A 56529-nucleotide genomic window follows, 5' to 3' on the forward strand; every position below is an offset into this window, starting at 1 on the left:
ACCCGCGAGCTGTTTGCAAAAAGCCTGGACTATGCGAAACCGGAAACCCAGGGCGACTATGCCATTGCGCAGCACTTTTTGCGCAATACAGATCCCTGTGTTCAGCCTTATCTTGTCTTCCTGCATGCCACAACGCGCGACGATAAACACTGGCCGGAAACGCACTGGCGAAGCCTGATTGAACTAATGCAACCTACCGGCATCCATATTAAACTGCCCTGGGGCGCTGAACATGAGCGGCAGCGTGCAGAGCGTCTGGCAGCAGGCTTTTCGCACGTCGAGGTATTGCCGAAACTCACGCTGGCACAGGTTGCAGCACAGCTGGCGGGAGCGAATGCTGTTGTTTCCGTTGATACCGGCTTAAGCCATTTAACCGCGGCGCTGGATCGTCCGAATATTACGATTTTTGGTCCGACCGATCCTGGATTGATCGGGGGTTACGGTAAAAACCAGCATCAGATGGTCAGCCCGACCCAGCAAACGAAGGATATCAGCGCAGATGCTATTTTTTCTTTTTTACAGGGCAGCCGTTGGCTTTCCAACAGGGATATCTAACGCATGAGTTACGTATTTCTGCTGATTTTACTTTTTCCGGTGAAGCTTATCCGGAAGCTGTTCCGCAAAGAGACGGGTAAAAACCTGGTCATTCAGACAGCAAAAATCGGCGATTTTGTTAATGCAACGCCCCTTCTGGCGTACCTGCAAAAAAGCGACGTGCTCATCAGCCGTAGCGTGGGTGCGCTGGCGAAGCATGATGAGACGATCGATAAGATTTTTTTTATCGAGCAGCATAAGCGTAACCTGTGGCGAAAGCTGGTCTTTGCCTGCCGGATCATGAACCGCTATGACAATGTCTATCTCCTGCAACCCAACAGCGTGAACCTCTTTTTCGCCTCCGTATGTAACGCTAAAAACAAACAGTTTTTAAGCACTTACACGCGCAGATGGTATCATGGTATTTTCTTTGCAACGGCAGACGGCACTGTTGAACACGGTAGAAAGACGCTGTCGGTCACGAACTATCTCAAACTGGCCGATCGCACCTTAACCTGGAAAGACTCGCCAAAGCACGCCACAAAGCCGCTTTTCAAACCGGCGACCTATCCGGCAATCCTCGATAAACCCGGCGTGATCCGCATTGGCATCAGCGTAGCCGCCGGGAATAAAGCGAAAACCGTTCCGCCGGTCATCTGGAAGCAAATTGCCGATCGTCTCGCCGACCTGCCTTGCGAATTTTATGTGTTTGGCGCCCCGAATGAACAATCGTGGATGGATGACATCACCCGCGCTTACGGTGAACTGCCCAACTTTATTAATCTGATTGGCAAAATCTCACTCGAAGAGCTGCCGTGGGCCATTTCTAAAATGGATTGCTATATCGCGTCTGACTCGGGGAATGTCTACATTGCCGATGCGGTAGGCGTGCCGGTAATCTTACTGTTCGGGCCTTGTTGCCACTATGAACAGCGTCCGCTGGGCAACGTATTGCTGACTGGTAATGATGACAACATTTGCTCATATGTTTTTGAAACACGATATTACTTCTCACAGAGCCGGGAAGAACTCTTCGCTGTAACAGACGAAGCGCTACGTGAACTCAAACACTTCATTTGCGGGTTACCCACAATTAATACAGACGCATACTCCTTTGATGCTCAGGGAAACTAATTATTATGGCTTTTCTAAGCATCATTATTGCCGCGCATAACGCCAAAGATACGCTTCACACTACGCTAGAAAGCCTGCAAAACGCGATTGAGGGTGCGGGGGATGATGTAGAGATCATTATCTTTAACGACAGTTCCAGCGACTCTACACAGGATATTATCGAGGCGTGGCTGCCAGCGTTTCCGAATGCGCAATCCCGATACGTTGAGTACCGTAACGTCGGTCATGTTCGAAACAGTGCCCTCTCACTGGCCTCAGGCGAATACATTACCATGCTGGATAGCGATGACCGATTGAAACCAGGCAGCATCAGGGACGCCGTGGCGTTTCTCAAAACAGAGCGCCCTGATATGCTCCTGACGCGCCTGCTGGAAATTCGCGAAACAAAAAAAATTACAGCCGAGTGGCAGGGGTTCTCTCCTGTTGCTTTGTCACAGCATGAGGCAATAAAGCGATTCCTGCAGCACAAAGATTTTCAGGCACATCTCATCGGGCAATTCATTCATCGGAAATTGTATGTAAATAACCAGATTCCTTCGATGGTTTGCTATGAAGATTTCGCCGTATTTCCCGGCATGCTGATGCAATCGAGTAAAATCGTTTATCAGCGTCAGGGACACTATTATTACATCAAACGTAACGACAGTTTGTCGAGCCGTCTCGACGCCACTAAAATCGCTACGCTGGTTGAATGCACATTACAGATGGAAAAAACATTCCCTCGTTCTTTCCAGCATCTTGTTAATTGTCACTGGTTTAATATCTACCGTAACCACCGGCAGCATCTGACTGACCTGCAACTCAAACTGGTCAAACAGCGGGTCAATGCACTTTATTCTCTCTCTTTCTTCTTCTCAAGAGATGTACGTTTCAGCTACAAAAAAAGGGTCATTGAGGCATTATGGAAAAAGTAAAACTGCGGCTTTATCAGCTTACGCTGATTATGAGCCTTATTTCTCTCGCGCTGGCACTGCTGAGCTCTGGTAAGCAGCGAGAGTTTTTCTATATTGCAATTTATGCCAGTATTATCGGTTTAGCTTGCGAATATAAAAAAATCACAGTGCGTCCTTTTTCTATCGCCTTACCGATTCTACTAATTGGGTTGCTCAATTTTGGCTGGTATCTGGTGTATGAATATCACAGCGAAGGTCTGAACGTTTATAGCGATTATCTCGGTGCAAGTAAAAAGTTGATTCTGGCGAGCGTCCTCATTTTCTATCTTGACCGGTTTAAGTCTTATATTGATAAAGCATCCTTCCAGAGATACTTCTTATACGCCTCTGGTGCAGGGTTTATACTTGCCACTGGCTATGGCTTATGGCAGGCTTCACAGGGTATGGGGCGTATTGAAATGGCCATAAACCGTGCGACCGTGTCGGCCTATGTTTACTCTGTACTCTCACTAGCGTTTGTATATAGCCTTTATCTACAGAAAAATATAAAACTGTATGTTGCCGCAGGACTCATCATCTTAATATCTTATTTCGTTATTCTGTTAACGGGCACGCGTGCCGCAATGGGATTATATTTGATCCTGGCGATTGTACTCACGCTTTACCATTTCAGAAGAATCCACCTTAAATCTACGTTGATTTTCTTATGTATTGTGGCGGGTATTGTTATCGTTAGCTACAAGCCATTAATCTTACCCAAGTTACAACAAACACAAGCTGAAGTTGAAAGTTATCAAAAAGGGAATGATGCAACCTCGCTCGGCGCACGTTTTTCTATGTGGAGTGTTGGCGTTCAAAACGGGCTGGCCCATCCTTTAGGGCAGTCAGTTGAAGACCGCGAAATATGGACACAGCAATATGTGAAAGATGGGCACCCACACCTCGCGGCTGCACTCGAGTTTATCAGGGTGCATCTGCACAATGAGTTTATTGAAAAATATTCTCTGCAGGGGATCCCCGGGTTGGTGATATTATTCTTTTTCTATATATCGATGATCGTTTACGCCCTTAAAAACAGGAATGGCCTGCTGCTGACGACCATGCTTCTTTTATTACTCTATGGCCTGACGGACGTCCTACTATTGAGTTCAGAGGCCGTAATCTTCTTTGTCACCGTATTTGCGCTGAGTACACCTTTTTCGCAAACCAGGCAACGCTAATGATAATGCCCGCCAGGCGGGCATTATTTTTTCTTGTACTGATAAAACTCCGCCAGCGTCATCCCGACCGTCTTGTCGGATAACCAGCTAAAGAGCGCTTCTAAATCCTGATACAACCCTTCAATCGCCGCCTCATCTTTAAACGTCGGGCTTCCGCCAGGCATAAATTCCGACGAATGAAGCATAAACTCCACGTACTCATTTCCCTGCGACAGGCATTGCTGTGCGACCTGAATCATTTGCGCCGCATTCCCACCGGACGGTCTTAGCCAGTTGACGGAGGGTGAGCGGTATTTACCGCGAAGCCTGTCGTAACCCTGTTTGATCGTGTTCAACCACGCCGGGTGTTTATACTGAATGCTCATCGGCACTTCGAGTAATGGGCTATTGCCCGCCCGGGAAATATTATCTAAATCCATGAAATAGGCGTGGTCGGGGAAATACTGATAATCCGTTCCGCCATTACCCTGCGGGGCGCCTTTCGCATTGCGCCAGTTCACGCGTGGCGTCACGGAGCAATCAACCTGGTAGCCCAGTTCAACGAGCAATTTTGCGTAGCGACTGTCAAATGCCCAACGTCCGGCACGGTGGCTTAACATTTTGGTCTGGAAGGTCTCTTCCAGCAGGCGGGTCATGAACAGCACTTTTTCTCGCATCACCTCATCCGAAAATTCAACCAGATAAGGCTGCCATCGCCAGTCATCGCCCGTGAGATCGTGTTCCGGCGGGCTATTCCATGCGTGAAGGTGCATTCCCACCTCCCCCTGACCGCGGGCGATCGCGTCCCTGGCGAATTCGATGAAAACGGGCTCGATCGCCATCTCGTAATTGGTCAGCCATACGGGCTTAAAGCCGAAACGCTCGCAAAGCGCCTGGAAACGCGCCAGATAACGCGCATTTTCCGTTTTAATGACGCGGTGATTTTGCCAGAGATTATCGCCCTCAGTATCAATTGTGATGATAAACGCTGGTTTGTTCATAGTGAGTCCGCAAGACAGGAAAGTTAGCGCTATGTTACGCACTCTCCAAAGCATGAGTAAACCCTTCCGGGGAAATTACTGAGATTATGGAGAAAGAGTGCAAGTCGCTATCAGGTCTATTAGAATTGCCATCAGTACAACGCCGATAAGATGATGATGAATAACTTACCTGACACACCTGATTTGCGCATTTTACTGATCAAACTCCGCCATCATGGCGACATGTTGCTGACCACTCCCGTCATTGATTCGTTACGTCAAAAATGGCCGCAGGCGCAGATTGATGTCCTGCTGTATGAAGAAACGCGCGATATGCTCGCCGCGCATCCAGCGATCGGTACAATTTATGGAATCGATCGCAAATGGAAACAGCTGGGCACGCTGAAGCATCTTCAAAAAGAGTGGCAGTTGCTGTGTGCGTTAAGAAATCAGCATTATCATCTGGTGATTAACCTTGCCGATCAATGGCGTAGCGCGATCGTCACCCGTTTCACCGGTGCCCCCGTTCGCCTCGGATTCGCATTTAACAAACGCAAAAGTGCATTCTGGCGTTTTTGCCATACCGATCTGGTCTCTGTCGATGGCCACAAATCCCTGCATACGGTCGAACAAAATCTCTCCATTTTGGCGCCATTACCGGTCGCGCCACAGCCTGCCGTCACCATGGCCTACGCCGCGGAAGACTGGGATCATGCCCGTCAAAGACTGATGCAGTCGGGTGTAGGCGAGCGCTATATCGTGATCCAGCCGACGTCCCGCTGGTTCTTTAAATGCTGGAGCGAAGACAAAATGGCGCAAACCATTACCGCACTGCAGCAGGATGGTCATACAGTTGTGCTCACCGCGGGGCCGGATAAAAAAGAGCTGGCGATGATCGATCGCATTCTCGCCGCCTCGCCAAAGACGGGAGTCGTCTCGCTGGCGGGCCAGCTAACGCTGCGCCAGCTGGCCTCACTTATCGATCATGCGCGTCTTTTTATCGGCGTTGACTCCGTGCCAATGCATATGGCCGCCGCGCTGCAAACGCCCTGCGTGGCGCTGTTTGGCCCTTCTAAACTGACGTTTTGGTCTCCATGGCAAGTTAACGGTGAAGTCATCTGGGCCGGCAATTACGGCCCGCTACCCGATCCGGATGCCATTGATACTAAAACGAAAGAACGCTATCTCGATGCCATTCCTGTTGATGCTGTCGTCTCCGCCGCAAGGAGATATCTGTCATGAAACACCATCGTCTGGCCATTGTTCGCCAAAAATATCGCCCTGATGGCGGAGCGGAACGCTTCGTTTCGCGCGCTCTCACCGCGCTCAGCAATCAGAACCTTGAGCTCAACGTCATCACGCGTGAGTGGCAGGGAGAGAAGCAAGACGACTGGCATATCCACATTTGCAACCCTCAAAAATGGGGTCGCATCAGTCGGGAACGCGGATTTGCACAGGCCGCGCGCGCGCTGTGGCATCAACAGCAGTTTGATATTGTTCAAAGCCATGAGCGCATCCCGGGTTGTGATATCTATCGCGCGGGTGATGGGGTGCATCGTCGCTGGCTGCTGCAGCGCGCGCGCATTTTACCTGCCTGGCGTGCGCAAATGCTGATGTATGACCGCTATCACCGCTACGTGATGCGTGCGGAACGGGAAATGTATCAGGCGCCTGAGTTAAAAGCCGTAATCTGTAATGCGGAAATGATCAAACGCGAAATCGTTGAAGACTTTGATATTGACGCAAATAAAATTCATGTGATTTATAATTCTATTGATTCCAGCCGCTTCGTTCCGGCCCAGGAGGCACAGCGTGCGATGCTGCGCCAGCAATTTGGTTTGCCAGCCGATGCCGTTGTGTTCTGTTTCGTAGGCTCAGGGTTTGAACGAAAAGGATTAGCCAGCGCCATACGCGCTATTGCTGGAACATCAGCCTGGCTGATTGTGGTTGGGCAAGATAAAGCAGAACGTCGTTATCGCGACCTCGCCCGTTCGTTAGGCTGCGAGGGGCAAATCCGTTTCCTGGGGGTGCAAAAAGAAACTCTGCCTTTTTATCAGCTATCCGATGGTTTACTGTTGCCAACGCTGTATGATCCCTTTCCTAACGTCATTCTTGAAGCGATGGCCTGCGGCTTGCCCGTCATTACTTCAGAGAGTTGCGGTGGTGCAGAGTTTATTCAACAAGGCCAGAACGGATTTTATTGTGACGCACTTGATATCAGTACATTGAAGGAAGCGGTAGCCGCCATTCCTTCACTGGAAAAAAATAACAATATGGGACGAGCGGCACGTGAACGTGTAAAAGACGCCACTCCCGAAAAACTATCAAGTCAGCTTATTACGCTTTATCAAAAATTACTGGATTAAAAATGCGCATCCTAATGATTATTGATGGTTTACCCGGTGGAGGAGCCGAAAAAACGGTTCTTACACTCTCCCGTGGATTAATAGAAATGGGGCATCAGGTCTCTCTATTCTCTCTGCGGAAAGTGTGCGACTACGCCATCCCGGAAGGCATCGATTATCAGGTTGTCCAGGACACATGTAAAAAACCGTGGCGAAAGCTGACGGAGATCCCACGCCGCGCCCAACTGCTGGATCAGGCGATTGAGCGAGCTGAACGCAGCGGCAAATTTGATGTGGTGTTCTCTCACCTGCACAAAACAGACCGCATTGTGGCGCACTGCCGCGCGCTGGAACGTGACAAAGTCTGGTTCTGCGTGCACGGCATGTTCTCGTTCTCCTATCTTCGCCATCGCAGCGGACTTTCGCGCTGGTTTAAAAATCTTAAAATCCGTCATACCTACGAAAACCGCAACGTTGTTGCCGTCTCAGGCGCCGTGTTGAAAGATCTTTCCGAGACGCTGGCGCTCAATCTTCGACGCAAAGCGGTTATCCATAATCCTTTCGATATTCCTGAAATTCAGCGTCTGGCGGATGCGCCCTTCGAGATGCAGGGAAAGGATTACATTATTCATGTTGGCCGCTTCCATGAGCACAAACGCCACGACCGACTCTTACGTGCGTTCGCCCTGAGTAAAATTGACACAACGCTGGTCATGATGGGCAATGGATCTGACGCTCAAATTCAAAAACTCAAGCAGCTTGCTGCCGAGCTGGGTATTGAAAACAAAACGGTTTTCCGCCCGTTCGAGTCCAATCCCTATCCCTGGATTAAAGGGGCACGCCTTTTAGTGTTAAGTTCTGACTGCGAAGGTTTTGGTAATGTGCTGGTCGAAGCCATTATCTGCCAGACGCCACCGGTCAGTACAAATTGCCCCGGGGGCCCCGCCGAAATCCTCACCGGCGCTTTAGCGCGCGGGCTGGCAGAGTTAAATGACGAGTCACTGGCAAAAACGCTGGCGGATATTTATACCGCCCCGCCGGTCGTTGGCGATGCAACCATCGCGTCGTTCGGTATCAATGCCATTTGCCAGCAATATATTGCTCTGGTCGACAATCAAAAATAATCAGGTTTCTTATGCAAAATTCAGCCCCATTGTTAAGCGTGGTGGTTGCCGTTTATAACGGTGAAGCTTTCCTGGATCAGTTCTTTACCTGCCTTGTCAATCAACGCATCGACAGCATGGAAGTCATCATTGTCAATGACGGCTCTACTGACCGCTCGATGGAGATCGTCGAAAACTGGCGAGAAAAACTGCCGCAGATGCAGGTCATAGAACAGCAAAACCAGGGCGTATCCATCGCGCGTAACACCGGTCTGGCCGTTGCGACGGGTCAATATCTCTCTTTCCCGGATATTGATGATGTCTTTAAACCCGGCATGTACCAGCGCCTGCTGGATATGGCCGTCACGCAGGATCTGGATGTCGCCACCTGTAACGGGAACTACGTCTGGGAAAACAACAAGAAACCTTCACGTCCGATCTTCCCTGAAGACAAACTGCCTTCGACTGGCGTCATGGCAGGCCCAGCGTGGTTAAAAATGGCGCTGGATTCGCGTAAATTCCTTCACGTCACCTGGTTGAACATCTATCGCCACGACTTTATCCGTAAACACAGTTTCCATTTCGAACCCGGCCTGCGCCATCAGGATATTCCGTGGACCACCGAAGTACTGCTTGCGGCAGAGCGGGTTCAGTACACCAGTGAACGTTATTACGACTACTACATTCACTCCGCATCGGTGTCCCATATGCCGGACAATGACGACACGCTGATTCGCTCCGCGCGTCACTACATGAAAATCCTGCAGATGCTCGACGCCATCAATCAGCGCTACCCGGATAAAGTGAAAGGGATCCCAGCCTGCCACTGGCAAATTGCCAAAGAGGGACTGGGCATTATTCACACCTTCGACAACATGAAGGATGAGAAGAAGAAATCAATGATTATTAAAGAGTTCTTCGAAACAGGCATCTGGAAACTCATCTGGAAAAGTGCAAAAAGCCCGCGTCTGCGCTGGCGGCTGGGTCGACGTTATTTCCGTTTGAAACGGTATCTGGCATAAGAGATAGCTTTACCTGGCCTAAATGCTTAGAATTTGCCCGCCGAAACTAAAAAACGGATAATCGCTTGGAATTGTTGTATACCGCTCTGCTCTACATCATTCAGCCACTGGTGTGGCTGAGACTGTTGCTTCGTAGCCGGAAAGCGCCTGCGTATCGTAAACGCTGGGCTGAACGCTATGGCTTCTGCCGCAATAAAGTCGTACCGGACGGTATTTTGCTGCATTCCGTTTCTGTCGGTGAAACGCTGGCGGCGATCCCGCTGGTTCGCGCCCTGCGTCACCGCTACCCTTCGCTGCCAATCACCGTCACGACGATGACGCCAACCGGCTCGGAGCGCGCGTTATCCGCTTTCGGTAAAGACGTGCAGCACGTCTATCTGCCTTACGATCTGCCCTGCGCCATGAATCGTTTCCTCAACACCGTGCGCCCGAAGCTGGTGATCGTGATGGAAACCGAACTGTGGCCGAACATGATTTCCGCTCTGCATGCCCGTAAAATTCCGCTGGTCATTGCCAACGCGCGCCTCTCTGAGCGCTCGGCGAAAGGTTACGGCAAGCTGGGTAAATTTATGCGTCGCCTGCTGAGCAAAATCACGCTGATTGCCGCGCAGAACGAAGAAGATGCAGCGCGCTTTATCTCTCTGGGCCTGAAACGCAACCAGCTTGCGGTAACGGGCAGCCTGAAGTTCGATATTTCCGTTACCCCTGAGCTCGCCGCCCGAGCCATCACACTGCGTCGCCAGTGGGCCCCGCGTCGTCAGGTCTGGATTGCGACCAGTACCCATGATGGCGAAGAAGAGATCATCCTGCAGGCTCACCGCAAGCTGCTGGAAAAATTCCCTGATTTACTGCTGATCCTCGTGCCTCGCCATCCGGAGCGTTTTAAAGATGCCCGTGAAATGGTTCAGAAAGGCGGCTTCAGCTTCACGCTGCGCAGTAGCGGTGAAATCCCTTCCGGCAGCACCCAGGTGGTGATTGGCGATACGATGGGCGAGCTGATGTTGCTGTACGGCATTGCTGACCTCGCCTTTGTCGGTGGCAGCCTGGTCGAACGCGGAGGCCATAACCCGCTGGAGCCGGCAGCCCACGCCATTCCGGTACTGATGGGGCCGCACACGTTTAACTTCAAAGACATCTGCGCGAAATTACAGCAGGCCGATGGTTTAATTACCGTGACCGATGCGGATTCGGTGGTTAAAGAGGTATCGACCCTTCTGACTGACGAAGATTATCGCCTGTGGTACGGGCGTCATGCCGTCGAAGTGCTGCACCAGAACCAGGGCGCACTGACCCGTCTGCTGCAGCTTCTGCAACCTTATCTGCCCCAGCGGAGCCACTGATGTCAACGCGTCTGTCGGTCGTCATGATCGCCAAAAACGCCGCCGATCTGCTTCCGGACTGCCTGGCGTCGGTTGCCTGGGCTGACGAGATAGTCATTCTTGACTCCGGCAGCACGGACAACACGGTGGACGTCGCCCGCGCTGCAGGCGCGAAAATCTATACCAACACTGACTGGCAAGGTTATGGCATCCAGCGCCAGCGCGCGCAGGAATATGCCACAGGCGATTATGTGCTAATGCTCGACACTGACGAACGCATCACGCCGGAACTTCAGCAGGCCATTCAGGCGGTGCTTTCCTCACCTCAACCTGGCGCCGTATACAGCATTGCCCGCCGCAACTACTTCCTTGGCCGTTTTATGCGCCACAGCGGCTGGTATCCCGATCGCGTCATGCGCCTCTACGAGCGCGAGCGGTATCAGTACAACGACAATCTGGTGCATGAATCCCTGAGCTGCGATAGCGCCCAGGTCATTCCCCTGACCGGCGATTTGCTGCACCTGACCTGCCGTGATTTCTCGAGCTTCCAGCGTAAACAGCTCAACTATGCCACCGCATGGGCGCAGGAGCGTCACCAGCGCGGCAAGAAGGCCTCTCTGACGGGTATCTTCACCCACACGCTGGGCGCGTTCCTGAAAACGCTGCTGCTGCGTGGTGGCGTCCTGGACGGTAAGCAGGGCTGGTTACTCGCGGTAGTGAATGCCCAGTATACTTTCAACAAATACACCGAGCTGTGGGCGCTCTGCCGCGGCTACTCAGAGAAAACGTGAGCCATGAGCACAAAAGCGATTTATCCGGGTACCTTCGATCCGATCACCAACGGTCATCTTGATATCATCACCCGTGCGGCGTGCATGTTCGACAAGGTGATCCTGGCCATTGCCGCCAGCACCAGCAAAAAGCCGATGTTTGACCTCAACGAGCGCGTACAGCTCGCCACCGATGCCATTTCGCATCTGCCGAATGTTGAGGTGGTCGGGTTTAGCGACCTGATGGCTAACTTCGCCCGCGCTCAGCAGGCCAATATTCTGATCCGCGGTTTACGCGCGGTGGCAGACTTCGAGTATGAGATGCAGCTGGCGCACATGAACCGCCACCTGATGCCGGAGCTGGAGAGCGTGTTCCTGATGCCCTCCAAAGAGTGGTCGTTTATCTCTTCCACGCTGGTAAAAGAGGTGGCGCGTCATCACGGCGACGTCACCCATTTCCTGCCAACTAACGTCCACCATGCACTGATGGAAAAGCTAAAGTAACCCTATTTCTGGCACTGACGGCAGTAGAACGTGGCGCGCTGGGCGTGCTTCGTGGCAATAACGGGCGTGCCGCAGACTCTGCACGGTTCGCCTTTACGGCCATATACCTGCAGCTCCTGGGCAAAATAGCCCGGCTTGCCGTCACTTTGCAGGAAGTCCTTCAACGTTGTCCCGCCCTGCTCAATCGAGCGAAGTAATACGGCTTTAATCACTCGAACCAGCAGCTCGCACTCCTGCGCAGACAGCGAAGAGGCCAGCCGATCGGGATGGATCCCGGCCGCAAACAGCGATTCGCTGGCGTAGATGTTCCCCACGCCGACCACCAGCTTGTTATCCATCAGCCAGGGCTTAATCGGGCTTTTCTTCTTCGCACACTTCGCCTTGAGGTATTCCGCGTTAAACGCGTCTGAGAGCGGCTCCGGGCCCAGATGCGCCAGCACGTTGTGCCCTTCCAGCTCCTTCGTCCACAGCCACGCGCCAAAGCGCCGTGGGTCGGTGTAACGGAGCACTTTGCCGTTGCTCATCACCAAATCGACGTGGTCGTGCTTTTCCGCAGGCAACTCTTCGGTAAGAATGCGCAGGCTCCCGGACATCCCCAGGTGGATAATAATCCAGCCGTCGGGCAGCTCCAGCAGCAGGTATTTAGCGCGGCGCTGTACGCTAAGGACGGGTTTATCGCTCAGGGCATGGATCTCATCGGACACCGGCCAGCGCAGACGTCCATTGCGGACCACCGCGTGAAGAATCGTTGCGCCGACCAGATGGGGCTCAATGCCGCGACGGCTGGTTTCTACCTCAGGTAATTCAGGCATGGTTCCTCCGTTGAGATACAGAATGCAAAAAACCCCGCAGTTGCGGGGTTTTTCGATACAAGGAGACTAAAATTATTTGATTTTAGCTTCTTTGTACAGTACGTGCTGGCGTACAACTGGATCGAATTTTTTCAGTTCCAGTTTTTCCGGCTTAGTACGTTTGTTCTTCGTGGTGGTGTAGAAGTGACCTGTACCAGCAGAAGAAACCAGCTTGATTTTCTCGCGAATACCTTTAGCCATGATTTATTTCCTCTTTAAGTACTTAGTACTTTTCGCCACGGGCACGCAGTTCGGACAGAACTGTATCGATGCCTTTCTTATCGATTACACGCATACCTTTAGCAGATACGCGCAGGGTGACAAAACGCTTCTCGCTCTCAACCCAGAAACGGTGAGAGTGCAGGTTCGGCAGGAAACGGCGTTTAGTCGCGTTCAGTGCGTGGGAACGGTTGTTACCGGTCACCGGACGCTTGCCAGTAACTTGGCAGACTCGGGACATGTCTATTCTCCAAAAATCAAATTAGCTCGAGCTTCGTATGGGGTATCGGCGCCTCGTCAGGCTTTACAGCCCGGTCATCGCATAGTTCTAAGTGAACTCTCGATTGCCAGGCCCAAATGCCAAACCCGAGATTCTCAAAGGTGGCGTAGTATACGCTGACTCGGCGGTGTGCTCAAGTCCCGAACAGACAAAGATCCCGATGGATCGCGAGAAATAGCCTAAATCCAGCCATGTTCTGCGAAAGAAATGTACTCACCGCGGCCAATTATCAGATGGTCCAGCACACGAATGTCCATGAATTGACAGCATTTGATAATGCGTTCGGTGATTTCTTTGTCCGCTCTGCTCGGTTCTGCACAGCCAGAGGGGTGATTATGCGCGAGGATCACGCCCGCTGCATTCACTTTTATCGCTTCCCGCACAATTTCACGCGGATGCACCTCAACGTGGCTCAACGTGCCCGCAAAGAGACAGCTATGTTTCAGCACCCGATTTCTGTTATCGACAAAGATCACCATAAAGATCTCGCGTTCAATATCGGTTAACTGGCTTTGCAGGAATTCGCGCGTCATTTCTGGCGTCAGGATCGGATCTTCCTTCTCCATGCGGACATTGTAAAAACGGCGGGCAAGTTCAGCAATGCCCCTCAGCTGGGCATATTTCGCAACGCCAATCCCCTCAACGTGCTTAAACTGCGCCAGATCGGCGGTCAGTAAACCGTACAGCGAACCGAAATGTGCTATCAGCTCTTTTGCCAGCGTAAATACCGTTTTTCCGGGCGTTCCGGTACGTAAAAAGAGCGCTAACAGTTCATCGTCTTTTAACAGGGTGACGCCATAGCGCAGCAGTTTTTCGCGCGGCAGCAGCTCCTCATCCTCTTCTTCCATGCTCTTTCTCCCCTTTTTAACCTCATGCTGCCACAGGCCAATCCGTCGCTCGACGGCCACATTGCGTTCTTGCGTAGCGCCTCGCAAAGTGGACGAAGTACAAAATCACTCCACTTTGGGGATTGTGATAAAATGCCCGCTCTCTGGTGAAACCCAACAGGAAAGAATCATGATGAGCCTGGCCGGTAAAAAAATCGTTCTTGGCGTGAGCGGCGGTATTGCCGCCTATAAAGCGCCGGAGCTGGTGCGTCGTCTGCGCGAGCGCGGAGCTGACGTGCGGGTCGCGATAACCGAAGGCGGTAAAGCCTTTATCACTCCCCTGAGCCTGCAGGCCGTTTCAGGATACCCGGTATCTGACAGCCTGCTCGATCCGGCCGCCGAAGCCGCGATGGGCCATATTGAGCTGGGTAAATGGGCAGACCTGGTTATCCTCGCCCCCGCCACGGCTGATTTAATCGCTAGGGTTGCGGCCGGTATGGCAAACGATCTGGTCTCCACCATTTGTCTGGCCACGCCAGCTCCAGTTGCCGTCGTTCCTGCCATGAACCAGCAGATGTACCGTAACGCGGCCACCCAGCACAATCTTGAGACGCTGGCCTCACGCGGCCTGCTTATCTGGGGTCCGGACAGCGGCAGCCAGGCCTGCGGCGACGTTGGCCCGGGTCGCATGCTTGATCCGCTGACGATTGTTGATATGGCCGCTGCCCATTTTTCGCCTGTCAACGATCTGCAACATCTCAACATCATGATTACCGCGGGCCCCACGCGCGAGCCGCTGGATCCGGTGCGCTACATTACCAACCACAGCTCCGGCAAAATGGGCTTTGCGATTGCCGCCGCCGCCGCAAGGCGTGGCGCGAACGTCACGCTGGTGAGCGGCCCGGTATCGCTGCCTACCCCTGCGTTTGTGAAGCGAATCGACGTCACCACCGCGCTGGAGATGGAAGCCGCCGTGCAGGCACATGCGCAAAGCCAGCAGATTTTTATCGGCTGTGCGGCCGTCGCAGACTATCGTGCCGAAACGATCGCCGAGGCTAAAATTAAAAAGCAAGGCGATGAATTAACACTGAAAATGGTGAAAAACCCGGACATTGTTGCCGGCGTCGCCGCACTAAAAAGCCATCGTCCATACGTTGTTGGGTTTGCCGCAGAAACGAATAATGTGGAAGAATATGCCCGGCAAAAACGTACCCGCAAAAACCTCGATTTGATTTGCGCGAACGACGTATCGCTGGCCACACAAGGATTTAACAGCGACAGCAACGCACTGCACCTTTTCTGGCAGGATGGAGATAAAGTCTTACCGCTTGAGCGCAAGGAACTCCTGGGCCAACAATTACTGGACGAGATCGTTACCCGTTATGATGAAAAAAATCGACGTTAAGATTCTGGACCCGCGTGTTGGCGAGCAATTCCCGCTGCCAACCTATGCCACCTCCGGCTCTGCCGGTCTTGACCTGCGCGCCTGTCTCGATGACGCCGTAGAACTGGCTCCGGGTGCCACTACCCTGGTTCCAACTGGCCTGGCAATTCACATTGCTGACCCGTCTCTGGCAGCGGTGATCCTGCCGCGTTCTGGTCTGGGTCATAAGCACGGCGTTGTGCTGGGTAACCTGGTGGGCCTGATCGACTCCGACTACCAGGGTCAGCTGATGGTTTCCGTCTGGAACCGCGGTCAGGACAGCTTCACCATTGAACCGGGCGAGCGTATCGCACAAATGGTCTTTGTACCGGTGGTGCAGGCAGAATTTAACCTGGTGGCAGACTTTGACGCCACCGACCGTGGCGAAGGCGGCTTCGGCCATTCCGGGCGCAAATAACGGCCCGAAAGACACGTATCTCACAGCGTCATAATGCAATAACAAACCGCAAACGCCCGTTTGCGGTCGCTGTGTGGATGCCAGCCTGGCAAGTGCTTATTTTCAGGGGTATTTTGTAACATGGCAGAAAAACAAACCGCGAAAAGGAATCGTCGCGAAGAAATACTTCAATCTCTGGCTCTGATGCTTGAATCCAGCGATGGCAGTCAACGCATCACCACCGCTAAACTGGCCGCCTCTGTAGGCGTGTCTGAGGCGGCGCTGTACCGTCATTTCCCGAGCAAGACCCGGATGTTCGACAGCCTGATCGAGTTTATTGAAGACAGCCTGATTACGCGCATCAACCTGATTCTGAAAGACGAAAAAGACACCACCGCGCGTCTGCGTCTGATTGTGCTGTTAATTTTGGGCTTCGGTGAACGCAATCCGGGCTTAACCCGCATTCTCACCGGCCACGCGCTGATGTTTGAACAGGACAGACTGCAGGGCCGCATTAACCAGCTTTTCGAACGTATTGAAGCGCAGCTGCGCCAGGTACTGCGCGAAAAGAAAATGCGTGAAGGCGAAGGTTACACCATCGATGAAACGCTGCTGGCGAGCCAGATACTGGCGTTTTGTGAAGGGATGCTCTCCCGCTTTGTGCGTAGCGAATTCAAATATCGTCCAACGGACGATTTTGACGCCCGCTGGCCGTTAGTGGCTGCTCAGTTGCAGTAATCCGTAAGCCCGGTAAGCGTAGCGCCACCGGGCGATTTAATTACACCCCGAACTCTTCCCGGTACGCACGTACCGCTGCCAGATGGTCCGCCATCTCAGGCTTCTCTTCCAGATACGCAATCAGATCTTTCAGGGTGATAATCGACGTCACTTTACAGCTGTAATCGCGTTCGACTTCCTGAATAGCGGAAATTTCGCCGCGACCACGCTCCTGACGATCCAAAGAAATCAGCACGCCAGCAAGCGTCGCACCGTTGGCCTGAATAATCTCCATCGATTCACGGATCGCCGTACCCGCAGTAATCACGTCATCGACCAGCATGACGCGGCCCTGCAGCGCGCTGCCGACCAGATTCCCGCCTTCACCATGGGTTTTAGCTTCTTTGCGGTTAAAGCAGTACGGCACGTCGCGGTCATGGTGTTCCGCCAGCGCCACCGCGGTGGTGGTCGCAATTGGAATGCCTTTATAGGCCGGGCCAAACAGCAGATCAAAATCAATCCCGGAATCCACCAGCGCTTCGGCATAGAAACGGCCTAACAGTGCCAGATCGCGCCCGGTATTAAACAGCCCGGCGTTGAAGAAATAGGGACTCTTACGCCCGGATTTCAGCGTAAATTCGCCAAACTTAAGTACCTGCTTGTTAAGCGCAAACTCAATAAACTGGCGCTGATACGATTTCATGGATTTGCTCCTTTGGTTTTTCTGTCTTACAGGCAAAAAAAAGGCGACTCATTGGTCGCCTTTAAAATCAATTTTCTAACGCCGCTTTCTGCGTCGTTACAATGGATTCGATTCCCCCTCGGGCCAACGCCAGCAGGGAGAGAAGCTCTTCGTGGGTGAACGGCTCGCCTTCCGCCGTGCCCTGCACCTCAATGATGTGACCGTCTTCGGTCATCACCACGTTCATGTCGGTTTCGGCTGCGGAATCTTCAACGTATTCCAGATCGCAAAGCGCTTCGCCGTTAACGATACCAACAGAAACCGCCGCAACCATGCCTTTCATTGGGTTGGTTTTCAGCTTACCGGCCGCAACCAGCTTGTTCAGGGCATCCGCCAGCGCCACGCAGGCACCGGTAATCGACGCCGTACGCGTACCGCCGTCTGCCTGAATCACGTCGCAGTCCAGCGTGATGGTGAATTCACCGAGGATTTTCAGGTCAACGGCGGCGCGCAGCGCACGCGCGATCAGACGCTGAATCTCCATGGTACGACCGCCCTGCTTACCCTTTGCCGCTTCACGAGCATTACGGGTATGGGTCGCACGCGGCAGCATGCCGTATTCTGCGGTGATCCAGCCCTGGCCCTGACCTTTCAGGAAGCGCGGAACGCCTTCTTCGATGGAGGCGGTGCACAGCACTTTAGTGTCACCAAACTCAACCAGCACGGAGCCTTCAGCGTGTTTTGTATAGTTACGGGTCAGGGTGACGGGACGCACCTGGTTGGCGCTACGACCTGATGGACGCATGATGGATTCTCCGGCTTGAAACGAATGTGGCTGCGCATTATACGGATAAAGGACGCTTATTCCTATCCTGAGAAGCCCCCGAAAGCTATAATCCCCCCATCTCTCCTTTAAAAACGGGAATGTCTATGATCCGCAGTATGACCGCCTACGCCCGGCGTGAAATCAAGGGTAGCTGGGGCAGCGCCACATGGGAAATGCGCTCGGTAAACCAGCGTTACCTGGAAACGTATTTCCGTATGCCGGAGCAGTTCCGCAGCCTTGAGCCTGTTGTACGTGAACGTATCCGTACGCGTCTGACGCGCGGGAAAGTGGAATGTAACCTGCGCTTTGAGCCTGATGCCAGCGCACAGGGCGAGCTCATCCTCAACGAAAAACTGGCGAAACAGCTCGTGAATGCGGCGAACTGGGTCAAAATGCAGAGCGATGAAGGCGAAATTAACCCGGTTGATATTCTGCGCTGGCCTGGCGTCATGGCGGCCGGTGAGCAGGATCTGGATGCCATTGCCGCTGAAATCCTGGCAGCCCTCGACGGCACGCTGGACGACTTTATCGTTGCCCGTGAAACCGAAGGCCAGGCGCTGAAAGCGATGATTGAGCAGCGCCTTGAAGGCGTGAGCACCGAAGTAGCGAAAGTCCGCACCCATATGCCAGAAGTGCTGCAATGGCAGCGCGAGCGCCTGGTCGCCAAACTGGAAGAAGCGGAAGTTCAGCTGGAAAACACCCGTCTGGAACAAGAGCTAGTGCTGATGGCGCAGCGTATTGATGTCGCTGAAGAGCTGGACCGTCTGGAAGCGCACGTTAAAGAAACCTACAACATTCTGAAGAAGAAAGAAGCTGTGGGCCGCCGTCTGGACTTTATGATGCAGGAGTTCAACCGCGAGTCGAACACCCTGGCGTCTAAATCGATCAATGCAGAAGTGACGAATTCAGCGATTGAGCTGAAAGTGCTGATTGAACAGATGCGCGAGCAGATCCAGAACATCGAGTAATGCCTTTCGGGTGGTGTCGAATGCATCACCCATTACTATTTCTAATCCATCTCAACGCCCACTTTGTCGCTTTACCGCCTTTCATCAAGCCTGCTCAATATAACTTGATAAAAATTTATAGGGCAAACTGACTCGCCTTAGAAAATCTCAATCGTGATCTTGCGCACAAATCGCTAACCTGCCCCGCGTTCACACCGGAGGGTATATGCTGCTTCACATCCTTTATCTCATTGGCATCACCGCAGAAGCCATGACCGGCGCACTTGCCGCCGGACGTCGCCGTATGGATACCTTCGGCGTGATCATTATTGCTACGGCGACCGCGCTGGGTGGCGGTTCCGTGCGCGATATTCTGCTTGGCCATTACCCGCTCGGCTGGGTTAAACACCCTGAATACGTGATTATCGTGGCAACGGCCGCCGTGTTAACCACCATAGTGGCGCCCGTTATGCCCCATCTTCGCCGCCTGTTCCTGGTGCTTGATGCGCTGGGGCTGATTGTCTTTTCGATCATCGGCGCGCAAATCGCGCTCGATATGGGGGAAGGACCGGTTATCGCCACCATCGCCGCCGTGGTCACGGGCGTATTCGGCGGTGTGCTGCGCGATATGTTCTGCAAACGCATCCCCCTGGTCTTTCAAAAAGAGCTGTATGCCGGCATCTCCTTTGCGGCAGCAGTACTTTATATCGCTCTGCAGCATTACGTTTCAAACCATGATGTGGTGGTCATCTCGACGCTGCTGTTTGGCTTTACGGCCCGCATGCTGGCGCTGCGTCTGAAGCTCGGGCTGCCCGTTTTTCATTACAAACACAGCGCCCACTAGCTTCAGAACCCGTTGATGTGCTGTTCAGCGAGCCATTTCGCCAGCACATCAATCTGAGGCGCGTGAATCCAGTTAACGATTTGTCGTGCTTTCTCCTCTCCTGTTCCCGGCAGGGTCTGCCAGTCCTTTGCGTTGCGCCCGCTCATCTTCTGCCACGATATGTCTCCCATCGCCTTCAGCGAAGCCTGGGTCAATGGCACACCCATTGCCATGAGCCAGCGGATAAACGGCTTCTCGCGCACCAGATTAAATCGGTGCCAGAGCGCCAGCCCGCGTGCTGAGGAAAAACCCGGTGTAGCCTGCAGCTGCGCCTGCGTTAATAACAGCCATGAAAAGAGATGTTCAAAATGATGCGCCTGCCAGAGGGTCCGCCAGCCTGACTCGCCTACTCCTTCAATATCGAATACCTGCTTTGAACTGAGCCAGGTCAGCCGGGCATAGAACTGCTCCATACACTCCGGCGAAGCATAGAAACAGCTAAGAGCATGATAGCGCGAGGCCGGAGGCTCTGGTTTATGTCTGTCCGTTCCGCGCCAGAGCACCTTATCAAACCGGGGGATACCCTGCCCGGCCAGGCTGATCTGTATCTGATCCCCCGGAGCAATATCCAGACTCTGCCAGCGCCCAACCGAGCCCAGACTCACCCGCTGCACCTGTTTATCATCCAGTTGTACGGGTTCCAGCTCTGCTACAACGGAAATTTTGCCCGTGCGCCCCACGGAAAAATGAATATCACTCACCTCAGCGACCTGGGCTGCGGGAGGATATTTCCACGCGACAACCCAGTGGCCTTCTCCCGGTAACCACTCTTCGCCCGCAGGTTCATCCTCCGAACGCACCACAATGCCATCCGTGGCAAAGGGTAATGCGGTCACGTGCCAGGCCGCGCGCTGCTTCTCGACGGCATCGACAGAATCGGCGGGTAGCGTGTACTGTGCCGACAACGGAAAACCGGCCTGAGACAGTTCAGCTAAAGAGGTACGCATATCTTTCGGTCCGTCCGGCCAGGCCCAGATAAATACGCCGATCTTGCTCAATAGCGAGTTATCCTTTTGCCGCATCATCGCCCCCGCTACCTTTGCGCGAGCGTTCATTCCGCCCAACTGGCTCTGAATGTGGTTGTCGCGTAACCAGTAAAGCTCGCCCTGCAAGACGCTATTCGCCAGCGTACCGGTGAGATTTTGCGGAACCGACGGGATTAAACGTACCTTCCCGGTCCAGTCTTCCCCTTTAAGGCCATCACCGCGACTGATAGCCTGAGTTAACTTTCCGTTGCGATAGACCAGCGTCACCGCCACACCGTCAACTTTCGGCTGCAGCCACAGATGCTGTCGGGCACGCATCCACTGCCTCAGTTCCTCTTTGCTGGCCACCTTATGCACGCCCGTGTGGGCAACGGGATGTTTTACGCTTCCCGTCAGCGCCGGGAGTTTCTCTTCTGAAGGCTCACTGCCAAAACAGCGCTGCCACTGTGTTAACCGCCCGTGAAGCTGGTCGTAAGCCTCGTCGCTGATTTCACTCACGCCCTGCTTCCAGTAAGCCTCATCCCAGCCTTTGATTTGCGCGCTTAACGACGCCATCTCTTTTTCTGCTTTTGCCTGCGACCACACCGGGCACACCGCCGCGCCATAGCCACACCACAACAGCATTAACCCGCTTATCCATCGCCACATCGCTACCCCTCCTTTTCATTGCAGGAGATATACCCGGATGCCTGAAACAACGCTAACGGCAACATTTCACAATGCGAGACGCTATCCGGTGTTTCTTTTGGTTGCTGAAAACCACAGATAAAACCTGAAAACGGCACGCAAAATTCAATAATCCAGGGGAAAAAGTGTGACAAAGGCTACGTCACACGGCGGTGACGTGTATAATAAGCCCGTATGTAGGACTTCTTCGTTAACACATACAAAAGACTCTCATGGCTCAAGGCACGCTTTATATTGTTTCTGCCCCTAGTGGCGCGGGTAAATCCAGCCTTATTCAGGCACTGTTAAAAACCCAACCGTTGTACGACACACAGGTTTCTGTTTCTCACACCACGCGAGCGCCGCGTCCGGGTGAAGTGCACGGTGAACACTATTTCTTTGTGGATCACGACGAGTTCAGAGCGATGATCGGCAGAGACGCGTTTCTTGAACACGCTGAAGTATTTGGCAATTACTACGGTACCTCGCGTGAAACCATTGAGCAGGTTCTGGCCACGGGCGTGAATGTGTTCCTGGATATCGACTGGCAGGGCGCACAGCAAATTCGTAAGAAAATGCCTGATTCGCGCAGTATCTTTATTTTACCGCCATCGAAAGATGAGCTGGATCGCCGCCTGCGTGGCCGCGGTCAGGATAGCGAAGAAGTGATCGCAAAGCGTATGGAACAGGCTGTTGCAGAAATGAGCCATTACGCGGAATATGATTACCTTATTGTGAATGATGATTTTGATGCCGCATTGAGCGATCTCAAAACCATTCTTCGTGCAGAACGTCTGCGTATGAGCCGCCAGAAGCAGCGACATGACGCATTAATCACCAAACTGTTGGCAGACTGAACCCACTTTCAGTATCATGCCCAGTCATTTCTTCACCTGTGGAGCATTTTAAGTATGGCACGCGTAACTGTTCAGGACGCTGTAGAGAAAATTGGTAACCGTTTTGACCTGGTGCTGGTCGCCGCGCGTCGCGCTCGTCAGATGCAGGTAGGCGGTAAAGATCCGCTGGTACCGGAAGAAAACGATAAAACCACCGTTATTGCACTTCGCGAAATCGAAGAAGGTCTGATCAACAACCAGATCCTCGACGTGCGTGAGCGCCAGGAGCAGCAAGAGCAGGAAGCCGCAGAACTGCAGGCCGTAACCGCTATTGCTGAAGGTCGTCGTTAATTAAACCTGCGGGTCGCCCTTGTATCTGTTTGAAAGCCTGAATCAACTGATTCAAACCTACCTGCCTGAAGACCAGATTAAGCGTCTTCAGCAGGCGTATCTCGTTGCACGTGACGCTCACGAGGGCCAGACACGTTCAAGCGGTGAACCCTATATCACGCACCCGGTAGCGGTGGCCTGTATTCTGGCCGAGATGAAACTCGACTACGAAACGCTGATGGCCGCTCTGCTGCACGACGTGATCGAAGATACCCCAGCCACTTACCAGGACATGGAACAGCTGTTTGGCAAAAGCGTTGCCGAACTGGTGGAAGGGGTTTCTAAGCTTGATAAGCTGAATTTCCGCGACAAGAAAGAGGCGCAAGCCGAAAACTTCCGCAAGATGATTATGGCGATGGTGCAGGATATCCGCGTTATTCTCATCAAACTCGCTGACCGTACCCACAACATGCGCACGCTGGGCTCACTTCGCCCGGATAAACGTCGCCGCATTGCCCGTGAAACCCTCGAAATCTACAGTCCGCTGGCGCACCGTTTAGGTATTCACCACATTAAAACCGAGCTGGAAGAGCTGGGTTTTGAAGCGTTGTACCCGAACCGCTATCGCGTGATTAAAGAGGTGGTGAAAGCCGCACGCGGTAACCGTAAAGAGATGATTCAAAAAATCCTCTCGGAAATTGAAGGGCGCTTACAGGAAGCGGGAATCCCGTGCCGCGTCAGCGGTCGCGAGAAACATTTGTACTCCATCTACTGCAAAATGGTGCTCAAGGAGCAGCGTTTTCACTCGATCATGGACATCTACGCCTTCCGCGTGATCGTCCACGACTCGGACACCTGCTATCGCGTGCTGGGGCAGATGCACAGCCTCTACAAACCGCGTCCGGGGCGCATGAAAGATTACATCGCCATTCCAAAAGCGAACGGCTATCAATCTTTGCACACCTCGATGATCGGGCCACACGGCGTGCCTGTTGAGGTGCAGATCCGCACCGAAGACATGGACCAGATGGCAGAGATGGGGGTTGCCGCACACTGGGCGTATAAAGAGCACGGTGGAGAAAGCAGTACAACCGCACAAATCCGCGCCCAGCGCTGGATGCAGAGCCTGCTGGAGCTTCAGCAGAGTGCGGGCAGCTCGTTTGAATTTATCGAGAGCGTTAAATCCGATCTCTTCCCGGATGAGATTTACGTTTTCACCCCAGAAGGTCGCATTGTCGAACTGCCTGCGGGCGCAACGCCGGTCGACTTCGCTTACGCCGTGCACACCGATATCGGGCATGCCTGCGTCGGCGCGCGTGTCGACAGACAGCCTTATCCGCTGTCTCAGCCGCTCTCCAGCGGCCAGACGGTAGAAATTATTACCGCGCCGGGCGCACGTCCGAACGCGGCCTGGCTGAACTTTGTCGTTAGCTCCAAAGCGCGCGCCAAAATTCGCCAGCTGCTGAAAAACCTCAAGCGCGATGATTCCGTCAGCCTGGGGCGTCGTCTGCTCAACCACGCGTTGGGCGGCAGCCGTAAGCTGGCTGAAATTCCGCAGGAGAACGTCCAGCGTGAGCTGGAGCGCATGAAGCTCGCGTCACTTGACGACCTGCTGGCAGAGATTGGCCTCGGCAACGCCATGAGCGTGGTGGTGGCGAAGAACCTGCAGCAAGGCGACACGACAGCGGTGCCTGCAACCACGCAAAGCCATGGACACCTGCCGATTAAAGGCGCGGACGGGGTGCTGATCACCTTCGCAAAATGTTGCCGTCCAATACCTGGCGACCCGATTATTGCGCACGTCAGCCCGGGTAAAGGGCTGGTTATCCACCACGAGTCCTGTCGTAACATTCGCGGCTACCAGAAAGAAGCCGAGAAGTTTATGGCAGTCGAGTGGGATAAAGAGACGGCGCAGGAATTTATCACCGAAATTAAGGTGGATATGTTCAACCATCAGGGCGCCCTGGCGAACCTGACGGCAGCGATCAACACGGCTTCTTCCAACATTCAGAGCCTGAATACGGAAGAAAAAGATGGCCGCGTGTACAGCGCCTTTATTCGTCTGACCGCCCGCGACCGCGTGCATCTGGCGAATATTATGCGCAAGATCCGCGTCATGCCGGATGTGATTAAAGTCACCCGAAACCGAAACTAGGTTTATGAATTCACAACGTTATGCACGTATCTGCGAAATGCTCGCCAGGCGTCAGCCTGACCTGACGGTCTGCATGGAGCAGGTGCATAAACCTCATAACGTCTCTGCTATCGTTCGTACCGCAGATGCCGTCGGTGTGCATGAAGTACACGCCGTCTGGCCGGACGGCCGTATGCGCAATACGGTCTCGGCGGCGGCAGGCAGCAACAGCTGGGTGTCTGTCAAAAATCATCACACCATTGGCGAAGCCGTATCGCACCTGAAAGGGCGCGGGATGCAGATCCTGGCCACTAACCTGTCCGCCAAAGCCGTAGATTTTCGCGAGATCGACTACACCCGCCCAACCTGCATTTTGATGGGTCAGGAGAAAACCGGGATCTCCCGGGAAGCGCTGGATCTGGCGGATCGTGACATCATCATTCCGATGATCGGCATGGTGCAGTCTTTGAACGTCTCCGTGGCGTCCGCACTCATTCTGTATGAAGCGCAGCGTCAGCGTCAGAACGCCGGGATGTACGAGCGCAGCAACAGCATGCTGCCGGAAGAGGAACAGCAGCGCCTGCTGTTTGAAGGTGGTTATCCGGTGCTGGCTCGCGTTGCGAAGCAGAAAAAATTGCCTTACCCCCACGTCAACGCGCAGGGCGAAATTGAAGCCGATGCCGAGTGGTGGGCCACCATGCAGTACGCCGGGTAAGCGATGAAAGGCCGCCTGCTGGATGCCATCCCGCTTAACAGCCTGACGGGCGTGGGCGCGGCGCAAAGCAATAAGCTGGCAAAAATTGGCCTGCACACCGTGCAGGATCTCCTGCTTCACCTCCCCCTGCGTTACGAAGACCGCACCCAGCTCTACAAGATTGGCGATCTTCTTCCCGCCATTTACGCCACCGTTGAAGGCGAAGTCCTGAACTGCAACATCACCTTCGGCGGACGCCGAATGATGACCTGCCAGATCAGCGACGGCACAGGCATTCTCACCATGCGTTTTTTCAACTTCAGTGCGGCGATGAAAAACAGCCTGGCGACGGGCCGCAGGGTGCTGGCCTATGGCGAAGCCAAACGCGGGAAATACGGCGCAGAGATGATCCACCCGGAGTACCGCGTGCAGGGCGATCTCAGCACGCCGGAAATGCAGGAGACGCTCACTCCGGTTTACCCGACGACCGAAGGCATCAAGCAGGCCACGCTGCGCAAGCTCACCGATCAGGCGCTGGAGCTGCTGGATACCTGCGCCATTACCGAGCTGCTGCCGCCCGAACTGGCGCAGGGCATGATGAGCCTGCCCGAGGCGCTGCGAACCCTGCACCGCCCGCCGCCAACGCTGCAGCTCAGCGATTTAGAAAGCGGCAAACACCCCGCACAAAAGCGTCTTATCCTTGAGGAATTACTGGCACATAACCTGAGCATGCTGGCGCTTCGCGCGGGCGCGCAGCGTTTCCACGCTCAGCCGTTAAGCCAGAATGATGCGCTCAAAGATAAGCTGCTGGCCTCGCTGCCGTTTAAACCCACCGGCGCGCAGGCGCGCGTCACCGCCGAGATTGAACGCGATATGGCGCTCGACGTGCCGATGATGCGCCTGGTGCAGGGCGACGTGGGCTCCGGTAAAACGCTGGTTGCCGCGCTGGCGGCCCTGCGCGCGATTGCTAACGGTAAACAGGTGGCGCTAATGGCGCCGACCGAGCTGCTGGCTGAACAGCACGCCAACAATTTCCGCGCCTGGTTTGCGCCACTCGGGATTGAAGTGGGCTGGCTTGCCGGAAAGCAAAAAGGCAAAGCGCGCCTTGCGCAACAGGAGGCTATTGCCAGCGGGCAGGTGCAGATGATTGTCGGCACGCACGCCATCTTCCAGGAGCAGGTGCAGTTTAACGGTCTTGCGCTGGTGATAATCGACGAGCAGCACCGCTTTGGCGTGCATCAGCGTCTGGCATTATGGGAGAAAGGGCTGCAGCAGGGCTTCCACCCGCATCAGCTGATCATGACCGCCACGCCGATCCCACGCACCCTGGCGATGACCGCCTACGCCGATCTGGATACCTCTACCATCGACGAACTGCCGCCGGGCCGTACGCCGGTCACCACGGTCGCCATTCCCGACACGCGCCGCAGCGATATCATTGACCGCGTGCGCAACGCCTGCACCCAGGAAGGGCGTCAGGCCTACTGGGTCTGTACGCTGATTGAAGAATCTGAACTGCTGGAAGCGCAGGCTGCCGAAGCAACGTGGGAAGAGCTTAAGCTGGCGCTGCCGGAGCTGAACGTCGGTCTGGTTCACGGACGCATGAAGCCCGCCGAAAAACAGGCGGTAATGCAGGCGTTCAAACAGGGTGATTTGCATCTGCTGATCGCCACCACGGTGATCGAAGTCGGCGTGGACGTCCCAAATTCAAGCCTGATGATCATCGAAAACCCGGAGCGTCTCGGCCTTGCCCAGCTCCACCAGCTGCGCGGGCGCGTCGGCCGCGGCGCGGTTGCGTCCCACTGCGTACTGCTCTACAAAGCACCTCTTTCCAAAACGGCCCAGATGCGTCTTCAGGTGCTGCGCGACAGCAACGACGGTTTTGTGATTGCGCAAAAAGACCTGGAGATCCGCGGCCCGGGCGAACTGCTGGGCACGCGTCAGACGGGTAACGCGGAGTTCAAGGTTGCGGATTTACTGCGCGATCAGGCCATGATCCCCGAGGTTCAGCGCCTCGCCCGCCATATTCATGAACGCTACCCCGAACAGGCGGCAGCGTTAATTGAGCGCTGGATGCCGGAAACCGAGCGTTATTCCAACGCCTGATGTCAGGCAAACATCGGCAGCATCAGGTACAGCTTGATCACCAGCGCGTTGACGATATCAATAAAGAAGGCGCCAACCATCGGGACCACCAGAAACGCCATGTGCGATGGCCCGAACCGTTCGGTGATCGCCTGCATGTTGGCGATAGCCGTTGGAGTGGCCCCCAGACCAAACCCGCAGTGACCCGCCGCCAGCACCGCCGCATCGTAGTTTTTGCCCATCATGCGCCAGGTCACGAACATGGCGTACAGCGCCATAAACAGCGCCTGCACCGCCAGTATCGCCACCATCGGTAGCGCCAGCGAGGCCAGCTCCCACAGCTTGAGGCTCATCAGCGCCATCGCCAGGAACAGCGACAGGCAGACGTTGCCGAGCACCGACACCGCCCGTTCAAACACGCGATAGAAACCCATCAGCGCCAGACCGTTGCTCAGGATCACCCCGATAAACAGCACGCAGACAAAGGTCGGCAGTTCAAGCGCGGAACCCGCCAGCCACTGCGCAACCACTTTGCCCACGGTCAGGCAGATGGCGATCGTCGCGATAGTTTCAATCAGCACCAGCGAGGTGATGCTGCGGCCGACGTCCGGCTTTTCGAACGCGGTCGGCACCAGCTCATCGTCAGGCCTGCCGTTCGGCGTGGTGGAGTGCTTCACCAGATACCGCGCCACCGGGCCGCCAATCAGGCCACCCAGCACCAGACCAAAGGTCGCACAGGCCATCGCCACTTCCGTCGCGTTTTCAAACCCGTAGCGCTCGATGAACAGCTTGCTCCACGCGGCCCCGGTTCCGTGACCGCCCGAAAGTGTAATCGACCCCGCCAGCAGACCCATCAGCGGATCCAGCCCCAGCAGCGTTGCCATGCCGATGCCAATGGCGTTTTGCATCAGCAGCAGCCCCACCACCACAATCAGGAATACGCCGAGCACCTTACCGCCCGAGCGCAGGCTCGCCAGGTTGGCGTTCAGGCCGATAGTGGCAAAGAAGGCCAGCATCAGCGGGTCTTTCAGGGACATATCAAAATCGATTTCCCAGCCCATGCTTTTTTTCAGTATCAGCAGGGCCAGCGCCACCAGCAGGCCACCGGCGACAGGTTCAGGAATGGTGTATTTCTTCAGAAGGGAAACGCTATGTACCAGCTTGCGACCAAGCAGAAGAACCAGCGTTGCGGCAACAAGGGTCGACAACGTATCGAGATGAATCATAAAAGGCTCCTGTAATGCGCGTGCTCCATACACACGCGGCGTTATCCTGGGCCGGTTTGCGCTCTTCATGAGCCCCCGGCGCAAAAAGTGTAATTTTTTTTCCCGATGCGTTGTAGAAAACCTGCTCACAGCAGCATATTTTCTTCCCTTTTTTTGCTGGCAATCGTTTGCTTTTACCAGGTGGTCAGATAAAATGCCCGCTTTTCCACCGTGGGATTGCCGCCGATGTCCGTTAACACCATAGAGTCGCCTGATGCGCAACCGATTGCGCAGAAGCAAAATAGCGAACTGATTTACCGCCTTGAAGACCGCCCGCCGCTGCCGCAAACGCTTTTCGCCGCCTGCCAGCATCTTCTGGCGATGTTTGTTGCGGTGATCACCCCGGCGCTGCTGATTTGTCAGGCGCTCGGCTTACCGGCGCAGGACACGCAGCACATTATCAGCATGTCTCTCTTCGCCTCCGGCGTGGCCTCGATTATTCAAATTAAAGCGTGGGGTCCGGTGGGGTCAGGTTTATTGTCGATTCAGGGCACCAGCTTTAACTTCGTGGCACCGCTGATCATGGGCGGTACGGCGCTGAAAACCGGTGGTGCGGATGTCCCAACCATGATGGCGGCGCTGTTCGGCACCCTGATGCTGGCCAGCTGCACGGAGATGGTCATCTCCCGCGTTCTGCATCTGGCTCGCCGCGTCATTACCCCGCTGGTTTCCGGCGTGGTGGTGATGATTATCGGCCTGTCGCTGATTCAGGTGGGCCTGACCTCCATCGGCGGCGGTTATGCCGCAATGAGCGACCACACCTTCGGCGCGCCGAAAAACCTGCTGCTGGCGGGTGTCGTGCTGGCGATCATTATTCTGCTTAACCGTCAGCGTAATCCTTACCTCCGCGTCGCCTCGCTGGTTATCGCCATGGCGGCGGGCTACCTGCTGGCGTGGGCGCTGGGCATGCTGCCGGAAAACACCGCGCCGACCAACAGCGCGCTGATCGTCGTCCCTACGCCGCTGTACTACGGTCTGGGCATTGACTGGGGTCTGCTCCTGCCGCTGATGCTCGTCTTTATGATCACCTCTCTGGAGACCATCGGCGATATCACCGCTACCTCGGACGTCTCCGAGCAGCCCGTTTCCGGCCCGCTGTACATGAAGCGCCTGAAAGGCGGCGTGCTGGCGAACGGCCTGAACTCGTTTGTCTCTGCGGTCTTCAACACCTTCCCGAACTCCTGCTTCGGTCAGAACAACGGCGTGATCCAGCTGACCGGCGTGGCCAGCCGCTACGTTGGCTTCGTGGTGGCGCTGATGCTGATCGTTCTCGGCCTGTTCCCGGCGGTAAGCGGCTTTGTGCAGCACATTCCTGAGCCGGTGCTGGGCGGTGCGACGCTGGTGATGTTCGGCACTATCGCGGCCTCCGGCGTGCGTATTGTCTCCCGCGAGCCGCTGAACCGCCGCGCGATCATGATTATCGCGCTGTCGCTGGCCGTTGGTCTGGGTGTTTCCCAGCAGCCGCTGATCCTGCAGTTTGCGCCTGACTGGGTGAAAAACCTGCTCTCTTCCGGCATTGCCGCGGGCGGTATCACCGCTATCGTTCTGAACCTCGTTTTCCCGCCTGAAAAGAACTGATCCTCTTCACGGCAGGCAGTCAATGCCTGCCGTGACATCTAATTACACCATTCCCGCCTTGAGGATTGCGCATAAATCGTGCATAACTCCCTTATGTGCGTTTTGCGGGATGGAAGACCATGAAATTTATTGGAAAGCTCCTCATCTATCTTCTGGTAGCCCTGCTCATTGTGCTGCTGGCGTTCTACATTCTGCTCCAGACCCGCTGGGGCGCGTCTCAGGTCAGCAGCTGGGTGACGGTGAATACCGACTACGAACTCAGTTTCGACAAGATGAATCACCGCTTTTCGTCGCCTTCCCACATCATTCTGGAAAACGTCACCTTCGGTCGGGACGGTAAACCCGCCACGCTGGTAGCCAAAAAAGTCGATATCGGCCTGAGCAGCCGCCAGATAACCGATCCGCTGCATATGGACACCATCACCCTGTTCGACGGCACGCTGAATCTCTCGCCCCAGACGGCACCGCTGCCGTTCCAGGCGGATCGCCTGCAGCTGAACAACATGGCGTTTAACAGCCCGAATACCGAATGGGACCTCAGCGCGCAGAAGGTCACGGGCGGCGTCAGCCCGTGGCAACCGGAAGCGGGCAACGTGCTGGGGAACAACGCGCAGATCCAGATGAGCGCGGGCTCGCTGACCCTGAACGGCGTACCGGCCACCAACGTGCTGATCGAGGGCCAGCTCAACGGCAAGGAAGTGGTGCTGAAAACGATTGGCGCCGATATGGCCCGTGGCTCACTCACCGGCTCCGCCCTGCGCAACGCCGACGGGAGCTGGATTATCGACACGATGCGCCTGAACGAGATCCGCCTGCAGAGCGATAAAACGCTGATGGCGTTCTTCGCGCCGCTGGCCACTATCCCCTCTCTACAGATTGGTCGTCTGGACGTAACCGACGCCCGGCTTCAGGGCCCGGACTGGGCGGTGACCGATCTCGATCTAAGCCTGCGCAACCTGACTCTCAGCAAAGGCGACTGGCAGAGCCAGGAAGGCCGGCTGTCCATGAATGCCAGCGAGTTTATCTACGGCTCGCTGCATCTTTTTGATCCGATCCTGAATGCGGAGTTTTCCCCGCAGGGCATGGCGCTGCGTCAGTTCACCTCCCGCTGGGAGGGCGGCATGGTGCGCACGTCCGGTAACTGGCTACGCGACGGTAAAGCGCTGGTGCTGGACGATGTCGCCATCGCCGGGCTGGAATACACCCTGCCGCAGAACTGGAAAACGTTGTGGATGGAGCCTCTGCCGGAATGGCTGAACAACGTGACGCTGCAAAAATTCGGCCTGAGCCGCAACCTGGTGATCGATATCGATCCGGCTTTCCCGTGGCAGATCACCTCTCTTGATGGCTATGGGGCTAACCTGCAGCTAGCGCAAGACCATAAGTGGGGCGTGTGGGGCGGCAGCGCCACGCTGAACGGCGCGGCGGCCACCTTTAACCGCGTGGACGTGCGCCGTCCGTCGCTGGCGCTGAATGCGAACGCCGCCACGGTGAACATTACCGACCTGAGCGCCTTTACCGAGAAAGGTATTCTGGAAGCCACGGCGACGGTTTCACAGCTGCCGCAGCGGCAGACCACGGTGAGCCTGAACGGGCGCGGCGTGCCGCTCAACGTGCTGCAGCAGTGGGGCTGGCCTGCGCTGCCGATTACGGGCGACGGCAATATTCAGCTCACCGCCAGCGGCAGCGTGCAGGCAAATGCCCCGCTGAAGCCAACGGTGAATGCGAAGCTGGGCGCGGTAAATATGGATAAACAGCAGGTGCAGCAGACTATGGCGGGTGGCGAGGTATCGACCACAAGGTAAATGCAAAACGGCAACCCTGTTGCCGTTTTTGATGTTTGTTCCCTCTCCCTGTGGGAGAGGGTCAGGGTGAGGGCATCAGACCGCACAATACCTTGCGGTTCAGAGGTGAACCACCACCTCATTCCCCTCGGCTTTCACCACTACACCCCACTCGCTGCCCGCATGTGAACCACCTTTTACGCCGCTCACCTTCTGTACGTTGCGCAAGCACACCGACCAGTTTTGCGCGTCTCCCGCGCCGGTAAAGGTCACGATATCTCCCCGACGTGACGCCTTCAGCGTAAACGCCACGGAGCCGTCCGCCGCAGGCACTTCGCTCACCGCCGTTGCGCCATCGTCCAGGTTAAACAGCTGGAAGGCCGTCCCCGTGTTCCACGCGTAGTCCGGCTTCTGGTTATTGTTGCCCAGCGCCAGCAGGGTGTTGTCGCGCACGTAGACCGGCAGGCTCATGAAATCGTGCTGCTGCTTATGCCAGCGGCTGCCCTGAATTTCGTCGTTGTGCCACAGGTGCGTCCAGCGGCCTTCCGGCAGATAGAACTGCACGTCGCCCGCCTCGGAGAACACCGGCGCGACCATCACCGCATCCCCCAGCATGTACTGGCGGTCGAGATAATCGCACGCCGTATCGTCCGGGAACTCCAGCATCATCGCCCGCAGCATCGGCGTGCCGAACTCGCGGGCCAGCGCCGCCTGACGATACAGATACGGCATCAGCTGACATTTCAGCTGCGTAAAGTGGCGCACCACGTCGCAGGACTCGTCGTCGTACGCCCACGGCACGCGGTAGGATTTGCTGCCGTGCAGGCGGCTGTGGCTGGAGAACAGCCCGAACGCGCACCAGCGTTTGTAGACGTGCGCCGGTGCGGTATTTTCGAACCCGCCGATATCGTGGCTCCAGAACCCGAAGCCGGACAGGCCAATCGACAGCCCGCCGCGCAGGCTTTCGGCCATCGACTCATAGTTGGCGTAGCAGTCGCCGCCCCAGTGCACAGGAAACTGCTGCGCCCCGACGGACGCGGAGCGGGCAAACAGCACCGCCTCTTCTTCTCCCACCGTCTCTTTCAGCACGTTCCACACCAGCTCGTTGTAGATGTAGGCGTAGTGGTTGTGCATTTTCTGCGGATCGGATCCGTCAAACCACTGGACGTCGGTCGGGATACGCTCGCCGAAGTCGGTCTTGAAGCAGTCGACGCCGATATCTACCAGGCCTTTCAGCCTGTCGGCATACCACCGGCACGCGTCCGGGTTGGTGAAGTCATAAATCGCCAGCCCCGGCTGCCATTTGTCCCACTGCCACAGGGAGCCGTCCGGGTGCCTGAGCAGGTAGCCCTTCTCTTTCAGCTCACGGAAGATCGGGGATTTCTGGCCGATGTACGGGTTGATCCACACGCAGACCTTCAGCCCTTTCTCCTTCAGGCGGCGGATCATCCCTTCCGGATCCGGGAAGGTCACCGGGTCCCACTCGAAGTCGCACCACTGGAAGGCCTTCATCCAGAAGCAGTCGAAGTGGAACACGTGTAGCGGCAGGTCGCGCTCGGCCATGCCGTCGATAAAGCTGTTTACCGTCGCTTCGTCGTAGTTGGTGGTGAACGACGTGGTCAGCCACAGGCCGAACGACCAGGCAGGCGGCAGCGCCGGACGCCCGGTGAACCGCGTATAGCGGTTCAGCACCTCTTTCGGCGTCGGGCCGTCTATCACGAAGTACTCCAGATATTCCCCTTCCACGCTGAACTGCACTTTGGAGACCTTCTCGGAGCCGACTTCAAACGAGACGTTTTCCGGATGATTCACCAGCACGCCGTAGCCACGGTTGGTCAGGTAGAACGGGATGTTTTTGTAGGACTGCTCGGTGCTGGTGCCGCCGTCGCGGTTCCAGGTTTCGACCGTCTGGCCGTTGCGCACTAGGGCGGTAAAGCGCTCGCCCAGACCGTAGACCGTTTCCCCCACGCCCAGATCCAGACGTTCGAATACGTAATTGCGGTCGGCGTTGGTATCCTGCACGTAGCCGTTGTTTTTCAGCTGGCTGCCGGTGATGCGCTGTCCGTCGCGCAGGAAATCCAGCGCCCAAAACTCGCCTTTGGTGACGCGCACGCTGACGCTGCCGCTTTTCAGCTCGGCAAACTCGGCGTTGTTCTCAATCTCTACCTTCACGTCTTTCAGAACGTTAAGCGGATAGTGCGGGCCGTTGTTTAGCGCGCCCTGGAAGTGCTCGATGCGCACCCCGACAATCCCTTCCTGCGGGGAAAACAGGCGCACCGTGAACATCAACGTGTCGAGCTGCCAGGTGCGTTCGCGCACGTCGCGCGGCGCAACAAACACCACCAGGTCGTTGCCCTGCTGCTCCACGTCGAACACCTGAACCGGATACGTCACGTTCAGGCCCGGTTGAATAAGCCAGTTTCCATCACTGATTTTCATGCTCTCGTCCTCTTAGTTCTGCAATTCTTTGCTGACCGGCAGGTTTTCAAACTCCTGCTGATTGCGGCGCGCGCCCTGCGCCAGCTCGCCCAGGATTTTGGTCAGGAAGGGGGTTTTCAGCGTGTAGTAGCGTTTAGCGATGATGGCGCTCAGTACGTAGCAGACCGCCGGGGCCAGTGTAAACAGGCCGATAATGATGCTGATGGTCGCGCTGTTCTGAGTTTTGGCCGCCGCGTCGTAGCCGCCGCCGGCCAGCATCCAGCCGATCATCGCCCCGCCCAGCGCCAGGCCGAGCTTCAGCACGAACAGCGTGCCCGCAAAGCTGATGCCGGTCAGGCGCTTGCCGTTGGTCCATTCGCCGTAGTCGACGGTATCGGACATCATCACCCACTGGATCGGCGTCACCAGCTGGTGCAGCACGCCGATGACGAAGATAAAGGCGAACATCAGCACGGTGGCGTGCATCGGGATGAAGAACATCGCCACGCTGACCACCGCCAGCGCGGCGTTGGTCCACCAGAAGATGCTGACCTTGCACTTCCAGTCGGTGAGCGGCTTCGCCAGCGCGGAGCCGATCAGGTTGCCGACGCAGTAGGTGGTGAGGAAGGCGACGAACACCTCCGGCGAGCCCATGATCCAGGCGCAGTAGTACATCATCGCGCCGCCGCGCACGCAGACGGCGAGGATATTCAGGATGGTGAGCACGCCGACGATGCGCCACTGGTCGTTGTGCCAGATGTCGCGCAGATCTTCCCGCATGGAGGTGGTGCTCGGCGGCACCTTGATGCGCTCTTTGGTGGTAAAGAAGCAGAACGCCAGCATCAGGAACGCGACCACCGACAGCACGGCGATCCCGCCCTGGAAGCCGAACGCCTTGTCGTCGCCGCCAATCAGGTTCACCAGCGGCATCATCAGTACCGTGGAGAGCATGCCGCCCGCCGTCGCCAGCACAAAGCGCCAGGACTGAAGGGAGATACGCTGCGTCGGGTCGTTGGTGATCACGCCACCCAGCGCGCAGTACGGGATGTTCACTACGGTATAGAGCAGGGTCAGCAGGGTGTAGGTAACGGCGGCGTAAACCATTTTGCCGTTGAGGCTGAGATCCGGCGTGGTGTAGGCCAGGACGCAGACGATGCCGAACGGGATGGCACCAAACAAAATCCACGGACGGAACTTTCCCCACCGGCTGCGGGTGCGGTCGGCAATCAGCCCCATGCACGGGTCGGAGATCGCATCCAGCGCGCGGGCCAGCAGGAACATGGTGCCGACGAACCCGGCGGGAATGCCGAAAATATCGGTGTAGAAGAACATCATGTACAACATAACGTTATCAAAAATGATGTGGCTGGCGGCATCTCCCATGCCGTAGCCAATCTTCTCTTTTACTGACAATACTTCGCTCATTTTTTTATCCTTCACGCTGTAGGGGGCGCTGAGACCGGTTGCATTGGTTTTAAACCATTGTTTCAAAGGCGGGTATTGCGTTTTCTGGTTAGCAGATTACGTTTCTTGTTTTTTGTGATCGCGGTAAATACTGGTGAGCACGAAAGGCTAACCTGAGGATTTTCTTAAGAATTAACTGAAACAGGGGGGTACAGGTCAAAAGAGAGGTGAAAAAAGTGTGCGGGGGTATGTGGTAAATGCCTGAAAGTAGCTATAATGCGCCCCGCCTCCATGTAGCAATGCAGGCGCGGAAGATCGTCATCTCCGGTGAGGTGGCTGGACTTCAAATCCAGTTGGGGACGCCAGCGTTCCCGGGCAGGTTCGACTCCTGTGATCTTCCGCCAAAAATGCTAAACTCTCTAATGCTAATTATTAAAAGTTTTTAAAGAGGGAATAGCGTGTCGAAACCAATACCAGCGTGTGAACACCTACTGAATTTTTTTTCCGCAGTTATAGAATATATTTATCAATTAATCCAGCTACTAAATGATTTTGGGAAACTCTCAAGTAATTACGGATCATTGGTTGCAGCACTAATAGTGGCATTGACATTATTCTTTTTCAAAGAATTCGTTAAACCCCCACCGAAATTATCAGGTGTCTTTTATATTAAATCCGTTACTACAGAATCAGCTAAAAACTCTTATAGAGATATGGTTCTCTATCATACATTTATATTATATTCGGATGGTTCTTCGATTGATGGCACTTCGGAAAAAACTGCCGAAAGTGCAATAAAAGAAGGAGACTGGATTTATCCTGCTCAGAAAAGACTTCGTGGAAAGATAAGTGGAAAAATTGAAAGAAGATATCTTCGACCTCATGAAATACACTTGCATATTGTTGAAAACGGTAGCAAACGTGAATCATCTCATTACATTAATCTCCGATATAAAAAGAAGGGATTATTTCAAGGGCAATTTTTTTCGAGCGCTGCTGACTCAAAAGGTACCATTATATGTAAAACAACACCTTTCGAGGAATATCCTAAAAAGTCTTCGCCTTCCAGATATGCATAGTTTATTTAATTATTGTAGGGTATATTTCCTGAGCATATAATGCTCGGGACGTAACAAGGGTGAGCCATCTTTCGCTTTCTTTTAGAGGCTTAGGTCTGAGTAGCATTGCTGCAATGAACGCTTTTTCCTCAAAAGAAATTAAATTCAATTCCTTATGGTATACAGCAAAACATGCAGCCTTACATCCATAAAGCCCTGAGCCAAAAAATGCATTATTAAGATAACACTTCATTATTTGGTGTTTTGTAAAAAATCGATTTATGACAATAGAAAGAAACATTTCATATAATTTCCTGGTTAAAGTTATATCTTTAAAACCAGTTATAGTTCGCACCATTTGCATATCAATTGTACTTGCACCACCATGTTTTCTTTTTATCAGAAACTTAAAAGCCTCTCTAGCAACCGAGATAAAGTCAACACCATTATGTTTTAGAAAACGGCGGTCTTCTAAAGCCATAACAAAATAATCCAACTCATCGAAGTAATCATCCATACTACTTTCAGGCATAAAATATGCGATCTTATGAAAATCATTTGTTATTTTTTTCTTAATTCTCGTAATTTTAACAAAACTAGAAATAAAATTAATTACATTCATGTAATAACTATCGTCCTTTAGAAATTATTTCTCTTTCAGAAAATTCCTTCTTCAGCCGCCATGGCATCCAACTGCTCCTTTAACTTTAATACCGGATCAATACACATCTTAAACTGCGGAGACTGCCCACCGCCTTTTGATTTTTTGGCGCGATATGATTGACCTTGAGGCCGCCTATCCATTTTCTCTAACACACAGGAGACCACCTAAACCTCCTGTACTAACAACGCTCCGATGTGCAGGCTAGCCTCACCAATTACCAGAGAGTTGATTATGGCTGATTCGCATTCTACCCCAGACACCGGCCAATCCGAAACCGAGCGTTCGTTAATTGTGGGATACCGCCCGAATGTTTTCGACAAATCCACGCCGAAAATCATCCTTTCCGACAAGTGGCTGCGCGCGGCAGGGTTTGAAACCGGGCAGCAGGTCACGGTGAAGGTCATGAAAGGTTGCATCGTTCTGGTGGCGTATAACGAGCAGGAGCAGAGGTTGCAGGATGATTATAAACGGACGAAAGCAAAGCTAATTGAGATAGAGAACGCGCTTGTAGCGATCCAAACTCCGCGTGCTGGAAAGCGCCTCGCAAAATCAAATACAAACCACCTAGCTTAGCGGCTGTTTCTGGCATACTACCTGCCTGGTGCATTAGATGTGGAGGCGACATGGCAGATAAAGACGTAATCCAATCTCCGGCAGGCGAATTGGTTATGTTTGCCAGTGATGATGGAACTGTTCGCATCACATGTCGCTTCGAACATGAAACGCTGTGGCTGTCGCAAGCAGCCATTGCGGCTCTTTATCAGGTCACTCCTCAAGCCATTACTCAGCATATTAAAGCAATTTACGAAGAGGGTGAGCTTGAACAAAAAGCAACTTGTAAGGCTTACTTACAAGTTCAGCAAAAAAGCGGCTGATGAAAAGGCGTGCTCAGAATTCATTGAGTTTGAAAAAAAGCAGCGCCTGCTGAAAGAAGCCGAGGGTGAGAAAGATATTGTCGGCTTATTAAAATGGAATAAGCAGGCTAAGCGCTAATCCCGGTATTCCTAATCAGCTTCATATGCAGCAACGGAAACGGATTCCCCTGCCCGTCCACTTCCGAGCGTCCGACCTGCTCAAACCCCATATGGCGATAAAATCCCACGCCCTGCGGGTTCTGCTCATTCACGTCCACCTCGTTCGCGCCAAACTCTTCGATGGCGTGTTGCAACAGCAATTTCCCGACGCCCTTCCCGCGGCTCGCGTCGTCAGCAAACAGCATTTCAATGCGGTTTTCATCCACGCCTAAAAAGCCGTGAATAACGCCTGCGTCATCGCGAGCGATCACGACCTTGAGATTAGGCAGATAGGCGTTAAGCAATAGCGGGCGCAGCGCCGCAATATCGCTTTCCTGTAAAAAGTGATGGGTGGCGCGAACAGAGGATTCCCAGATCGCGACCAGACGTTCGAAGTGTGTGGGGTGTGCGGTTTCAATTTTCATGGGTGGATCATGATTGGAAGACCGAACTATTTCAAGCCACGCTTTGCGGTCTGTTCCCCCCCTCACCCTAGCCCTCTCCCTCAGGGAGAGGGAACTGACCGTGCGGTTTTTCATCCCCTACCCTAATCTCCATCACCGCGTACACCCCATCCTTCGGCACCACCACGGTGACGTTTTCCACCGGCACGCCGGCCGCGAGGTGGATATCCTGCAGCTGCTGTAACGACCTCGGGTAAATATCTTCCCAGCCGATCCCCCGCAGCACAAAGTCAATTTGCGGGCTGCTGGTGAGCATGTTTGACACAATCACCGCCCCGCCGGGCTTGACCAGCCGCAGGGCGCGCTGGAGAAAAATCACCGCGTCGGTATCGTTGAAGTATTCGAAAATCCCCAGCGCGTCGACCAGTTCGGCCTGCTGCTCGCCCAGCTCCAGCAGCAGGTCCTCGTTACGCACCAGCGTATGGAGCAGGTTGCGCCTGAGCAGGGTCAGCTGTTCCCCCACCACAATCCCTTCCTGCGCCGCCATGGTTTCGGCCCAGCTGAGCGCCACCGGGTCTTTGTCCACCAGCGTGAGATACACCCGCTGGCCGTCGAGCTTTGCTTCGCGCAGCGCCTCCAGCACCGGGATGGCGGCCCCGCTCGCCAGGCTGACCCAGTTATTCTCGCTTTCATTATGAATGTACTTATCCACCAGCGCGGCCAGTACCCGGGCGCGGGAACGCACGCCAATCGCATCGTTAGCGTGGATAAACCACTGGCGGCTGTCGCTGTCCATTTTCGTGCCGTCGGGCAGGCGGTCCTCCAGCGGGTTTTGCACCACAAACAGCGCCAGCGCGGAGGGCACCAGCCGGGTTCGCCACGCGGTGAGCGCCGGACGGTTGCGGAAGGCCTGTTCGGAATAGCGGTTCTGCGGAACAAGCACGGCCTGCCCCCCTTCGTCGTATTCCACCCTCGGCGGCCGGAGCGCTGGCTCGGCTTTCAGGGCGCGGTCAAGGGAGGCGATCTCACGGGCAGCGTCGTCTTTCATCGGCCACTGGTCGCTGACGTCGGGAAATGACGCGCTGAAAATCGTCATATTTTCCGGAGCATCGCCGCGAAAAGGCTGCCAGTTCATGTCGTCTTCCCTCCGTTGGGCTTTTAACGGAAGTCTATCCAGGCGAGCCAGTAATACCCTACGAAGAAAGCACGAAATAGGTGCATCAGTTCTGCGACGTGCGCCATACCCCCGGCGTGCAGCCGTACTCGGTCTGAAAATGACGAATAAAGTGGGCGCAGTCGCTAAACCGCATCCGCCGCGCAATATCCGTCACGCTTTGCTGAGAGTGTTTCAGCAGCCAGCAGGCATAGCGCAGCCTGGCGCTGCGAATAAATTCCCGCGCCGTTTTGCCAAACTCGGCGTGAAACAGGCGGTTGAGCTGACGTTCGCTCAGCTTAACGTCCTGCGCGAGCCTGGCGGCGTTCAGCGGGTGAGTAAGATACTGTTCGACGGTCGTCACCGCCCTGCGCAGCCGTGAATCAGGTATCATGGCGATATTCGCGGGCAGCGGCGTGGCGGCGTCATGCGGAGGAAGGGACAGCCGCCGGGAGGTAGTGGCCGCAATGTCGTCCCCCCCGTGGGCGCGGATCAGCGCCGTTACCAGGGTGAGCGTTGAGATCCCGCCCGGGCAGGTCAGCACATCGCCTTCGTCGATAAAATCGAGGCCTTGCTCGGCATAAACCTGCGGAAAACGTTGCGTGAAAACGTCATGGTGATGAGGATGAATCGAGGCGCGGCGCTCGTTCAGTAAGCCTTCCTCCGCCAGAATAAAGCTGCCGGTACCAATACCAATCAGGGGAACGTTGTTGTGATGAGCATCCGTGAGAAACGCTCTGTCGCCACGGTGTCCCTGGTGAAGATGCTCCAGACCTCCACCAATCACCGCAATATAGTCAAAGTCGCCGGGCGGCGCATGAGCGGCCTCGGGCCGCACGCTGAGCCCTGAGCTGCTCACTACCGGTAAGTCGGGATAAGTGCTTATCAGGCTGAGTTTAAAACGTATTTTCTGGCTACGCTTCTGGACGCTGGATGCAATACGTAACGCCTCTATCAATCCTGAATATGCGAAAAGCGAGAAATGGGGCCACAGGAGTAACCCCATATGCAGAGATTTATTCCGTGCAGGCGTCATTCTGACGCTATCATCAATTATATTTTTCATTAACTTGCCGAAGAATAATTACATTATCGCAACATTATTGTTGCTGTTATATTTCCCTAATATAGGTGCTGGCTGTTAAATCAAGCATAAATGATGCACGCAAAAACTTAAAAACATTTCTCCCTGCTGCTATCCGTTTTTTGACGTGTGGCACACATAGGTCGGCAGCGTTCCCAGAATAAATAAATAATTCTCATTCTGCTGTTTCTTAATACGCATATAAATATTCTTATTCGGATAGATAAAAAATAAGGGCTCGTACTTCTCCAGCCAGCTGTCGCTGATGTTGTCGTCCGGAAATTTCATATTGCGTATGGACGTCAGATTATAGACGCTGTCTTTGCGCTCAATCTGAAAGAAAACTTTGCGATTCAGGGTCTTCGTGGGATCGCTTTTCAACCGGCCATTCATACTGAGTATTCCGCTGTTACCCTCCACGGTGTAATTCAGCCACAGAGAGAGCGTTTCATCACGGTGATGCTGAATAAAGTTCGCCTGACAGGAAAAGGGCTGGATGTAATGGCGATGCCAGAGGTAATACGCCGCCACGACAGCCCCCATCAGCAGGCACAGGCAAAGCGCAACAAGCGTTTGACGGTAGCGAACCATACTAGCGATCCTCTATAAAATAATCGGACATACAGCGGTTGGGTTCCGTCATCGGCCTGTCACAGCGAATGACCGATGCACGGGGCAGCAGGATGTAGCCGCTGACGTAAACCCAGGGATAGTTCGCGCACTGGTCCTTAAACGGGGCGGCATAGGCCAGGGCTTTATCCCTGTCGCGCTGCGTTTCAATATCGCGAGAAAAATAGAGCTGACATTCGCCCATCTTCATCGCGAAGCGGTACCCGTCGACGAAATAGCTGTCATGCAGCAGGTTATGGCTGATAACGCTCGCGCCAGCCAGCATCAGCAATAGCACCAGCGCGCCCGGCAGCCAGAAGCGGCGTATCGGGACCGGTGGGGCGGCGGTCTCTTCGCAGACATCCGGAGCAGCACGTTCTTCCTCTTCAGCCTGCGGCTGCGTCTCTTTAACGGTGATTTGCGTATCGCTTGCGAGCGTCAGTCCAATGCGCGGGATAGTGACAATCGGATCGGTTTCAAACCCCACCTTCTTCAGCCCTTTACGCAGAATAGAAATGTTCTGGTAGTAGGTATTAGGCGAAACCAGCATCCCCCGGCGCTGCCAGACAATATCCATGCACTCCTGTTGAGTCACAATACTTCCGACTCTTTCTATTAATAACAACAAACAGCGCCCCGCCGGGGAATTTAATACCACCACCCGGTCAGGATTGTTGAGATCGCGTAATGTGCTGGCCGCTGGATGAAACTCTACCAGGCCATTAATAATGTAATGCTTATGCATAGAATGGGCTAAATACCTCCGGTCAACGCCTGTTGCTCCAGTAGATTCCCTTCACCGTTAACCTGCGTATCCCTCGCCTGTGTAAGGATTAATGTGACGGATAAATGCGCAACTGTATATCCTGGCGCCTGGCGAAAAATCTTATTTTTCCTTTCTCTTTATCTGACCCATCTGAAGTTTTCTTAACCGCCATTTAAAGCCGTCTTGACACTGACAAAACTCGACAAAGGCGCCCGTTGAACGCTTCAGCCATCATTGTCTGAATTATTCAGCGTGCTTAATTAGTTTTTTTATTAAAAAGCAGAGAGGACGCGCTCTGCCAGCGGGTTTCGAAATTACGACCAATTCGAAAGCTGCCGTTTTAATTAACAATTTCAGTGCGAAACTGTTAGCCACCGTCAGTAACAACCCGCGTCTCATGACGTACCCAGACTATTCCCTTACAAAACATTTATTAAAGCTAACTTTTCAATAAAAACTACCGGTATGATTATTTACAGGCAGATAAGCAAAAGCCGGTTCAGCGAGGAGAAATTGACGCTACACCTAAACCGTACTTAAAACAAATTAAGATTAATTCAGGTTACCTCTTTTACGCCCTGAGTATAGTGGGCTCACACCGTGCAATGCTTAATTGCTTCGAAAATACAGGCATCGATCTGCCAGACAGACGAGTCTTATTACAATTATAAATCGAGGGAATGACATGGCGAATAAGCTCAACAACACACGTCATTTAAATATCGCGCTATTGGGTGGAGATCACTTTGCGCGCCAGGGGATCGCCGCGTTATTAAAAAATATTGTCCCGACTATGCAGATTACAGCATCGATCGATAATTACGCGGAGATCGAAACAATACTCTCGGCCGCACCGGTAGACGTGATTTTTTTATCCGGCATGGAGAAATATCACGCGGGATATGACTGCCTGAAATATATCAGGAAGATGAAAGCCCTTTATCCCGACGTACTTATTTGCATGTATTCAGCACCGGCAAATTCCTGGCTGTGGATACGCGGTGAAATAGACGCCTATCTCTCGCTGCAGGACCCGCTTTATCACTGGCGAGCCAGCGTATTAAAAATGGTCGATAGCCGTTATCGCCCACTAAAAAAACCCACGGCGTTATCGCTGACGCCGGGCGAATGGAGGGTATTGAAGGAACTGCGAAAGGGTCTGGATATGCGTTACATCGCCGAAACAGAGCAGCTTTCTTACCGTCGTGTCAGCGCGTTAAAAAGCTCAGCGATAAGAAAACTAGGGCTCAGGAACAAGACAGATTTGCTGGTCTTTTTAACCAGTTAGACCTGCTGCTCTCAGAGCAAATCTCGACATAACACCATCATGGAATCAGGACAATGAAAGCTCAATTCAAAAATAAACCGCTGCTCGCGATCGCTATTGCGGCATTACTGCCAGCAGGCTCGGCGCTGGCTGCCGGCACCAGCGGCGGCACGGTGAACTTTAGCGGCAAAGTGGTGACCTCCGCCTGCGCCATCAGCGCAGGAAGCGCCAACATTGACGTGGATATGGGTGAAGTGCGTACCGCAACGCTGGCAACCGCCGGCAGCGAAGCCAGCACGGCAAAAGCGTTTGCCATCACCCTGGAAGATTGTGAAATCGCCGATACCTCAGCCTCTACGGATGAGAACCCGATTGCCGCCACAACCGTGGCCGTCACCTTCACCGGCACGCCGGACGGTTCCGATGTTAATAGCTTGTCCGTCGGGGCAAACGGCAGCGCCAACTCTGCGCAAAACGTGGCTATTCGCCTTTATGACGAGCAGGGCAACGTGGTGAAGCTGGGTGAACCTGCTTCGGCCATCCCTCTGCGTAAGGGTGCCAACACCCTGAACTTCAGCGCGAAATATTACTCGCCGAAGGGCGGCGCCACCGCGGGTGATGCCAGCGCCGTCGCGACCTACACCGTGACCTATTCGTAATCTTCAGGCCCGGTCTGCGAGCCGGGCCTGTCTTAGCTTTCAGGAGAAACACTATGCGCGTAAACACATGGATTTGCCTGGCGGGCGCGTTATGTTCCTCCGCCGTCTCTGCCGGCGGCGTGGGGCTGGGCGCAACGCGAATGGTCTACTCCAGCGCCACCAGCCAGGCCATGATGCAGGTGAGAAACACCCATCCCGACGCCACGTTCCTCATCCAGTCATGGATGGAGAATGAGAAAGGCGAACGCACCAACGACTTCGTGATCACGCCGCCGCTGTACGTCATGAAGCCGGCCAGCGAAAGCGCGGTGAAAATCATGTTTAACGGCAAAGCCCTGCCAGCGGATCGGGAGACGCTCTACTGGATGACGGTCAAAGCCATCCCACAGCAGGCGAAAAGCGGCGCCGGGAATACGCTGCAGTTTGCTTCGGCTAACCGCATCAAGGTCTTTTATCGCCCGGAAGGACTCAGTGAGACCCCGGGAGAGGCGTGGAAAAAACTGGCCGGTGCCTATCGCGCCGGAAAAGTCACGCTCAGCAACCCCACGCCGTACTACCTCACCACCATCAACGTGAAAATTGACGGTATGCCGGTGCAGCCGGTGATGGTCCCCCCAAAAGGCAGCGTGACCCTGGCCGAAACCTTCAGCCATGCGGGCAGCATGAGCTATCAGACCATTAACGATTACGGGGCATGGACCCCCGCCACGCGCGCGTCGTTATCCCAGTAATAAAAACAGTAAGGCGTGACCACGTGAAAATAAAAATCCTGTGCGCCACGGTGCTCTCCCTGGTGATCCGGCAAGCCGTGGCTGCTGAAAGCGAGCTGCAATTTAATCCCGCGTTCCTCAACGGCGAGAGCGCAAACAGCGCCGATCTCGCCTGGGTCAACGCCGGGAGCGCGTTGCCGCCGGGTGATTACAACCTCAACGTGTATATCAATACGAATTATGCGTTCACGGGTAACGTCACGTTCCGCCTTGCTGAAGACAGCACGGGTGAAGCGCTGCCCTGCCTCACGCCTGAACAATTCGCCGCGCTGGGCATCGATAGCCATCAGGCGAAGGGCGGCGACCTGCCGCTGGCGCAGCGCTGCATCTTCTTAACGAAGGCGTTTGCGGATACGCAGTTTGATCTGGACCAGAAGACGCTCACCCTGAGCTTCACCGTACCGCAAAGTGCGATGCGCAATTTGCCGCGCGGGTACGTCAGCCCGGAAAGCTGGGAGGCGGGCATTCCTGCCGCGTGGCTGAATTACGTGGTGAATGGCTCGAACAATGAGTATCGCGGCGAGACGCGCACGCGGGAACAGCAGCTGTTTGCGAGCCTCAACAGCGGCGTCAACCTGGGCGCGTGGCGGCTGCGTGATTTCACCACGTGGACCAAAGACAGCAATGAGCTCACCCACGTGCAGACCTGGCTGCAGCGCGATATTCACGCCCTGCGCGCGCAGGTATATGCCGGGGAAACGTACACCTCGGCGCAGGTGTTCGACTCCGTCGGCCTGCGCGGTATCGCCCTGAAAACCGATGACAACATGCTGCCAGCCAGCCTCAGCGGCTATGCGCCTGAAGTCCGCGGCATCGCGCGCAGCAACGCCACGGTCACGGTTCGCCAGAACGGCAACATCATCTATCAAACCTCCGTCCCGCCGGGGGCGTTTGTGCTGAAAGATCTCTATCCGACCTCCTCGGGCGGCGATCTGGCGGTCACCATTCAGGAGAACGACGGCAGCAAAACGCAATACACGCTTCCCTTTGCCAGCGTGCCGAACCTTGTGCGTAACGGACAGGTGAAATATGCCTTCGGTGCCGGCAAGTACCGTCCAACGGGCAATCAGGATGCGCCCTCTTTCGCGCAGGGCGAGCTGTTCTACGGCTGGCGATACGGCCTGACGTTTTACGGCGGGGCGCAGTTTGCCGATCGCTATAACGGCCTGGCCCTCGGGTTTGGGCAGAACCTCGGCCGCTTTGGCGCCTACTCCATCGACCTGACCCACGCCCGCAGCCAGCTGGCGGACGATCGGCACTATACCGGTGATTCGGTGCGCCTGCGCTACAGCAAGCTGCTGAACGACATTGGCACGCGGGTTAACTTCTTCTCCCTGCGCTACTCCACGAAAGGGTTTTATACCCTCAGCGACACCACGTACAAAGGGATGTCGGGCGGATCGCCAAAGCAGACGGTGGAAGACGATGGCACCGTCACCACCCAATACGACACCGTGTACAACCTGCGCATGTCGCGCAAGGCAAAAAACCAGCTGCTGCTGTCGCAGCCGATGGGACAATACGGCTCGCTGTCACTGTCGTGGGATCAGCAGACCTACTGGAACACGTCAAATACCACGCAAAGCCTGCAGTTTGCGTGGAACGCCACGTTTCGCAACGTGTCGCTTGGCGTCAGCGTCCAGCGAAGCTCGAGCCTGTATGACGACAAGAAAGATAACATCCTGTCGATGTCGATTTCGGTCCCGCTGGGCAACCCGACGCTGTCGACCCGCGCGCGCTTTACCACAACCCATGCAGACTCCACCGGCACAACCACCAGCACGGGCGTGAGCGGCTACCTGCCGGGCCAGGAAAACCTGTTCTATAGCGTCAACCAGCGCTACAGCTCCCGACAGCACTACGGCGGCGATGCCACTCTGCAGTACGAAGGCGCGTGGGGAGACTACAACCTGGGCTACAGCTACGCCAGCGACTCCCGCAACCTCAGCTACGGCATCAGCGGCGGCGCGGTAGTGCATGAAGATGGCCTGACGCTGAGCCAGCCGCTCGGGAACACCAACATTCTGGTAAAAGCCCCGGGGGCCAGCAGCGTCGCCGTGCTTAACCATAAGGGCATCAAAACGGACGGCCGTGGCTACGCGGTGATCCCGTACGCCACGCCGTATCGCGTTAACCAGGTCGCGCTGGACGTGACGACCGCCGGCAACGACGTGGAGCTGGAAAACGCCATCGCCAACAAAACGCCTACCGACGGTGCCCTGGTTCGCGCCACCTTCACCACGCACCAGGGGGCAAAAGCGATGTTTATCGTGCGTCACGGCAACGACGTGCTCCCCTTCGGCACGCTGGTCTCGCTCGATGATGACAAAACCAGCGGCATCGTCGGCGATGGCGGCAGCCTGTATCTCTCCGGTTTGCCCGAGAAGGGCACGCTGAACGCCGTGTGGGGCCGCGGCAGCCGCCAGCGCTGCGCCATTACCTACGCCTTAAACAAGCAGCACTATAGCGCCCGCACCGGTCTTTATTCTCAGGAGGTGGTATGTCAGTAACGCTTAGGATCGGCTGCATTGCGCTGCTGCTGGTTTTCACGCTCCCCGTTCGCGGCTACGACGTGCTGGTCTCCGTCACCGGCAATTTGATCGGCAACACCTGCGTGGTAGCGCAGGACTCCGGGGAGCAAAACGTGCCGCTGGGCACCATTGGTATTAAACAGTTCAACCGTGCCGGGGCCGTGAGCAATATCAAAACGCCCTTCACGCTCAGGCTTGAAGCGTGCGGGCCAACCTTTGCTGGCGTAAAAATTCGCTTCAGCGGTACGCCGGATGATGTCAACCCGCAGCTGCTGAAAATTGCCGACGGTGGCGCTACCGGCGTGGCGGTGCAGATCCTCGATAAAGAGAGCGTACTCATTCCCCTGAATACAAAGACCGCAGCGTACGGAACCGCGGGGGATGACAGCGTACAGATGACCTTCTACGCGCAGCTGGTTGCCACCGCTACGCCGGTGAGCGCCGGTGATGTGTCAGCCCTCGCCACCTGGACAACGGAGTATCTATGATGCGTTTAGCGTTTCTTCTCGGCGGATTACTTTTCTGCGCCAGCGTGCAGGCGCTGGACTGGAAATCGGACATTACGCTCTCCCCTCAGCCGATGACCTACAGCGGGCCAGCGGACTCCGTAGTGCCGGGCAGCATTATCGGATCGACCTGGAGCGCCACCGCCAGCGTGCAGCAGGTGTTCTGGTGCGGGCTTATTTTTACCTGCAGCAAAGGCACGCTGCAGCCCAGCAGCAGCGCCATCTCAAGCGGTTCGACGGTCACCGTCGACGGCGTAAACTACACCATTTTTGAGACCGGCGTACCGGGCGTGGGGTATATCATCGGGCTGAAGGATTTTAAGAGTACAAAATATATTCCCCTGCAAACCGGTATCACGCAAAGCTACCCGGCAGAGGGCACCAGTGGGTTTGCCCAGGATCTGGGCTGGTCTGCAAAGGTCACCTTTATTAAAACCGGTGCCGCCCTGAAATCCGGCGTCTATAACATCCCGACCATCAACGCCGCGGTGCTCACCGCCTATAACAACGAAACGAAAACGGCGCAGGTGATTATCAGCCCGACCACCATCACGGTGACCGCCAGCGGGTGTACGGTCGGTAGCAAAAACGCCAGCGTGGCGCTGGGCACCATTGATATTCGCACTCTGCCCACGGTGGGAAGCACGTCGCCATCGGGAACGTTTACCGTCGGCCTGACCTGCGACGCGAACGTGGCGGTTCACGCCGTGATGACCGATCAGACCACGCCGTCGAACACCTCGTCGGTGGTGACGCTGACCGGAGACTCCACGGCGTCCGGCGTTGGGGTGCAGTTTTTCTACAACGGCAGCGGGCCGCTGACGATGGGGCCGGACAGCTCGGCCGCGGGTGCGACCGGACAGTTCTTTATCCAGAGCACCACGGCGGCGCAGACGCTCACGTTACCGTTCCAGGCGCAGTACATCCGAACCGGCGAACTGGTCCCCGGCTCGGCCAACGCGCTGGCCAGCATTACGTTTTCCTACCAGTAGGGGCTATTGCTTCACCCACACCAGCTGGTCAACCCGGAAGCCCAGGCTGCGCGCGGTGTTCAGGTAATCCTGATTCACCGCATCCGGAATGGTTGGCGTGCGCGACAGGATCCACAGGTAGTCGCGGTTCGGGCCGCTGACCAGCGCGTACTGGTACTTATCGTCCAGCCTGATTACGTTGTAGCCGCCGTAGAACGGGCCGAAGAACGACACCTTCAGCGCGGCCGTGGTTGGCTCGCCGGTGAAGTACGCTTTGCCTTCGCTCTCGTTCCACTTGTTCTTCACCGGATCGTAGCCCCGGTTGAGCACGCTAATACCGCCGTCGCTGCGCTTGCCGTAGGTAGCGGTTACCTGTTCCAGCCCGCGCTCAAAGCGGTTTTCCAGACGGGCGACTTCGTACCATTTGCCGAGATAGCGGCTGGCTTCGAAGTTGGTGATAGGCTGCACGCCTTTCGGTGGCGTAGGGGATTTACAGGCGACCAGCGTCAGCGCAATGGCAACACCGGTCACAACAGGCCATAGCTTCATGAGAATTCCTTTCATTTGCACGGTTGGATGTTAAGTGTAGTGCACCGTTTCGGCGCTTCATCCCGTTCGGGAAAATTCGTAGTATATTGAGAGTATTCCTCCACTCTGGACACGGACATGGCTTACTCCATCGGCGAATTCGCCAGACTCAGCGGCATCACCGCCACCACCCTGCGGGCGTGGCAGCGTCGCTACGGTTTACTTAAGCCAGAGCGCACGGAAGGCGGCCACCGCCAGTACAGCGATGAGGACGTTCAGCAGGCCCTCAAAATCCTCGACTGGGTAAAAAAAGGCGTCCCGATCGGCCAGGTCAAACTGCTGCTGGAACGCCCAACGCCGGGACGGACCAACAACTGGCAAACCCTGCAGCAGAACATGCTGCAACGTCTGCAGGACGGCAAGGTCGAGTCCCTGCGCCAGATGATTTACGACGCCGGACGCGAGTACCCAAGGCCGGAGCTGGTCGCGAACGTGCTGCGCCCGCTGCGCAGCCAGGTCTCGGCCAACGTCGCCGCCGCCATGACCCTGCGCGCGGTCCTCGACGGCATCATCATCGCCTACACCTCGTTTTGCCTCGAGGGTGATAAAAAAGCGCCGGGCGATAACATTCTGCTCAGCGGCTGGCACCTGAACGACCCGTGCGAGATCTGGCTCGAAGCCTTAACGCGCACCGGGCAGGGCCACCGAATCGACATCCTGCCGGTTCCGCCTGACGCGCTGGCACCGGAAATTTTCCCGGAGCGTAAATGGCTTCTGGTCACCAGCGGCAAACTCACCGCCGGGCGGAAAAAACAGGTGGAGCAGTGGCAGCAGCAGGTATCCGCTTGAAGTGATTATCCTCTGATAATTTTCTCCTGCGGGAATCTTCACGAAAAGTTGAATATTTTCCCGCGCCGCAGATGCTAACGTTTTCCTGTGACGTATAACTCAACAGGAAAACACCATGAAAAAAACTGCCCCTCTGCTGATCCTGGCCTCGATGGCCTTTGCCCCTGCCGCCTTTAGCGCCCCTGCCGGCACGCTGAGCGTCCACATTCTCGACCAGCAAACCGGGATGCCGCCATCAGACGTGACCGTTACGCTGGAGAAACAGCAGCAGGACAAATGGGCTCCGATTGCCAGCGGCAAAACCGACCATGACGGACGCATCAAATCGCTCTATCCGCAGGATCAGGACATGCAGCCTGGCGTGTATAAAGTGACCTTCAAAACCGCAGAGTACTTCCACGGCAAAAAGCTGGACACCTTCTTCCCGGAGATCCCGGTGCTGTTTACCGTGACCCGTACCAACGAGAAGCTGCACATCCCGCTTCTGCTGAGCCAGTACGGTTACTCGACCTACAAGGGCAGTTAATACGCATTGATTCTAAAGGAATAAAAAAAATAGTTCCGCGAATACTTGGACAAATTAGTCATGTTGTGTAAGTTTTAATTATATGAACGGGAGGACTACACCATGACAACGAAACCTGTGCTCGGTATTAGCGGATGTTTGACCGGATCCGCCGTTCGCTTTGACGGCGGACACAAGCGTATGGGCTTCGTCATGGATGAGTTGGCCCAGTGGGTCAATTTCAGGCCCGTCTGCCCGGAAATGGCCATCGGCCTCCCGACGCCTCGCCCGGCCATACGCCTGACGCTGACGGAAAGCGGCGAAACGCAGCTCCGTTTCAGCAAGCCGCCTCATGATGACCTCACGCAGAAAATGGCCGACTTTACGGCGGACTATCTGCCAAAAATCGGCGATCTGTCGGGATTTATCGTCTGTGCAAAATCCCCAAGCTGCGGCCTGGAACGCGTGCGGCTGTACGATGAAAACGGCAACCGGGGCCGCAAGGAGGGCGTCGGGCTGTTCACCGCCGCCCTTCTTGAAACCTACCCGTGGCTGCCCGTCGAGGAAGACGGTCGGCTGCACGACCCGGTGCTGCGGGAAAACTTTATCGAGCGGGTATTTGCCCTGCACGAGCTAAACACGCTGCGTAAAAACGGACTCACGCGCCGCGCGCTGCTGGACTTCCACAGCCGTTACAAACTTCAGCTGCTGGCGCACCATCAGGCGGGCTACCGTGAAATCGGCCCGTTCGTTGCCTCGCTGCACGAGTGGGAAGACCTGGACGCCTTCTTCGTAGCGTACCGGGAAAAGCTGATGACCATCCTGAAAAAACCCGCCTCGCGGAAGAATCACACCAACGTGCTGATGCATATTCAGGGGTATTTCCGTAACCAGCTGAACACCCGCCAGCGCGGCGAGCTGCGCGACGTGATCCTGCACTATCGCAACGGACAGTTGCCTATTCTCGCCCCGATCACGCTGCTGAAGCACTACCTGGCCGAATACCCCGACCGGTATCTGATGACGCAAAACTACTTTGATCCCTATCCTGATGATTTGGGTCTGCGTCTGGCAGTCAAGTGATCATAAAAATGCGAAGGCCCCATTGACCCATAGAGGCCCAAAGCAGTACCCCGTTTAGACGACATCCTCACTGTCGTCTCTTTTTTTGCATTTAACCTCAAAGACTGTGATTATATACAGGCTTATTCTGCGAAAGGGGCCTGCCTGTGATCAACACCCTGCACATTCAAAACTACCGCTCCATCCGCGAGATGTCGCTGGAGCTGGAGCAGCTTAATATCGTCTTCGGGCCGAACGGCACCGGAAAATCGAATATCTACAAGGCGATACATCTGATGCACAGCGCCGCGCAGGGGCAGTTTTCCCAGGCGCTGGCAAACGAGGGTGGCATTCTGAAGGTGTTCTGGGCAGGCAAAACCCGCAGCGACCAGCTGCGGCGGATGAACCTCGCGGTGGAAACAGAGACCTACGAATACGAGCTGCAGGTCGGGTTTGTGGAGAAGCTGCCCTATCCCTCGCAGTTTCAGCTCGATCCGGTGATCAAAGAGGAGTCCATCTGGCTGAGCGGCCAGCACCGTCGGCCCTCGTCACAGCTGATGAAGCGTAAGAACCAGGCGGTGTTTCTGAACAACGTGCATCACGAGAAAGTGACCCACAGCGGCACGCTATACGAGAACGAATCGGTGTTCGGGCAGCTCGGCGAACCGCACCTTTACCCGGAAGTGTCGCAGATGCGCGAGTCCCTGCGTAACTGGCGCTTTTATCATGAGTTTTCTGTATCAATAGGCTCGGCGATGCGCGCCCCGCAGGTCGGTTTCCGCTCCCCGGTGCTGGCCAGCGACGGTGCCAACCTGGCGGCCGCGTTTCAGACCATCGTGGAGATCGGCGACGAGCTGCTGCTGATGCGCATTCTTGACCAGGCCTTTCCCGGCTGCGTGTTTTACAGCGACAACACCGGCGGGCATTTTCGCATGATGATGCAGCGCGAGGGGCTGAGCAGACCGCTGGAACCAGCGGAGTTCTCCGACGGCACCCTGCGCTTTCTGTGCCTGGCTGTGGCGCTGCTCAGCCCGCGCCCACCGGCGTTTATCGCGTTGAACGAACCGGAAAATAGCCTGCACCCGCAGATGCTGCCCGCCCTGGCGAGCCTAATCGCCGAAGCCAGCCGCTACTCGCAGATCTGGCTCACCAGCCACTCGCCGGAGCTGGCGAAGTTGATTGAGAAGCAAAGGTCGTTTTCGCTGTATCAGTTGTCTATGGTGGAGGGGGAGACCAGGGTGGAGAGGCTAGGGTAAGCCGCATTCTCTTCCTTTGAAGCCCAATAAAATGAAATTTTCATTTTTTCTCTTTCACCTGCAGGGACTGCCCCCCTCCAATGATGAACCCTGCGCCTACAGAGATTTTGAGCGCAGTAATCAAGTCGCTCCACTTGAAATCAAAATCATTAAGGAAGAGATACGAGGCCGCTGCAATTAGCAGACGGCCTGCAGCCATGGTGATAAAGAGGCCTGACATCCAGAGTAATACCAGTAATAAGAAAAGTTTTAGTCGCGGATTAATCATCATATACCTATTACAATGGTCAGGTAATCTACTGCAGATCCGTCTCCGCAATCCTTTGATAACTCGAGCAATGGGTAAGAAGTCCACACCAAGAGAGGCCATATATTTCAGTGCTACACGGTGCTGATCATACATTTTGGCACCGCAGGTGCTCGGACTTAAGCCGGCACATTATTCCCGCCTGAACAGTTCCTCTTCTCCCTTATTCAGCTTGTCGAATTAATACGTCGATGTTAGCCCCGAAGCAAGCAGCCCTACGATATCATCCAGCGAGTTATTCTCAACAACAACTCTTTTCAACGCAGGTTCTATGGCGAACACTATTTTTCGCTATTCCTTCTGTTAGTTACAGCTGTTTTCGCCTACTGCTCTTCCGACCAGGCAATTTTTTTCCCCGAAGCGCCTTTTTCTCCCGATCATGCTACTGCTCCTCAATCACAAGAGGAACTAATGTTTTATCATCGAATATGAAGACCGCAGGTTGTCAGGTGACCTAACTATTCATAACCATCGAAATAAGAAATGAGTTTCCAACATGTTAATGATCATAACCCCAACCCTTTGCCCAAGGCTTTAACCTTGCAATAAAAGTCATCTATATCAAATAAATAGCTCCATGCGTCATTTTCACTTAACAATGAAACTTCATAATTATTATTTATTTTCCCGATGTAAATTTCGGGAAAATCAGTGCCTCGGCAACCAAACCTAAGGCAATGAGATGACCGATACTCAAACATTAAGTCAATTAATTCATCATTCTCTGTATCCAGAGACTCATAAAATTCAGCTACTTTTTTTGCTATAAAGCATTCTTCAGTCAAGTCTGAAGGAAATTTTTCCTTCCTGATTACCTGTTCATTGTCTATTAGCCACCCAACTAAATTATGTAAGTCTACGTACCCTGCATATAGAGTGTGTGTTTTTTGTTCACTTACTGAAATTTCAATAAGCTGTGGTTCATTATAAAAACAAACGTTTTTTGAAGTAATATTTAGCTTGTTCATTACAATTTACCTTTTATCATTTTGTTGTATTCGACTTTACTAATATCACCACGAGATAATAGCTCTCTCAAAACCTTTGGTGGTGCCTCATTGCCAGGGATCGGATAACCATGCCACCCCCCTACATTATCTGGTTGAAATTCATAAACCTTCCCATCCGTTACACCATAACGTTGCTTACCGCCTTGGATTGAGTTATTTAAAACCTCTTGCGCTTTGCTGTCGCTCAAATCCATTGGGGTTCCCCAGCCACCAGCAGCATGTTTAGGGCTAGGAACGTATTTATTATCCTCTGATAAATACGCCAAATCATCCTTATTTGGCCCATCTGGGATCGGTGTAACAGTGGTATTGCCGCCAGTATCCGGCACACCGTCTGTGTTTCCGGTATGTGTCGCACCCTGACCAGAAAGCTGATTGTTCCCCGTATGCGATGGGGTATTTCCGGTAGCGGTCTGATTGCCACCTGTATTTGTTGGCCCTGAGTCAGCAATTTGATCACCACCTGTATTGGAGGGGCCATACTTACCTTCCAGCAGCCCCAGATACTTGCTGGTAATATCATCATTGCCCATCATTTTCAGGGTGACCAGATGATCCAGCTCTTCAGCAGAGATCTTATCCGCTATTTCCTTCGCAACAATCCCGGTAATGCCCGCTTTTACCCCAATTTCCAGTAACTGTTCGGCGACTTTGGTACGGCAAGGAGCTGCAATCGCACATCCTTCTACCAGAGCCTTACCAAAGAAGTTATTCTCAACACTGTTCTTCCCGGCACTGGCTCCAGCCGCCGCACCAGCCGTATTTCCCCCGGCAATTCCGCCTGCTATGCCCGCTGAAACAGATGCCAGCGTACTCACGGTCTGCTTCTGCTCTTCCGTCAGTTTCGACGGGTCTGTGTCCGGATAGAACTGTCTGGCGATTGCTGTCGCAATCAGTTCGCCGGATGCGGCCCCCACAGCACCCGCTGCGGCACTGTTGCCCTGAAGCGCTGCGGTTACGCCGCCGAGGATAGCATGGGCAATCGCTTTTGCCGCCGTGTCGTCATTAATGCCTGCACGGTGACCGATAATGTACGCCAGCTCCGGTGCTGACGCGCCCGCCAGCGCCCCTCCGATATTGCCGCCCGCCAGTCCCTGAAGAGCTGCCGTAGCTGCCTGGATGCCGCGCTGCATGGCGCTGCCGGTTCCGTACGTCACCATCACGTTTTTGTATGCCTGGGTATCTCGCAGTTTCGCCAGATAATCCTGGCGCTCTTTTTCCGTCGCATTTGCGGGGAGTGTTGCGCCGGATACTTTCTGGGCCGCCTTCAGCCCGTTCAGGTCACCCTGCGTCCTGGCAATATCCGCCACCTGGCTGCCAATGTCGCTGATCATCCCAACTGCGTTCAGGCGGTTCTGCTCTTTCTCCTTGTCGAAGATTGGGCTGATGCTGTCGTTGGCATGTTCGGTGTCGCGGCTCAGATCGGCCACGTCCTGCTTCTGGTTTGCCTTGTCACGGATAGTGAGGGAGCCCTCTGCCACCGCGGCCTGTGTGGTGCCTTCCTTATGGCCTTTATTACCCG

57 protein-coding genes, 1 tRNA gene and 1 pseudogene (2 of these 59 running past the window's edge) are annotated in these 56529 nt (G+C 54.8%); 37 read left to right on the forward strand and 22 right to left on the reverse strand.

Going from position 1 to position 56529, the window contains the following annotated elements:
* The 4 genes in view from rfaC to LA04_RS12410 are tightly spaced (at most 5 nt apart) and all read left to right on the forward strand, a layout consistent with a single transcriptional unit that may run on beyond the window.
* On the forward strand, positions 1 to 555 hold the 3' portion of the coding sequence (gene rfaC, locus LA04_RS12395) for a lipopolysaccharide heptosyltransferase RfaC (RefSeq protein WP_047651785.1). It extends 429 nt beyond the left edge of the window; the window shows 555 of its 984 coding nt (coding positions 430-984); its start codon lies beyond the left edge, outside the window; its stop codon occupies positions 553 to 555.
* Between the two features lie 3 nt (positions 556 to 558).
* A complete protein-coding gene (locus LA04_RS12400; RefSeq protein WP_047651786.1) occupies positions 559 to 1668 on the forward strand; it encodes a glycosyltransferase family 9 protein in 1110 nt (369 codons plus the stop codon).
* Positions 1669 to 1673: 5 nt separating this feature from the next.
* Positions 1674 to 2582, forward strand: coding sequence for a glycosyltransferase family 2 protein (locus LA04_RS12405; RefSeq protein ID WP_047651787.1), 909 nt, complete (start codon positions 1674 to 1676; stop codon positions 2580 to 2582).
* Positions 2570 to 3781 carry an O-antigen ligase family protein gene (locus LA04_RS12410; RefSeq protein WP_047651789.1) on the forward strand — a complete coding sequence of 404 codons (1212 nt, stop codon included), beginning with the start codon at positions 2570 to 2572 and terminating at the stop codon, positions 3779 to 3781. Before LA04_RS12405 ends, LA04_RS12410 begins: the two co-directional genes overlap by 13 nt.
* Before the next feature lie 23 nt (positions 3782 to 3804).
* On the opposite strand, the gene LA04_RS12415 is transcribed toward LA04_RS12410, so the two are convergent.
* Positions 3805 to 4761: a polysaccharide deacetylase family protein gene (locus LA04_RS12415; RefSeq protein WP_047651790.1), complete on the reverse strand. Its 957-nt coding sequence runs from the start codon at positions 4759 to 4761 to the stop codon at positions 3805 to 3807.
* 150 nt (positions 4762 to 4911) lie between these two features.
* Here LA04_RS12415 and rfaQ point away from each other — a divergent pair, with 150 nt between their 5' ends.
* The 7 genes from rfaQ to coaD all read left to right on the forward strand — a co-directional run bounded on the left by rfaQ (position 4912) and on the right by coaD (position 11803).
* Positions 4912 to 5982 (forward strand): putative lipopolysaccharide heptosyltransferase III, encoded by a 1071-nt coding sequence (gene rfaQ, locus LA04_RS12420; RefSeq protein ID WP_081957696.1) that lies wholly within the window; start codon positions 4912 to 4914, stop codon positions 5980 to 5982.
* Complete coding sequence (locus tag LA04_RS12425) at positions 5979 to 7106, forward strand: glycosyltransferase family 4 protein (RefSeq protein WP_047651791.1); 1128 nt, start codon at positions 5979 to 5981, stop codon at positions 7104 to 7106. Before rfaQ ends, LA04_RS12425 begins: the two co-directional genes overlap by 4 nt.
* Positions 7107 to 7108: 2 nt before the next feature.
* A complete protein-coding gene (locus LA04_RS12430) occupies positions 7109 to 8209 on the forward strand; it encodes a glycosyltransferase (RefSeq protein WP_047651792.1) in 1101 nt (366 codons plus the stop codon).
* Positions 8210 to 8220: 11 nt separating this feature from the next.
* Positions 8221 to 9210, forward strand: a complete 990-nt coding sequence (locus tag LA04_RS12435; RefSeq protein WP_047651794.1) for a glycosyltransferase — start codon at positions 8221 to 8223, stop codon at positions 9208 to 9210.
* 65 nt (positions 9211 to 9275) lie between these two features.
* Entirely contained in the window at positions 9276 to 10550 is a 1275-nt protein-coding gene (waaA, locus tag LA04_RS12440) for a lipid IV(A) 3-deoxy-D-manno-octulosonic acid transferase (protein ID WP_029740803.1), read from the forward strand.
* A complete protein-coding gene (locus LA04_RS12445) occupies positions 10550 to 11320 on the forward strand; it encodes a glycosyltransferase family 2 protein (protein WP_047651795.1) in 771 nt (256 codons plus the stop codon). The genes waaA and LA04_RS12445 overlap by 1 nt, the downstream gene beginning before the upstream one ends.
* 3 nt (positions 11321 to 11323) lie before the next feature.
* Positions 11324 to 11803: a pantetheine-phosphate adenylyltransferase gene (coaD, locus tag LA04_RS12450; RefSeq protein WP_047651796.1), complete on the forward strand. Its 480-nt coding sequence runs from the start codon at positions 11324 to 11326 to the stop codon at positions 11801 to 11803.
* Positions 11804 to 11805: 2 nt separating this feature from the next.
* Here the strand turns inward: coaD and mutM are convergent, their stop codons facing one another.
* From mutM to radC, 4 genes are all read right to left on the reverse strand, one after another.
* Positions 11806 to 12615 (reverse strand): bifunctional DNA-formamidopyrimidine glycosylase/DNA-(apurinic or apyrimidinic site) lyase, encoded by an 810-nt coding sequence (mutM, locus tag LA04_RS12455; RefSeq protein WP_023309890.1) that lies wholly within the window; start codon positions 12613 to 12615, stop codon positions 11806 to 11808.
* Positions 12616 to 12687: 72 nt separating this feature from the next.
* Positions 12688 to 12855, reverse strand: coding sequence for a 50S ribosomal protein L33 (gene rpmG, locus LA04_RS12460; protein WP_003024094.1), 168 nt, complete (start codon positions 12853 to 12855; stop codon positions 12688 to 12690).
* Positions 12856 to 12877: 22 nt separating this feature from the next.
* Complete coding sequence (gene rpmB, locus LA04_RS12465; protein WP_002436699.1) at positions 12878 to 13114, reverse strand: 50S ribosomal protein L28; 237 nt, start codon at positions 13112 to 13114, stop codon at positions 12878 to 12880.
* 218 nt (positions 13115 to 13332) lie between these two features.
* Positions 13333 to 14001: a RadC family protein gene (radC, locus tag LA04_RS12470; RefSeq protein ID WP_023309889.1), complete on the reverse strand. Its 669-nt coding sequence runs from the start codon at positions 13999 to 14001 to the stop codon at positions 13333 to 13335.
* A 172-nt stretch (positions 14002 to 14173) separates the two neighbouring features.
* Here radC and coaBC point away from each other — a divergent pair, with 172 nt between their 5' ends.
* From coaBC to slmA, 3 genes are all read left to right on the forward strand, one after another.
* Complete coding sequence (gene coaBC, locus LA04_RS12475) at positions 14174 to 15385, forward strand: bifunctional phosphopantothenoylcysteine decarboxylase/phosphopantothenate--cysteine ligase CoaBC (protein ID WP_087823747.1); 1212 nt, start codon at positions 14174 to 14176, stop codon at positions 15383 to 15385.
* Positions 15363 to 15821: a dUTP diphosphatase gene (gene dut, locus LA04_RS12480; RefSeq protein WP_008502691.1), complete on the forward strand. Its 459-nt coding sequence runs from the start codon at positions 15363 to 15365 to the stop codon at positions 15819 to 15821. The genes coaBC and dut overlap by 23 nt, the downstream gene beginning before the upstream one ends.
* Positions 15822 to 15941: 120 nt before the next feature.
* On the forward strand, positions 15942 to 16538 hold the full coding sequence (gene slmA / locus LA04_RS12485) for a nucleoid occlusion factor SlmA (protein ID WP_010426428.1): 597 nt from the start codon (positions 15942 to 15944) through the stop codon (positions 16536 to 16538).
* 40 nt (positions 16539 to 16578) lie between these two features.
* Here the strand turns inward: slmA and pyrE are convergent, their stop codons facing one another.
* Positions 16579 to 17220 (reverse strand): orotate phosphoribosyltransferase, encoded by a 642-nt coding sequence (pyrE, locus tag LA04_RS12490; protein WP_010426430.1) that lies wholly within the window; start codon positions 17218 to 17220, stop codon positions 16579 to 16581.
* A 67-nt stretch (positions 17221 to 17287) separates the two neighbouring features.
* Complete coding sequence (rph, locus tag LA04_RS12495) at positions 17288 to 18004, reverse strand: ribonuclease PH (RefSeq protein ID WP_047651797.1); 717 nt, start codon at positions 18002 to 18004, stop codon at positions 17288 to 17290.
* A 125-nt stretch (positions 18005 to 18129) separates the two neighbouring features.
* Between rph and LA04_RS12500 the strand changes: the two genes are divergently transcribed.
* Together LA04_RS12500 and LA04_RS12505 are read left to right on the forward strand one after the other, a co-directional pair.
* Positions 18130 to 18993: a YicC/YloC family endoribonuclease gene (locus LA04_RS12500; protein ID WP_023309886.1), complete on the forward strand. Its 864-nt coding sequence runs from the start codon at positions 18130 to 18132 to the stop codon at positions 18991 to 18993.
* Positions 18994 to 19198: 205 nt separating this feature from the next.
* Positions 19199 to 19816 (forward strand): trimeric intracellular cation channel family protein, encoded by a 618-nt coding sequence (locus LA04_RS12505; protein ID WP_023334014.1) that lies wholly within the window; start codon positions 19199 to 19201, stop codon positions 19814 to 19816.
* A gap of 2 nt (positions 19817 to 19818) precedes the next feature.
* On the opposite strand, the gene ligB is transcribed toward LA04_RS12505, so the two are convergent.
* On the reverse strand, positions 19819 to 21489 hold the full coding sequence (gene ligB, locus LA04_RS12510; RefSeq protein ID WP_047651799.1) for an NAD-dependent DNA ligase LigB: 1671 nt from the start codon (positions 21487 to 21489) through the stop codon (positions 19819 to 19821).
* A 251-nt stretch (positions 21490 to 21740) separates the two neighbouring features.
* Here ligB and gmk point away from each other — a divergent pair, with 251 nt between their 5' ends.
* The 5 genes from gmk to recG are packed head-to-tail and all read left to right on the forward strand — an operon-like array spanning position 21741 to position 27607.
* The gene (gmk, locus tag LA04_RS12515; protein ID WP_010426438.1) at positions 21741 to 22364 is read left to right on the forward strand and encodes a guanylate kinase; all 624 of its coding nucleotides are present in this window, start codon (positions 21741 to 21743) and stop codon (positions 22362 to 22364) included.
* 54 nt (positions 22365 to 22418) lie between these two features.
* Positions 22419 to 22694, forward strand: a complete 276-nt coding sequence (rpoZ, locus tag LA04_RS12520; RefSeq protein WP_000135058.1) for a DNA-directed RNA polymerase subunit omega — start codon at positions 22419 to 22421, stop codon at positions 22692 to 22694.
* A 19-nt stretch (positions 22695 to 22713) separates the two neighbouring features.
* Entirely contained in the window at positions 22714 to 24828 is a 2115-nt protein-coding gene (gene spoT, locus LA04_RS12525) for a bifunctional GTP diphosphokinase/guanosine-3',5'-bis pyrophosphate 3'-pyrophosphohydrolase (RefSeq protein ID WP_023309883.1), read from the forward strand.
* A 4-nt stretch (positions 24829 to 24832) separates the two neighbouring features.
* Complete coding sequence (gene trmH / locus LA04_RS12530) at positions 24833 to 25522, forward strand: tRNA (guanosine(18)-2'-O)-methyltransferase TrmH (RefSeq protein ID WP_033147052.1); 690 nt, start codon at positions 24833 to 24835, stop codon at positions 25520 to 25522.
* A gap of 3 nt (positions 25523 to 25525) precedes the next feature.
* On the forward strand, positions 25526 to 27607 hold the full coding sequence (recG, locus tag LA04_RS12535; RefSeq protein WP_047651800.1) for an ATP-dependent DNA helicase RecG: 2082 nt from the start codon (positions 25526 to 25528) through the stop codon (positions 27605 to 27607).
* 2 nt (positions 27608 to 27609) lie between these two features.
* Here recG and gltS read toward each other — a convergent pair whose 3' ends face one another.
* Positions 27610 to 28812, reverse strand: coding sequence for a sodium/glutamate symporter (gene gltS, locus LA04_RS12540; RefSeq protein WP_047651801.1), 1203 nt, complete (start codon positions 28810 to 28812; stop codon positions 27610 to 27612).
* 225 nt (positions 28813 to 29037) lie between these two features.
* Here gltS and xanP point away from each other — a divergent pair, with 225 nt between their 5' ends.
* Together xanP and LA04_RS12550 are read left to right on the forward strand one after the other, a co-directional pair.
* On the forward strand, positions 29038 to 30429 hold the full coding sequence (xanP, locus tag LA04_RS12545) for a xanthine/proton symporter XanP (RefSeq protein WP_023309879.1): 1392 nt from the start codon (positions 29038 to 29040) through the stop codon (positions 30427 to 30429).
* Positions 30430 to 30548: 119 nt separating this feature from the next.
* A complete protein-coding gene (locus LA04_RS12550) occupies positions 30549 to 32234 on the forward strand; it encodes an AsmA family protein (protein ID WP_047651803.1) in 1686 nt (561 codons plus the stop codon).
* Positions 32235 to 32333: 99 nt separating this feature from the next.
* Here the strand turns inward: LA04_RS12550 and yicI are convergent, their stop codons facing one another.
* Both yicI and LA04_RS12560 read right to left on the reverse strand, forming a co-directional pair.
* Positions 32334 to 34652: an alpha-xylosidase gene (gene yicI / locus LA04_RS12555; protein ID WP_047651805.1), complete on the reverse strand. Its 2319-nt coding sequence runs from the start codon at positions 34650 to 34652 to the stop codon at positions 32334 to 32336.
* Between the two features lie 12 nt (positions 34653 to 34664).
* Positions 34665 to 36056, reverse strand: a complete 1392-nt coding sequence (locus LA04_RS12560) for a glycoside-pentoside-hexuronide family transporter (protein WP_047651832.1) — start codon at positions 36054 to 36056, stop codon at positions 34665 to 34667.
* 288 nt (positions 36057 to 36344) lie between these two features.
* On the opposite strand from LA04_RS12560, the gene LA04_RS12565 reads away from it, so the two are divergent.
* Together LA04_RS12565 and LA04_RS24420 are read left to right on the forward strand one after the other, a co-directional pair.
* Positions 36345 to 36439 (forward strand) — tRNA-Sec (locus tag LA04_RS12565).
* 54 nt (positions 36440 to 36493) lie between these two features.
* Positions 36494 to 37114 (forward strand): hypothetical protein, encoded by a 621-nt coding sequence (locus LA04_RS24420; RefSeq protein WP_152594369.1) that lies wholly within the window; start codon positions 36494 to 36496, stop codon positions 37112 to 37114.
* A gap of 1 nt (position 37115) precedes the next feature.
* Here LA04_RS24420 and LA04_RS12570 read toward each other — a convergent pair whose 3' ends face one another.
* The gene (locus LA04_RS12570) at positions 37116 to 37715 is read right to left on the reverse strand and encodes a biosynthetic peptidoglycan transglycosylase (RefSeq protein WP_047651806.1); all 600 of its coding nucleotides are present in this window, start codon (positions 37713 to 37715) and stop codon (positions 37116 to 37118) included.
* Between the two features lie 35 nt (positions 37716 to 37750).
* Entirely contained in the window at positions 37751 to 37909 is a 159-nt protein-coding gene (locus LA04_RS24800; protein ID WP_200882526.1) for a hypothetical protein, read from the reverse strand.
* Between the two features lie 79 nt (positions 37910 to 37988).
* Here LA04_RS24800 and LA04_RS12575 point away from each other — a divergent pair, with 79 nt between their 5' ends.
* The gene (locus LA04_RS12575) at positions 37989 to 38330 is read left to right on the forward strand and encodes a SymE family type I addiction module toxin (protein ID WP_047651833.1); all 342 of its coding nucleotides are present in this window, start codon (positions 37989 to 37991) and stop codon (positions 38328 to 38330) included.
* Between the two features lie 50 nt (positions 38331 to 38380).
* A pseudogene (locus LA04_RS23605) lies at positions 38381 to 38623 on the forward strand (hydroxyacid dehydrogenase); the annotation flags it as partial.
* A gap of 116 nt (positions 38624 to 38739) precedes the next feature.
* On the opposite strand, the gene LA04_RS12585 reads toward LA04_RS23605, so the two are convergent.
* The 5 genes from LA04_RS12585 to LA04_RS12605 all read right to left on the reverse strand — a co-directional run bounded on the left by LA04_RS12585 (position 38740) and on the right by LA04_RS12605 (position 42765).
* Positions 38740 to 39195, reverse strand: coding sequence for an acetyltransferase (locus tag LA04_RS12585; protein WP_047651810.1), 456 nt, complete (start codon positions 39193 to 39195; stop codon positions 38740 to 38742).
* Positions 39196 to 39262: 67 nt separating this feature from the next.
* Positions 39263 to 40309 carry a class I SAM-dependent methyltransferase gene (locus LA04_RS12590; protein WP_047651811.1) on the reverse strand — a complete coding sequence of 349 codons (1047 nt, stop codon included), beginning with the start codon at positions 40307 to 40309 and terminating at the stop codon, positions 39263 to 39265.
* Between the two features lie 85 nt (positions 40310 to 40394).
* A complete protein-coding gene (locus LA04_RS12595) occupies positions 40395 to 41333 on the reverse strand; it encodes a GlxA family transcriptional regulator (protein ID WP_081957698.1) in 939 nt (312 codons plus the stop codon).
* A 189-nt stretch (positions 41334 to 41522) separates the two neighbouring features.
* The gene (locus tag LA04_RS12600; protein WP_023309865.1) at positions 41523 to 42002 is read right to left on the reverse strand and encodes a hypothetical protein; all 480 of its coding nucleotides are present in this window, start codon (positions 42000 to 42002) and stop codon (positions 41523 to 41525) included.
* Between the two features lies 1 nt (position 42003).
* Complete coding sequence (locus LA04_RS12605) at positions 42004 to 42765, reverse strand: winged helix-turn-helix domain-containing protein (RefSeq protein ID WP_047651813.1); 762 nt, start codon at positions 42763 to 42765, stop codon at positions 42004 to 42006.
* Positions 42766 to 43471: 706 nt separating this feature from the next.
* Here LA04_RS12605 and LA04_RS12610 point away from each other — a divergent pair.
* The 6 genes from LA04_RS12610 to LA04_RS12635 are packed head-to-tail and all read left to right on the forward strand — an operon-like array spanning position 43472 to position 49511.
* The gene (locus LA04_RS12610) at positions 43472 to 44074 is read left to right on the forward strand and encodes a helix-turn-helix transcriptional regulator (protein WP_047651815.1); all 603 of its coding nucleotides are present in this window, start codon (positions 43472 to 43474) and stop codon (positions 44072 to 44074) included.
* 53 nt (positions 44075 to 44127) lie between these two features.
* Positions 44128 to 44712, forward strand: coding sequence for a fimbrial protein (locus LA04_RS12615; RefSeq protein ID WP_047651816.1), 585 nt, complete (start codon positions 44128 to 44130; stop codon positions 44710 to 44712).
* A gap of 53 nt (positions 44713 to 44765) precedes the next feature.
* Positions 44766 to 45443 (forward strand): fimbrial biogenesis chaperone, encoded by a 678-nt coding sequence (locus tag LA04_RS12620; protein WP_047651818.1) that lies wholly within the window; start codon positions 44766 to 44768, stop codon positions 45441 to 45443.
* A gap of 23 nt (positions 45444 to 45466) precedes the next feature.
* On the forward strand, positions 45467 to 47992 hold the full coding sequence (locus tag LA04_RS12625; RefSeq protein ID WP_047651819.1) for a fimbria/pilus outer membrane usher protein: 2526 nt from the start codon (positions 45467 to 45469) through the stop codon (positions 47990 to 47992).
* Positions 47983 to 48501 (forward strand): fimbrial protein, encoded by a 519-nt coding sequence (locus tag LA04_RS12630; protein ID WP_047651821.1) that lies wholly within the window; start codon positions 47983 to 47985, stop codon positions 48499 to 48501. Before LA04_RS12625 ends, LA04_RS12630 begins: the two co-directional genes overlap by 10 nt.
* Positions 48501 to 49511 carry a fimbrial protein gene (locus LA04_RS12635; protein ID WP_047651836.1) on the forward strand — a complete coding sequence of 337 codons (1011 nt, stop codon included), beginning with the start codon at positions 48501 to 48503 and terminating at the stop codon, positions 49509 to 49511. The genes LA04_RS12630 and LA04_RS12635 overlap by 1 nt, the downstream gene beginning before the upstream one ends.
* Before the next feature lie 3 nt (positions 49512 to 49514).
* On the opposite strand, the gene LA04_RS12640 is transcribed toward LA04_RS12635, so the two are convergent.
* Positions 49515 to 50039, reverse strand: coding sequence for a lipocalin family protein (locus tag LA04_RS12640; protein WP_047651822.1), 525 nt, complete (start codon positions 50037 to 50039; stop codon positions 49515 to 49517).
* 117 nt (positions 50040 to 50156) lie between these two features.
* Here LA04_RS12640 and LA04_RS12645 point away from each other — a divergent pair, with 117 nt between their 5' ends.
* The 4 genes from LA04_RS12645 (at position 50157) to LA04_RS12660 (ending at position 53690) form a co-directional block, all read left to right on the forward strand.
* Positions 50157 to 50867, forward strand: coding sequence for a MerR family transcriptional regulator (locus LA04_RS12645; RefSeq protein ID WP_047651823.1), 711 nt, complete (start codon positions 50157 to 50159; stop codon positions 50865 to 50867).
* A gap of 115 nt (positions 50868 to 50982) precedes the next feature.
* The gene (uraH, locus tag LA04_RS12650; protein WP_047651824.1) at positions 50983 to 51393 is read left to right on the forward strand and encodes a hydroxyisourate hydrolase; all 411 of its coding nucleotides are present in this window, start codon (positions 50983 to 50985) and stop codon (positions 51391 to 51393) included.
* A 102-nt stretch (positions 51394 to 51495) separates the two neighbouring features.
* Positions 51496 to 52455: a YbgA family protein gene (locus LA04_RS12655; protein ID WP_047651826.1), complete on the forward strand. Its 960-nt coding sequence runs from the start codon at positions 51496 to 51498 to the stop codon at positions 52453 to 52455.
* A gap of 146 nt (positions 52456 to 52601) precedes the next feature.
* Entirely contained in the window at positions 52602 to 53690 is a 1089-nt protein-coding gene (locus tag LA04_RS12660) for an AAA family ATPase (protein WP_047651827.1), read from the forward strand.
* A gap of 40 nt (positions 53691 to 53730) precedes the next feature.
* Here the strand turns inward: LA04_RS12660 and LA04_RS12665 are convergent, their stop codons facing one another.
* From LA04_RS12665 to LA04_RS12675, 3 genes are all read right to left on the reverse strand, one after another.
* Entirely contained in the window at positions 53731 to 53961 is a 231-nt protein-coding gene (locus LA04_RS12665) for a hypothetical protein (RefSeq protein WP_047651828.1), read from the reverse strand.
* Positions 53962 to 54503: 542 nt separating this feature from the next.
* On the reverse strand, positions 54504 to 54965 hold the full coding sequence (locus LA04_RS12670) for a hypothetical protein (RefSeq protein WP_047651829.1): 462 nt from the start codon (positions 54963 to 54965) through the stop codon (positions 54504 to 54506).
* Positions 54965 to 56529 carry part of the coding region annotated (locus LA04_RS12675) for a hemagglutinin repeat-containing protein (protein WP_200882525.1) on the reverse strand (this coding region is incomplete at its 5' end). The annotated region continues 2141 nt past the right edge of the window, so 1565 of the 3706 annotated nt are shown. The genes LA04_RS12675 and LA04_RS12670, both read right to left, overlap by 1 nt.

The organism is Enterobacter sp. UCD-UG_FMILLET (assembly GCF_000762975.1).
GTDB lineage: Bacteria > Pseudomonadota > Gammaproteobacteria > Enterobacterales > Enterobacteriaceae > Enterobacter > Enterobacter dykesii.

What these genes read in the sequence shown, in the direction of transcription:
- radC (WP_023309889.1), bottom strand. Translation starts at nt 14,001, where the DNA reads ATGGAAGAAGAGGATGAGGAGCTGCTGCCGCGCGAAAAACTGCTGCGC.
- trmH (WP_033147052.1), top strand. Translation starts at nt 24,833, where the DNA reads ATGAATTCACAACGTTATGCACGTATCTGCGAAATGCTCGCCAGGCGT.
- pyrE (WP_010426430.1), bottom strand. Translation starts at nt 17,220, where the DNA reads ATGAAATCGTATCAGCGCCAGTTTATTGAGTTTGCGCTTAACAAGCAG.
- LA04_RS12550 (WP_047651803.1), top strand. Translation starts at nt 30,549, where the DNA reads ATGAAATTTATTGGAAAGCTCCTCATCTATCTTCTGGTAGCCCTGCTC.
- uraH (WP_047651824.1), top strand. Translation starts at nt 50,983, where the DNA reads ATGAAAAAAACTGCCCCTCTGCTGATCCTGGCCTCGATGGCCTTTGCC.
- LA04_RS12415 (WP_047651790.1), bottom strand. Translation starts at nt 4,761, where the DNA reads ATGAACAAACCAGCGTTTATCATCACAATTGATACTGAGGGCGATAAT.
- LA04_RS12610 (WP_047651815.1), top strand. Translation starts at nt 43,472, where the DNA reads ATGGCGAATAAGCTCAACAACACACGTCATTTAAATATCGCGCTATTG.
- gmk (WP_010426438.1), top strand. Translation starts at nt 21,741, where the DNA reads ATGGCTCAAGGCACGCTTTATATTGTTTCTGCCCCTAGTGGCGCGGGT.
- LA04_RS12605 (WP_047651813.1), bottom strand. Translation starts at nt 42,765, where the DNA reads ATGCATAAGCATTACATTATTAATGGCCTGGTAGAGTTTCATCCAGCG.
- LA04_RS12410 (WP_047651789.1), top strand. Translation starts at nt 2,570, where the DNA reads ATGGAAAAAGTAAAACTGCGGCTTTATCAGCTTACGCTGATTATGAGC.
- LA04_RS12405 (WP_047651787.1), top strand. Translation starts at nt 1,674, where the DNA reads ATGGCTTTTCTAAGCATCATTATTGCCGCGCATAACGCCAAAGATACG.
- LA04_RS12430 (WP_047651792.1), top strand. Translation starts at nt 7,109, where the DNA reads ATGCGCATCCTAATGATTATTGATGGTTTACCCGGTGGAGGAGCCGAA.
- LA04_RS12640 (WP_047651822.1), bottom strand. Translation starts at nt 50,039, where the DNA reads ATGAAGCTATGGCCTGTTGTGACCGGTGTTGCCATTGCGCTGACGCTG.
- LA04_RS12570 (WP_047651806.1), bottom strand. Translation starts at nt 37,715, where the DNA reads ATGAATGTAATTAATTTTATTTCTAGTTTTGTTAAAATTACGAGAATT.
- LA04_RS12655 (WP_047651826.1), top strand. Translation starts at nt 51,496, where the DNA reads ATGACAACGAAACCTGTGCTCGGTATTAGCGGATGTTTGACCGGATCC.
- LA04_RS12595 (WP_081957698.1), bottom strand. Translation starts at nt 41,333, where the DNA reads ATGGGGTTACTCCTGTGGCCCCATTTCTCGCTTTTCGCATATTCAGGA.
- LA04_RS12425 (WP_047651791.1), top strand. Translation starts at nt 5,979, where the DNA reads ATGAAACACCATCGTCTGGCCATTGTTCGCCAAAAATATCGCCCTGAT.
- LA04_RS12620 (WP_047651818.1), top strand. Translation starts at nt 44,766, where the DNA reads ATGCGCGTAAACACATGGATTTGCCTGGCGGGCGCGTTATGTTCCTCC.
- LA04_RS12445 (WP_047651795.1), top strand. Translation starts at nt 10,550, where the DNA reads ATGTCAACGCGTCTGTCGGTCGTCATGATCGCCAAAAACGCCGCCGAT.
- xanP (WP_023309879.1), top strand. Translation starts at nt 29,038, where the DNA reads ATGTCCGTTAACACCATAGAGTCGCCTGATGCGCAACCGATTGCGCAG.
- rph (WP_047651797.1), bottom strand. Translation starts at nt 18,004, where the DNA reads ATGCGTCCATCAGGTCGTAGCGCCAACCAGGTGCGTCCCGTCACCCTG.
- coaBC (WP_087823747.1), top strand. Translation starts at nt 14,174, where the DNA reads ATGAGCCTGGCCGGTAAAAAAATCGTTCTTGGCGTGAGCGGCGGTATT.
- coaD (WP_047651796.1), top strand. Translation starts at nt 11,324, where the DNA reads ATGAGCACAAAAGCGATTTATCCGGGTACCTTCGATCCGATCACCAAC.
- LA04_RS12645 (WP_047651823.1), top strand. Translation starts at nt 50,157, where the DNA reads ATGGCTTACTCCATCGGCGAATTCGCCAGACTCAGCGGCATCACCGCC.
- LA04_RS12665 (WP_047651828.1), bottom strand. Translation starts at nt 53,961, where the DNA reads ATGATGATTAATCCGCGACTAAAACTTTTCTTATTACTGGTATTACTC.
- LA04_RS12670 (WP_047651829.1), bottom strand. Translation starts at nt 54,965, where the DNA reads ATGAACAAGCTAAATATTACTTCAAAAAACGTTTGTTTTTATAATGAA.
- rpoZ (WP_000135058.1), top strand. Translation starts at nt 22,419, where the DNA reads ATGGCACGCGTAACTGTTCAGGACGCTGTAGAGAAAATTGGTAACCGT.
- rpmG (WP_003024094.1), bottom strand. Translation starts at nt 12,855, where the DNA reads ATGGCTAAAGGTATTCGCGAGAAAATCAAGCTGGTTTCTTCTGCTGGT.
- recG (WP_047651800.1), top strand. Translation starts at nt 25,526, where the DNA reads ATGAAAGGCCGCCTGCTGGATGCCATCCCGCTTAACAGCCTGACGGGC.
- LA04_RS12560 (WP_047651832.1), bottom strand. Translation starts at nt 36,056, where the DNA reads ATGAGCGAAGTATTGTCAGTAAAAGAGAAGATTGGCTACGGCATGGGA.
- LA04_RS12600 (WP_023309865.1), bottom strand. Translation starts at nt 42,002, where the DNA reads ATGGTTCGCTACCGTCAAACGCTTGTTGCGCTTTGCCTGTGCCTGCTG.
- LA04_RS12435 (WP_047651794.1), top strand. Translation starts at nt 8,221, where the DNA reads ATGCAAAATTCAGCCCCATTGTTAAGCGTGGTGGTTGCCGTTTATAAC.
- mutM (WP_023309890.1), bottom strand. Translation starts at nt 12,615, where the DNA reads ATGCCTGAATTACCTGAGGTAGAAACCAGCCGTCGCGGCATTGAGCCC.
- LA04_RS12585 (WP_047651810.1), bottom strand. Translation starts at nt 39,195, where the DNA reads ATGAAAATTGAAACCGCACACCCCACACACTTCGAACGTCTGGTCGCG.
- LA04_RS12590 (WP_047651811.1), bottom strand. Translation starts at nt 40,309, where the DNA reads ATGAACTGGCAGCCTTTTCGCGGCGATGCTCCGGAAAATATGACGATT.
- LA04_RS12635 (WP_047651836.1), top strand. Translation starts at nt 48,501, where the DNA reads ATGCGTTTAGCGTTTCTTCTCGGCGGATTACTTTTCTGCGCCAGCGTG.
- gltS (WP_047651801.1), bottom strand. Translation starts at nt 28,812, where the DNA reads ATGATTCATCTCGATACGTTGTCGACCCTTGTTGCCGCAACGCTGGTT.
- LA04_RS12500 (WP_023309886.1), top strand. Translation starts at nt 18,130, where the DNA reads ATGATCCGCAGTATGACCGCCTACGCCCGGCGTGAAATCAAGGGTAGC.
- LA04_RS12630 (WP_047651821.1), top strand. Translation starts at nt 47,983, where the DNA reads ATGTCAGTAACGCTTAGGATCGGCTGCATTGCGCTGCTGCTGGTTTTC.
- rpmB (WP_002436699.1), bottom strand. Translation starts at nt 13,114, where the DNA reads ATGTCCCGAGTCTGCCAAGTTACTGGCAAGCGTCCGGTGACCGGTAAC.
- rfaQ (WP_081957696.1), top strand. Translation starts at nt 4,912, where the DNA reads ATGATGATGAATAACTTACCTGACACACCTGATTTGCGCATTTTACTG.
- LA04_RS12615 (WP_047651816.1), top strand. Translation starts at nt 44,128, where the DNA reads ATGAAAGCTCAATTCAAAAATAAACCGCTGCTCGCGATCGCTATTGCG.
- dut (WP_008502691.1), top strand. Translation starts at nt 15,363, where the DNA reads ATGATGAAAAAAATCGACGTTAAGATTCTGGACCCGCGTGTTGGCGAG.
- LA04_RS12505 (WP_023334014.1), top strand. Translation starts at nt 19,199, where the DNA reads ATGCTGCTTCACATCCTTTATCTCATTGGCATCACCGCAGAAGCCATG.
- slmA (WP_010426428.1), top strand. Translation starts at nt 15,942, where the DNA reads ATGGCAGAAAAACAAACCGCGAAAAGGAATCGTCGCGAAGAAATACTT.
- LA04_RS12575 (WP_047651833.1), top strand. Translation starts at nt 37,989, where the DNA reads ATGGCTGATTCGCATTCTACCCCAGACACCGGCCAATCCGAAACCGAG.
- ligB (WP_047651799.1), bottom strand. Translation starts at nt 21,489, where the DNA reads ATGTGGCGATGGATAAGCGGGTTAATGCTGTTGTGGTGTGGCTATGGC.
- LA04_RS12400 (WP_047651786.1), top strand. Translation starts at nt 559, where the DNA reads ATGAGTTACGTATTTCTGCTGATTTTACTTTTTCCGGTGAAGCTTATC.
- yicI (WP_047651805.1), bottom strand. Translation starts at nt 34,652, where the DNA reads ATGAAAATCAGTGATGGAAACTGGCTTATTCAACCGGGCCTGAACGTG.